At 69.4% G+C, this 44,357-nt stretch carries 34 protein-coding genes and 1 pseudogene; 22 read left to right on the top strand and 13 right to left on the bottom strand.

Annotation, left to right across the window (positions count from 1 at the left end; all coding sequences use genetic code 11):
* Positions 1-316: 316 nt before the first annotated feature.
* Complete coding sequence (locus tag ACWDA7_RS27390; protein ID WP_450607180.1) at positions 317-1,114, top strand: SAM-dependent methyltransferase; 798 nt, start codon at positions 317-319, stop codon at positions 1,112-1,114.
* 82 nt (positions 1,115-1,196) lie between these two features.
* On the opposite strand, the gene ACWDA7_RS27385 is transcribed toward ACWDA7_RS27390, so the two are convergent.
* The 3 genes and pseudogenes from ACWDA7_RS27385 to ACWDA7_RS27375 all read right to left on the bottom strand — a co-directional run bounded on the left by ACWDA7_RS27385 (position 1,197) and on the right by ACWDA7_RS27375 (position 7,728).
* Positions 1,197-1,550 (bottom strand): MmyB family transcriptional regulator, encoded by a 354-nt coding sequence (locus ACWDA7_RS27385; protein ID WP_450607178.1) that lies wholly within the window; start codon positions 1,548-1,550, stop codon positions 1,197-1,199.
* Positions 1,551-1,876: 326 nt separating this feature from the next.
* On the bottom strand, positions 1,877-5,275 hold the full coding sequence (locus tag ACWDA7_RS27380; protein ID WP_450607176.1) for a phosphodiester glycosidase family protein: 3,399 nt from the start codon (positions 5,273-5,275) through the stop codon (positions 1,877-1,879).
* Between the two features lie 385 nt (positions 5,276-5,660).
* A pseudogene (locus ACWDA7_RS27375) lies at positions 5,661-7,728 on the bottom strand (phosphocholine-specific phospholipase C).
* A gap of 556 nt (positions 7,729-8,284) precedes the next feature.
* Between ACWDA7_RS27375 and ACWDA7_RS27370 the strand changes: the two are divergent.
* The gene (locus tag ACWDA7_RS27370; RefSeq protein ID WP_432923613.1) at positions 8,285-8,695 is read left to right on the top strand and encodes a VOC family protein; all 411 of its coding nucleotides are present in this window, start codon (positions 8,285-8,287) and stop codon (positions 8,693-8,695) included.
* 79 nt (positions 8,696-8,774) lie between these two features.
* On the opposite strand, the gene gap is transcribed toward ACWDA7_RS27370, so the two are convergent.
* The 3 genes from gap to ACWDA7_RS27355 all read right to left on the bottom strand — a co-directional run bounded on the left by gap (position 8,775) and on the right by ACWDA7_RS27355 (position 11,791).
* Positions 8,775-9,773, bottom strand: a complete 999-nt coding sequence (gene gap, locus ACWDA7_RS27365) for a type I glyceraldehyde-3-phosphate dehydrogenase (protein WP_450607175.1) — start codon at positions 9,771-9,773, stop codon at positions 8,775-8,777.
* 208 nt (positions 9,774-9,981) lie between these two features.
* Positions 9,982-10,935, bottom strand: a complete 954-nt coding sequence (locus ACWDA7_RS27360) for a GlxA family transcriptional regulator (RefSeq protein ID WP_450607173.1) — start codon at positions 10,933-10,935, stop codon at positions 9,982-9,984.
* A 226-nt stretch (positions 10,936-11,161) separates the two neighbouring features.
* A complete protein-coding gene (locus tag ACWDA7_RS27355) occupies positions 11,162-11,791 on the bottom strand; it encodes a TetR/AcrR family transcriptional regulator (protein WP_450607171.1) in 630 nt (209 codons plus the stop codon).
* Positions 11,792-11,971: 180 nt separating this feature from the next.
* On the opposite strand from ACWDA7_RS27355, the gene ACWDA7_RS27350 reads away from it, so the two are divergent.
* A complete protein-coding gene (locus ACWDA7_RS27350) occupies positions 11,972-12,961 on the top strand; it encodes a quinone oxidoreductase family protein (RefSeq protein ID WP_450607169.1) in 990 nt (329 codons plus the stop codon).
* Positions 12,962-13,086: 125 nt separating this feature from the next.
* Positions 13,087-13,653 carry a pyridoxamine 5'-phosphate oxidase family protein gene (locus ACWDA7_RS27345; RefSeq protein ID WP_450607167.1) on the top strand — a complete coding sequence of 189 codons (567 nt, stop codon included), beginning with the start codon at positions 13,087-13,089 and terminating at the stop codon, positions 13,651-13,653.
* Positions 13,654-13,671: 18 nt separating this feature from the next.
* Here the strand turns inward: ACWDA7_RS27345 and ACWDA7_RS27340 are convergent, their stop codons facing one another.
* Entirely contained in the window at positions 13,672-14,241 is a 570-nt protein-coding gene (locus tag ACWDA7_RS27340; protein WP_450607165.1) for a hypothetical protein, read from the bottom strand.
* Positions 14,242-14,783: 542 nt separating this feature from the next.
* Positions 14,784-15,950, bottom strand: coding sequence for a cysteine desulfurase family protein (locus tag ACWDA7_RS27335; protein ID WP_450607163.1), 1,167 nt, complete (start codon positions 15,948-15,950; stop codon positions 14,784-14,786).
* A 515-nt stretch (positions 15,951-16,465) separates the two neighbouring features.
* Between ACWDA7_RS27335 and ACWDA7_RS27330 the strand changes: the two genes are divergently transcribed.
* The 4 genes from ACWDA7_RS27330 (at position 16,466) to ACWDA7_RS27315 (ending at position 21,042) form a co-directional block, all read left to right on the top strand.
* Positions 16,466-17,083 (top strand): hypothetical protein, encoded by a 618-nt coding sequence (locus tag ACWDA7_RS27330; protein WP_450607161.1) that lies wholly within the window; start codon positions 16,466-16,468, stop codon positions 17,081-17,083.
* Positions 17,080-17,751 (top strand): DUF5987 family protein, encoded by a 672-nt coding sequence (locus ACWDA7_RS27325; protein ID WP_450607159.1) that lies wholly within the window; start codon positions 17,080-17,082, stop codon positions 17,749-17,751. The genes ACWDA7_RS27330 and ACWDA7_RS27325 overlap by 4 nt, the downstream gene beginning before the upstream one ends.
* Entirely contained in the window at positions 17,748-19,340 is a 1,593-nt protein-coding gene (locus tag ACWDA7_RS27320) for a GMC family oxidoreductase N-terminal domain-containing protein (RefSeq protein WP_450607157.1), read from the top strand. Before ACWDA7_RS27325 ends, ACWDA7_RS27320 begins: the two co-directional genes overlap by 4 nt.
* Before the next feature lie 481 nt (positions 19,341-19,821).
* Positions 19,822-21,042, top strand: coding sequence for an RNA-guided endonuclease InsQ/TnpB family protein (locus ACWDA7_RS27315; RefSeq protein WP_450607155.1), 1,221 nt, complete (start codon positions 19,822-19,824; stop codon positions 21,040-21,042).
* Between the two features lie 122 nt (positions 21,043-21,164).
* On the opposite strand, the gene ACWDA7_RS27310 is transcribed toward ACWDA7_RS27315, so the two are convergent.
* Positions 21,165-22,001, bottom strand: a complete 837-nt coding sequence (locus ACWDA7_RS27310) for an alpha/beta fold hydrolase (protein WP_450607154.1) — start codon at positions 21,999-22,001, stop codon at positions 21,165-21,167.
* A 460-nt stretch (positions 22,002-22,461) separates the two neighbouring features.
* On the opposite strand from ACWDA7_RS27310, the gene ACWDA7_RS27305 reads away from it, so the two are divergent.
* The 6 genes from ACWDA7_RS27305 (at position 22,462) to ACWDA7_RS27280 (ending at position 32,693) form a co-directional block, all read left to right on the top strand.
* Complete coding sequence (locus ACWDA7_RS27305) at positions 22,462-23,469, top strand: LacI family DNA-binding transcriptional regulator (protein ID WP_450607152.1); 1,008 nt, start codon at positions 22,462-22,464, stop codon at positions 23,467-23,469.
* Positions 23,470-23,726: 257 nt separating this feature from the next.
* Positions 23,727-25,061, top strand: a complete 1,335-nt coding sequence (locus ACWDA7_RS27300) for an ABC transporter substrate-binding protein (RefSeq protein ID WP_450607150.1) — start codon at positions 23,727-23,729, stop codon at positions 25,059-25,061.
* A gap of 5 nt (positions 25,062-25,066) precedes the next feature.
* Positions 25,067-26,017, top strand: coding sequence for a carbohydrate ABC transporter permease (locus ACWDA7_RS27295; RefSeq protein ID WP_450607184.1), 951 nt, complete (start codon positions 25,067-25,069; stop codon positions 26,015-26,017).
* Positions 26,018-26,064: 47 nt separating this feature from the next.
* Positions 26,065-26,871 (top strand): carbohydrate ABC transporter permease, encoded by an 807-nt coding sequence (locus tag ACWDA7_RS27290; RefSeq protein WP_450607182.1) that lies wholly within the window; start codon positions 26,065-26,067, stop codon positions 26,869-26,871.
* Between the two features lie 58 nt (positions 26,872-26,929).
* Positions 26,930-29,659 carry a glycoside hydrolase family 38 N-terminal domain-containing protein gene (locus ACWDA7_RS27285; protein WP_450607148.1) on the top strand — a complete coding sequence of 910 codons (2,730 nt, stop codon included), beginning with the start codon at positions 26,930-26,932 and terminating at the stop codon, positions 29,657-29,659.
* A 58-nt stretch (positions 29,660-29,717) separates the two neighbouring features.
* Positions 29,718-32,693, top strand: coding sequence for a glycoside hydrolase family 2 TIM barrel-domain containing protein (locus tag ACWDA7_RS27280; RefSeq protein ID WP_450607146.1), 2,976 nt, complete (start codon positions 29,718-29,720; stop codon positions 32,691-32,693).
* 40 nt (positions 32,694-32,733) lie between these two features.
* On the opposite strand, the gene ACWDA7_RS27275 is transcribed toward ACWDA7_RS27280, so the two are convergent.
* On the bottom strand, positions 32,734-33,444 hold the full coding sequence (locus tag ACWDA7_RS27275) for a histidine phosphatase family protein (RefSeq protein ID WP_450607144.1): 711 nt from the start codon (positions 33,442-33,444) through the stop codon (positions 32,734-32,736).
* Positions 33,445-33,786: 342 nt separating this feature from the next.
* Between ACWDA7_RS27275 and ACWDA7_RS27270 the strand changes: the two genes are divergently transcribed.
* From ACWDA7_RS27270 to ACWDA7_RS27245, 6 genes are all read left to right on the top strand, one after another.
* A complete protein-coding gene (locus tag ACWDA7_RS27270; protein ID WP_450607142.1) occupies positions 33,787-34,452 on the top strand; it encodes a response regulator in 666 nt (221 codons plus the stop codon).
* Positions 34,449-35,552, top strand: a complete 1,104-nt coding sequence (locus ACWDA7_RS27265; RefSeq protein ID WP_450607140.1) for a sensor histidine kinase — start codon at positions 34,449-34,451, stop codon at positions 35,550-35,552. The genes ACWDA7_RS27270 and ACWDA7_RS27265 overlap by 4 nt, the downstream gene beginning before the upstream one ends.
* A gap of 437 nt (positions 35,553-35,989) precedes the next feature.
* A complete protein-coding gene (locus ACWDA7_RS27260) occupies positions 35,990-36,724 on the top strand; it encodes a carbonic anhydrase (RefSeq protein ID WP_359398468.1) in 735 nt (244 codons plus the stop codon).
* Between the two features lie 86 nt (positions 36,725-36,810).
* A complete protein-coding gene (locus ACWDA7_RS27255; protein WP_450607138.1) occupies positions 36,811-37,395 on the top strand; it encodes a TetR/AcrR family transcriptional regulator in 585 nt (194 codons plus the stop codon).
* 81 nt (positions 37,396-37,476) lie between these two features.
* Positions 37,477-38,013: an NAD(P)H-dependent oxidoreductase gene (locus ACWDA7_RS27250; protein ID WP_450607136.1), complete on the top strand. Its 537-nt coding sequence runs from the start codon at positions 37,477-37,479 to the stop codon at positions 38,011-38,013.
* A 196-nt stretch (positions 38,014-38,209) separates the two neighbouring features.
* Positions 38,210-39,451, top strand: coding sequence for a cytochrome P450 family protein (locus ACWDA7_RS27245; RefSeq protein ID WP_450607134.1), 1,242 nt, complete (start codon positions 38,210-38,212; stop codon positions 39,449-39,451).
* A 26-nt stretch (positions 39,452-39,477) separates the two neighbouring features.
* On the opposite strand, the gene ACWDA7_RS27240 is transcribed toward ACWDA7_RS27245, so the two are convergent.
* A complete protein-coding gene (locus ACWDA7_RS27240; RefSeq protein WP_450607132.1) occupies positions 39,478-39,918 on the bottom strand; it encodes a tautomerase family protein in 441 nt (146 codons plus the stop codon).
* 99 nt (positions 39,919-40,017) lie between these two features.
* Here ACWDA7_RS27240 and ACWDA7_RS27235 point away from each other — a divergent pair, with 99 nt between their 5' ends.
* Positions 40,018-40,602: a TetR/AcrR family transcriptional regulator gene (locus ACWDA7_RS27235; RefSeq protein ID WP_450607130.1), complete on the top strand. Its 585-nt coding sequence runs from the start codon at positions 40,018-40,020 to the stop codon at positions 40,600-40,602.
* Positions 40,603-40,657: 55 nt separating this feature from the next.
* On the opposite strand, the gene ACWDA7_RS27230 is transcribed toward ACWDA7_RS27235, so the two are convergent.
* Both ACWDA7_RS27230 and ACWDA7_RS27225 read right to left on the bottom strand, forming a co-directional pair.
* Positions 40,658-41,008 (bottom strand): tautomerase enzyme, encoded by a 351-nt coding sequence (locus tag ACWDA7_RS27230; RefSeq protein ID WP_450607128.1) that lies wholly within the window; start codon positions 41,006-41,008, stop codon positions 40,658-40,660.
* Between the two features lie 410 nt (positions 41,009-41,418).
* Positions 41,419-41,595, bottom strand: a complete 177-nt coding sequence (locus tag ACWDA7_RS27225; protein ID WP_450607126.1) for a hypothetical protein — start codon at positions 41,593-41,595, stop codon at positions 41,419-41,421.
* Positions 41,596-41,864: 269 nt separating this feature from the next.
* Between ACWDA7_RS27225 and ACWDA7_RS27220 the strand changes: the two genes are divergently transcribed.
* Positions 41,865-44,264: a SpoIIE family protein phosphatase gene (locus ACWDA7_RS27220; protein ID WP_450607124.1), complete on the top strand. Its 2,400-nt coding sequence runs from the start codon at positions 41,865-41,867 to the stop codon at positions 44,262-44,264.
* Positions 44,265-44,357: the final 93 nt, after the last annotated feature.

The following is a 44,357-nucleotide window of genomic DNA, read 5'->3' as shown; positions in this document are numbered from 1 at the left end:
TCGCAGCACTACACAACCTCAAACTCGACGTCCGGTAACCGCAGCACCCACCCCGGCAAGGCCCACCTCACCCCGCATTACGGGATATCTCTTAGGCCGTGTTCCGGATCTGACAGTGCTCCCGCCCCGCAGCAGTGATGTCTTCGCTGCGAGGCGTGGGGCGCTCTCAGGTGAGCCACGGGATGGCCGCGTACCCCTTGTCTCGGGCGGTCAACCGCGGACGATCAGTACAGGGAACTGCCTGCACCCGCTGCCGAGTTGATGTGGGATGCTGTTGATCGCCAAGTGCCGTGGCGGTCGTCGGGAGGAGCGCGGCGTGGGAGAGAACGGCCTGCGGGCTGAGGACATCGACACCACCAGGCCGCACCCCGCGCGGATCTACGACTATCTGCTGGGGGGCAAGGACCACTACGAGGTGGACCGGCAGGCCGGCGACGAACTCGCCGCCGCGGCGCCTGAGGTGCGGATCGGCATGCGGGCCAACCGCGCCTTCCTCCGGCGCGCTGTCCGCCACGTGGTCGGCCACGGCGTCCGCCAGATCCTCGACATCGGCACCGGGCTGCCCACCTCTCCCAACGTGCACGAGGTCGCCCAGGAAGTGGCGCCCGACACGCGCGTCGCCTACGTCGACAACGATCCGATCGTGAAGGCCCACGCCGACGCGCTCCTCGGCCACTCCGGCACGACCAGCACCGTACTCGCCGACCTGCGCGATCCGCAGGCCGTCGTGAACCATCCCGACGTCCGCCGAGTGATCGACTTCGGGGAACCGGTCGCCCTGCTCCTCGTCGCCGTCCTCCACTTCCTCACCGACACGGAGAAGCCCGGGCAGGTCGTCGCCACCCTGCGCGACTCACTGCCGGCCGGCAGCTTCCTGGTGCTGTCGCACGCCACGGGTGACTTCGCCGATCGCAGCAAGGCCCAAGCCATCTACAACAGGGCCAGCGCCAGCCTGAACCTGCGGTCCCACACCGAGGTCGAGCGACTCTTCGACGGCTTCGAACTCGTCGAACCCGGCCTGGTCCAGGTCCCGTTCTGGCACCCGGACACTCCCCCACCGGCCAGATCAAGCGAGATCGGGTTCTACGGAGGTGTCGCCCGCAAGACGGGCTGACCTCGTAGACCGCGTCAGCGTGCGGCCACCCGGCAGCCGACGCCGCCTCTCCACGCCCTGTGTCCGCACGGGATCGCGGACGTCACCTGGCGGGCCGGTCCAGAACGTCGACGGGTAGCATCCCCTCCGTGGCAGCCCAACTGGTCGGCAGTTCGAGGGCGTCTGCGTCGGAAGAGCCCGGTTCCGCGCTCATGACCGTCAGACTCAGTGACGGTTCTGCGGGCAGCTGCATGGTGTCGAAGGCGAGGGTGAGGTCGCCGACGACAGGGTGGTGGAAGTGCTTCAGCCCGCTGTAGTGCAGGCGCACATTGTGCCGGGCCCGGGCGGTACGGAAGTTCTCGCTGCGGGTGACGAGTTCGCCGATGAGATCGGTCAGGCCCTTGTCGTGCGGAGTGCGGCCCGCCTCGGTGCGCAGCAGGACGACGGTGTTGTTCATCGCTTCGTCCCAGTTGCGGCCCAGGAACTCGTGGCCGCGGGGGTTGGGAGCTGTTCGTGGCGCAGGCCGTGCACGCGGCGATTGCCGCCGTAGGCGGGCAGGCCGGCTTCCCGGGGGGTGATCCTGGCCCGGCGCGAGGCCAGAAAGCGGCTGGAACACGTCACCGACGGCGAGTACGGCGGCCCACGCCGTAGCACCCGCGCCTGACAGGCCCGGACAGTCGGCCCGGCACCGCGCCGGGGCGGACCGCATGAGGAAGTCGGGGAGCCGGAGAACACCGACGGGGTGCCCAAGACTGCTCGGGCACCCCGCCGTCATGGGTCAGGTCACTGAACGACGACCTGGGTGCTGCCCGTGACGCCGCCGGAGGTCACCGAGACGGTGGCGGTGCCGGAGCTGTGGGCGGTCAGGGCGCCGGTGAGCGGGTCCACCGTGGCGACCTTGGTGTCGCTCGAGGTCCAGACGTGGGACGCGGGGTCCGCGATCGGGATGGTGAGCGGTGCGATGTTGTCGCCGGCGATCTGGTCGCCGGTCGCGGTCAGAGTGACGTGGTCGCCGTGGGCGATCGGGTCCTTGGGGCCCTTGACGGTGATCGACGCGAGCGTGGGCTCGACGCTGTACTGCAGGTCGCCGTCGTCACCGATGCGGATCAGACCGAAGTGGTAGATGCCTCCCTGGTCGGCCGGGGCGTAGGCCGGCATACCGAGGTCCGCGAAGGTGAACTGCGGGATGCCGCCCTCCTCGGTGGTCACGCTCTGGCCCTCGGGGTTGAGGATCTGCTCGGCGAAGCCGCGGGCGTGACCGTACATCATGATCACGTGCTGCTTCGAGTGCGTCTGCTGGAAGCGCTGCACCAGCCGCAGGTACATCCGCGCCTCCCAGCGGTCCGTGAACTGGCTGTTCGCGGCCGGGTGGGGGTCGTACGCGGGCATGTGGGTGATGACCAGCACGTCCTTGGCGGTGGCGTCCGTCAACTGCTGGACCAGCCACGGGTACTGCACGCCTTCGGGGTTCTGGAACGGGTCCGAGGACTGCAGGCTGCCGTGCGAGTTGTCGGTGACGATCATCTGCGCCTGGCCCTGCGTGTAGGCGTAGTGGGTGTCACCGAAGGTGTTGCTGTAGTTGCCGTTCTCCGAGTCGGCGCCCTGAGTGATCTCGTGGTTGCCGACGATGTCGCGCTCGGGGATGCCGAGGGCGTCCATCTTGGACTTGGCGTACTGCAGGTCGGCCGGCTTGCCGTCGTCGGACATGTCGCCGAGGAACTGGGCGGCGTCCGGCTTTGCCTGCGGGGTGAGGGTGGGCAGTCGCTTGGCGATGGAGTCCATCACGTTGCTGCTGACCGAGCCCGGGTCGCCGGCGAGCATGTGCGCGTCGTCACCGGCCAGCAGGGTGGTGCCCTGCTTGGCGAAGTCGGCGGAGTCCTCCTCGAAGGACAGCCACTTCGGGTTCTGCGGGATCGCGTGGTACTCGGGAGCCGTGACCGGTCGCGGCGAGTACAGGGCCTGCAGACCCGCGACGTTGAGCGAGCCGCTGTAGGCGGTGCTCGGGCTGATCGCCAGGAAGTCGATGAAGCTGATGGTCAGCGGGAACTGCATACCCGCCGGCAACTGCGCGACCGCCAGGTGCCAGTCCTTCCAGGTGACGTACGTCGGGTAGAGCGTCGTGGACGTGCCGTTGACCCCGATGTACTTCTCGGCGAGCTCGATGCCGTTGCCGTCACCCTTGATCCACACGCCGATGGCGGTGGGGACCTGACCGTTGTTGGTGTCGGTCTTCAGGGTGGTACGCGGCGAGAGCACCAGTTGCTTGACGCCGGAGCCGGCGGGCATCGAATAGTCGAGCCGCAGCGATCCGGAGTCGGTGGACCCCGGCGGGACGACGCCGGCGTCGGCGTTCAGGGTGGCGGGCTTGCCGGTGGTGTTGTTGCTCAGCCGCCAGACGTCGAGGCTCGTCATCGGGTCGATGATCTTGCTGACGCTGCCCACGGCGATCGACGTCGTCGCGGTGGCGCCGGCGACCTCCGCGCTCACCTCGGCGAGACCGCCCTTGTTGGCGTCCGCGGTGAACAGGCCATGCGCGTCGACCGAGCCCAGGTTGTCCGGGGTGACCTTCCAGGTGGCCGCCTCAGCGGGGATCTGCACCTCGCCGCCGCCCTTGACGCTGCCGGAGAGGGCGAGCTGCTGGGTGGCGCCGTTGTTGAGGTCGGCCTTGTCGGGCGAGACCGTGAGGGAGTCCAGCTTGCTGACGACCTCGAGCTTCTCGGAGGTGGTCACCTCGCCGTTGGTGGCGATGATCCGGCCCGTGCCGGTGCGCTGCGGGGTGAGCTTGCCGTCCTCGTACGTGGCGAGGTTCGAGGGCTCGATCCGGACGTCGACCTGGCCGGCCGAGGGGTTGGCGAACCGGTCGACGGAGTACACCGGGAGCGGGATGGAGCCGCCGGCGACGGTGGTGACCGTCTTGCCGCCGTTCACCACGACCTTGACGGCCGGTCCGGCCTCCTCGGCGGTGGAGTAGAAGAAGATGCCGTTGGCGACCGGGCGCTCGGTGTTGCCGGGCAGGTCGGACGGCGTGTTGACGACCTCGGCCCGGTCGGCGCCGGGGGCGCGGCTGACCATGCCGGTGGAGCCGCCGCCGTCGAACAGCATCGCGGTGTAGGCGCCGTGGGCGACCATGTAGCCCGCGGCCTGCTCCGGCGTCACACCGAAGGCGGTGGAGGCGCCGCCGTGGCCGTCGATGGCGACGACGATGGCGTGCTTGCCGTCCTGGGTGATGCCGACGGCGGTCTCCGGGTTGGCGCCGCTCGGCGGGGTGCCGGTCGGGTCCTTGTAGACCTTGCCGTCCTTGACCAACGTGTCGACACCGCCGATCAGTTGGGTGACATCGTTGTCAGGCGAAAGCTGGGTGGCGATCGCCACCTTGTCGCCCGCGTGCTGGTTGTCGGAGAGCCACTGCCCACCGGCGCCGGCGCCGAGCAGACCGAGCTGGTCGGCGGAGAGCCGGGGCACGGTGGTGACGCCGGTCCGCACACTGTCGACCACGAAGCCGCCGTCGGTGGCGTGGCCGAGCACCAGGGTGGAGGACTTGGACAGGCCGGGGGTCTCGCCGAGGTCGGGGGTGACCTCGGTGATGCCGCCGGTCGCCACGTCGTTCACGGTGTTCACCGAGGTGAGCGCGTGGGTCGCGGAGCCGGTGGAGATCGTGCCGGAGAAGGTCTCCGGGCCCATCACCATGGTGCCGTCGGGCTTGACGCCCAGCTGGGATTCGAAGCCCGGCTTGGGGCTCTTCAGCAGGTGCCCGTTGGTCATGATGCCGCCGAGGGGGCGACCACTGGCGTGGATCTCGAAGTAGTCGCCGTTGACGCCCGCCACCGCGTGGGTGCGGTGGGCCATCGACGACGGGGTCTCGTCCGCCGGGTTGGTGATGGTGTCACCGGCCTCGACCATGCCGACCCGGAGGTTCCGGTCGCCGAGGTCGGCCTGCAGCACCTGGATGTGCTGGCGGCCGCCGACGGTGTCGTACGTCTCGCTGTAATGCTTCAGACCCCGGGTGACGGTCTCGGGCCGCGTCCGGGTGTAGTCCACGACCAGCGGCCAGTTCTCCGGCGTGTCCGGAAGCCAGCTCTGGTGCGCCGCGGGGCTGTCGGCGGCCGTGTCATCGGCCGAGCCGAAAGCGGTGCCGGCTCCCGCCACAGCACCGCCGAGCACCAGCGCAGCCGCGGTCGCCACTGCGGTTCGGCGAATCCCCGTTCCCGCAGGTCTCTTTGCGTGAATTCTCATTGCGTGTCTTTTTTCCTTACGGACATACGTGCAGGTGGGTCACCGGCACGCCCCTCCACCGCACACCAGCCCGGGGGATCACGGGTATCCGTTCGGGGTGACGCAGATGAGCATCAGATGTGATCCCACGGAGCATTAGGTCAAGTCGCGTTAACCTCGGCCTCTCACACACCGCGCATCCCGGGGGCGTCATGACCTGGACGTTTCGGGCAAAGCGCAGGCGTCCCCCGTGCTCGTCCGGCAGCGAGGAGGGTTGAGTGCCGCCGGTGGCCGCCTGCCGCGGCACTGTGTTCCGGTCCGCACCTCACCCGGGGGTGAGGTGCGGACCGGTGGCTCAGCCGGTGATGCTGGCAGCGCCCGTTTCGATGTGGCCCACGAAGCGCCGCGAGAAGGAGCCGTCGGCGCTGACCGTGACGGTGAAGTCGTACCAACCGCCCGTGTAGGCGACGGCGTTGAAGAAGTCGTCCGTGAACTGTCCGGCGGTCACCTGGTAGTTCCAGGGACCGTCACTGCGGTAGTTGTTCGACTTGATGGTGAAGGTCACGTCGGCAGCCGACTGGTTGGTCATGCGGAACCAGACCGCCTGCTTGCCGGTGGTCGGAGCCGTGGCGTAGTAGCAGCCGACCTCGATGCCCTTGGCCGCGCCGAGCGCGTTGCCGGTGAAGCGGGCGCAGGAAGCGGTTGGGGCCGACGACGCTCAGGTCGTAGAGCCCGTTGCCATAGCCGCTGCCGACGTTGAAGTAGTCCTCCACGAGGCCGTCCGTGCGCGTGGCGGCGTTGTAGGGGTCCACCGTGTACTGCCAGGGGCCGCCGCTGCGGTATGCGTTCGCGTAGGCCGAGAAGTGGACCGCCTCGGTGGCCTGGACGCCCTGGTTCGCCATGTCGATCCAGGCCAGGATCTGGCCGTTCGCGTTGTAGTCGAAGCGGCTGATGTAGGCGTTCGGCTGGTACGGCAGGGCACGGGCCGGCTTGGTGCCTGGCTCCTGCGCGGGCAGCGCGTTGGTGTTGGCGGAGGGGTTCGGCAGCAGATAGCAGTTGATCTGGCCGATGACCGCACTGGTGGAGGGCAGGGACGGCATCCCGTAGACGGGTGCGGTGAAGTCGAAGGCGCTGGTCAGGTCGCCGGTGACCTTGCGGCGCCAGGCGCTGATGCTCGGACAGCGGGCGGGGGTGCCGAGCGCCGTGGTCCAGGTCTCCATGAACTGGATGACCGATGTGTGGTCGGTGACCTGGGAGCTGACCCAGCCACCGCGGCTCCAGGGCGAGACCACGAACATGGGCACCCGGAAGCCGAGCCCGGTCGGCGTGCCGTTGACGAACTCGTCCGGGGTCCCAGCCGGCGGGACCGGCGGCGGCACATGGTCGAAGAAGCCGTCGTTCTCGTCGTAGTTGATGAACAGGACGGTGGAGTTGAAGACGGCCGGGTCGGCGTTGAGCGCCTGCATCACCAGGTTGATGAAGTGCGCGCCGTCGTTCGGCGGGGCCGAGGGGTGCTCCGAGAAGCCCTGGTTGGCGACGATCCAGGAGACTTGGGGAAGGGTGCCGCTTTGCACGTCGTGCCGGATGGCGGCGGCGATGTCGTCCGGGGTCGACCCGGTGGTCCGGGGCACCGAGGCCATGCCCCGGTCGTACAGCGGATCGCCGGCGGAGGCGTTGTCGAACACGGAGAAGTACGCGAGCCCGTTGTCGCCGAAGTTGTCGCTCGCGTTCTGGTAGACCTTCCAGCTCACGCCCGCGTTCTGCAGCGCCTCCGCGTAGGTCTGCCACTTCAGGCCGGACTCGTCCGCCCCGTCGTAGGCCGGACCGCCGGCGGAGCCGTTGGGGTCGATCATGCCGCCCCACAGATAGGTGCGGTTGGGGCCGGTCGCGCTCAGGATCGAGCAGTGGTAGGCGTCGCAGATCGTGTAGGCGTCGGCGAGGGCGTAGTGGAAGGGGATGTCACCGCGCTTGAGGAAGCCCATGGTCCGGTTGGTGCCCTTGGCGGAGACCCAACTGTCCATCTTGCCGTTGTTCCACGCCTTGTGCTGCGAGGACCAGCCGTGGTCGAGCGAGCCGTCGCACTGGGCGAGCCGTTCGCCGTCGACGCCCAGCCAGGGGGACGTGGCGCTCATCGACCAGGGGTACTGGCGACCCGATCCTGACGGCTGGTTGAAGACCGAGTAACCGCCCGGCAGGATGACGGTGCTGCGGTCGGCGAAGCCGCGCACACCCTTGAGCGCACCGAAGTAGTGGTCGAAGCTGCGGTTCTCCTGCATCAGGATCACCACATGCTTCACATCGGTGATCGACCCGGACGCGGCCGACGCAGCTCCGTGCTCCCCTGAGGGAAGCGCATCCAGACCCAGAGCAGTACCGACAACGGCTGCTCCTCTGAGGAAAGTACGGCGGTCGAGCGGTGACACATGGACCTCCGAAGTGCGATGAGAGGAGATGAGGGCGGCGTTACTGTCGGGGCGTCGCATGGCCGAGGATCGAGGCCCGGCCGAAGTGAGCATGAACCTTTCAAATCCGTTGGACCAGACTCGTTATCGATTCGAGATGCGGGGTGTCCGGAAACGCATGACCCCGGCCGCCCGAGAGGGGCTGCCGGGTGTGGCGGGTTGTCCGACGGGAGCCGCCGGGTGCGGTTCACCGCGCTGCACATGGACCTTCGGCGGACCTGACTCCTGTCGCGCTGCGGCGACTTCGAGGACGCAGCGCCCGCGTTGCGCGCCGACCTGCCACCCAGGGGGCGAACTCGCCCGATTTCCACGGGTTCCTCGCCGGTGGCACAGCCGACGCCATCCATTTCGGCCAGAGCACAGGGGGGCCACCGGTCGGGGGCGATCAGCCAGGATTCGTCACGAAGGGGCTTCGAACCGACACTTCGGGGGTCGGAACACGTTCTCGGCGGGCCGTTGTCAGTGCCCCGCGCTACTGTGCGCGCAACTGACCGCTTGTCCCTCTCCGGGAGGAATCATGGCCTCGCGTCTCAACCCGTATCTCATGTTCGCCGGCGACGCCCGGCAGGCGCTGGAGTTCTACAAGGAGGTGTTCGGCGGCACCCTGGCGCTCAACACCTACGGCGAGTCCGGTCACCAGGACCCGCCCATGGCCGACAAGATCATGCACGGCATGCTTGAGACCCCCAGCGGCTACACCCTCATGGGAGCCGACACTCCGACGACTGAGCACAACCCCGGGAACACCTTCTCGGTGAGCCTCAGTGGCGACGACGAGGCCGAACTGCGCGGCTACTGGGAGAAGCTGTCCGAGGGCGGCTCGGTGTCCGTTCCGCTGGACAAGCAGATGTGGGGCGACGTGTTCGGCATGTGCACGGACCGGTTCGGTATCGCCTGGATGGTCAACGTCGCCCAGCCCCGGGGCTGAACCGGGCCCCGGAGTCGGCCGGGCGCACACGGGCGCCCGGCCCTCCGGCTGTGCAGGACGCACCATTCGGTCCTGCGCGTCAGTCGCGCGCGAGCAGTTCGAGCGTGTCGACGACGCGGTTCGAGAAACCCCACTCGTTGTCGTACCAGGCCACCACCTTGACGTGCTTGCCGTCGACACGGGTGAGGGCGGCGTCGAAGACCGAGGACGCCGGCCGGCCGGTGATGTCACTGGAGACCAGCGGCTCGTCGGCGTACTCGAGGATGCCCTTGAGCTTCCCGTCGGCGGCGGCTTGGTAGGCCGCGAGCACATCGTCGCGGGTGACTTCACGTGCGACCGTGGTGTTCAGCTCCACGATCGAACCGACAGGGACCGGCACGCGGATCGAGTCGCCGGACAGCCTGCCGTGGAGGTTCGGCAGAACCAGGCCGATGGCCTTGGCCGCGCCGGTGGTGGTGGGCACGATGTTCACGCCGGCGGCCCGGGCGCGGCGCAGATCGCGGTGGGGGCCGTCCTGCAGGTTCTGCTCCTGCGTGTAGGCGTGCACCGTGGTCATGAAGCCGTGCTCGATGCCGGCCAGATCGTCCAGCACGGATGCCAGCGGAGCCAGCGCGTTCGTGGTGCACGAGGCATTCGAGACGACCACGTGCTCGGCGGGGTCGTAGACATCGGTGTTCACTCCGTAGGCGAGCGTGACGTCGGCGCCGTCGGAAGGGGCGCTCACCAGCACGCGTTCCGCGCCGGCGCGGATGTGTGCGCGGGCGGCGTCCGCCGCAGTGAAGCGGCCGGTGGACTCGAGCACGATGCCGACGCCGAGTTCGGCCCACGGCAGGTTGGCGGGCTCGCGTTCGGCGAGCACCTTGATACGGCGGCCGTCGATCACGAGCTCGCTTCCGTCGACCTCGACGGAGTGGGCGAGGCGTCCGAGCGAGCTGTCGTACTTGAGCAGGTGCGCGAGGGTCTCCGGGGCGGTGAGGTCGTTGATGGCGACCACCTCGAGGTCGCTGCCTCGGTCGAGCAGGGCGCGGAGGGTGTTGCGCCCGATGCGGCCGAACCCGTTGACGGCAATGCGGGTCATGGGGACTCCTTTCGTTCCGCTCTCCATGATCGACATCCTGATCCCAGGCCGACAGTGGCCTGAACGACACCATGCGCAAGGATGCCGCCAGAACTTTGGCCATGGCCCGCAAGGATCTCGCCAGCCGTGTCTCTGCCCCTTTGACGGGACCGATACGTCAGTACCGGCTGGTGGCGTGGTTCATGCACCACCGGCGCACTCGGGGAGCTCAGGCCGAAAAGGTGTGCCGGTACTCGGTCGGGGAAGTGCCGAGAATGCGCTGGAAGTGCAGACGCAGATTCGCCCCGGTGCCGAGCCCGACGCGGTCGGCGATCTGCTCCACGCCCAGATCGGTACGTTCAAGAAGCTCCCGCGCCAGGTCCACCCGCGCCCGGAGCACCCACTGCATCGGCGTGTAGCCGGTGTCCTCAACAAACCGTCTCGAGAAAGTGCGCGTCGACACCCGCGCGTTGCGGGCGAGCATCTCAAGGGTCAGGGGTTCGGCGAGATGCGACAGAGCCCACTCACGTGTGCTCGCGAAGAGGTCGCCGAGCGGCTCGGGCACGCTCCGCGGCACGTACTGAGCCTGTCCCCCGCTGCGATAGGGCGCCGCCACCAGCCGTCTCGCCACATGGTTGGAGAGCCCGACACCGTGGTCGCGTCGCACCAGATGCAGGCAGAGGTCGATACCGGACGCCGCTCCGGCCGACGTGAGCACATCGCCCTCGTCCACGAACAGCACGTTCTCGTCGACCTGTACAAGCGGATGCCTTTCGGCCAGCGCCTTCGTGTAGTGCCAATGGGTCGTCGCTCGTTTGCCGTTGAGCAAGCCGGTGGCAGCCAGCGCGAAGGCCCCCGTGGAGATGGCCGCGAGTCGTGCCCCGCGCTCATGGGCGGTCATGAGCGCCCCGACGACCGCTGCCGGCGGTTCTGTCGTCGCCGGCTCCCGGTAGCCGGGGATGAAGATGGTGTCGGCATGCTCGAAGGCCTCGAGCCCCTCGGCCACGTGATACGAGAGGCCGTCGCCGCCGGTCACCAGTCCGGGGGCGGCGCCGCACACGCGCACCTCGTAGGGCATGCTCGGCCGGTTGGAGAACACCTGCGCGGGGATGCCGACGTCGAGCGGCTTCGCGCCCTCGAGCACGAGCACGGCAACGTGGTGGTTCTTCCGGCTCATCGGCATTCTCCCCGCATTGGAACAGGCAGTCGCTCGCACCCGTGGCGTCAATGACGTCTGCCGCAAACATCCTGCCACCGGTCGGCGGATGCCCGGAGTCACCGTCAGTTCTCGGACGTCGGGGGGCCGCTGCTCCCGGTGCCGCGCGGGTCGCCCTCTTGCTCTGCGCGCTTGCGCACAGCCGTCGCCGCCGGGGAAGACCGCTCCTCACCGAACTGGGCGGATCACCGTCTCAGGAGGCGGGCTGCGTTTCGGGTACGGCGTGATCGATCAATACGCGGGCGGCCTCGAGCGCGTCATTGCGCGGGCCGCGGCTGTCTAGAGACGTCGACAGAGCGGTGGCACCCTCGAGGAGGACGGCCAGATGGCGGCCCAACTGCTCCGGGTCGGCTGCACCCGCGCGGGCGGCGAGGTCGGTGAGCTGCCGGACGACGCCCTGCTTGTTGTTCTGGACCAGTTCCCGCACATCGGGCATGTGCCCCGCGGCTTCGACGGCCGCGTTTTGGAGGGGGCAGCCGCGGGTCTCCGCTCCCCCCGAAGTCCCCGACGCCGTCTCGGCGACCATGGTGAACAGAGTCAGCAGCTGCTCTTTGGGGGTGAGTCCCTCGCCGGTCAGCTTCTGCTCGACCCGGCGCGCCAGCCCGGCCTCATAGCCGCGCAGGTACTCCTCCACCAGGGCCGTCTTGGTCGGGAAGTGCTGGTAGAAGGTCCGGGTGGACACCTCTGCGGTCTCCACCAGGCGCGCGACGCCTGTGGCGTGAATGCCCTCTTCGTAAAAGAGCTTCGCAGCCGCCTGCAGGATGCGCTCGCGCGCCCCGCGGCCGCCACGGCGCCGCGTCACAGGCGTGCTCTCTGTCTCCACGGCGTAAGTATAACACTCACTTTACTTTGAGCTTCGACTCCACTAGCATCGAAGGAAAGCGAACGCTTTACTTCGAGCGGGCTGTGCCCTCGGCGCGCGATGACACCGCCTCGGGTCGAGGCGCACCACGCACCGAAGCGAATCGCCGAACCATGACAGATATGACCGAAGGGCTTCACGATGCGAGCGATCCAATACGACCAGTTCGGCGACTACGACGTGCTGCGCGCGGTCGACATCCCGAAGCCCGTTCCCGACAACGGCCAGGCCCTGGTGCGGCTGACGCTGGCCGGCACCCACCCCTTGGACAACACCGTGCGCTGGGGCAAGCTGCCCCCCAATGCGGTCAAGCCGTTCCCGGTCACGCCCGGAACCATCGGCGTGGGAACGGTCGAGGTGCCCGGGGCCTGCGGGCCCGCTGCGGGCAGCCGTGTGATGATCAGCGGCGGCCGGTACGGCATCGGCCTCGACGGCACCTGGGCCGAGTACATCGTGGTCGACCCGGCCCACCTGCAGGCCATACCCGACGACATCGACGACACCAGCGTGGCGGCGCTGTCCGCGGGCGCCGGCTACCTCACCGCCTATCTCGCACTCACCGAACTGGCCGGGTTCCAGCCGGGCGGTACCGTGCTCGCCCCCGGAAGCGGCGGCGCGGTGGGCCAGGGCGGCGTCGAGATCGCCCGGCACCTCGACGCGTCCCTCGCGATCACCACCGCCACCACTACGGCCAAGGCCGAGCTGGGCCGGGCGGCGGGATACGAGGTCATCGACCTCACTCGCGAATCGCTGCGCGACGGTGTCGCCCGGCTCACCGGCGGCAAGGGCGTGGACGTCGTACTCGACGGCGTGGCCGGGCCGATCACCGGTCAGGCACTGGGCGCTCTCGCCAGGGGCGGAACACTGGTCAGCATCGGCTACTCCGCCGGCATTCAGGCCGACATCAACGTCACCGACCTGATCTGGAAGGCGGCGAGCGTACGCGGCTTCCAGTTCGCCATGTTCACCCAGGAACAGATCAACAGGACCAACTCACTGCTGCTGGGCCTGGTCGCCCGCAAGGAGATCACTCCCCTTGTCGACCGCGTCTTCCCCCTCGAACAGGCCGCCGAGGCCCAGCGCCACCTCATAGAGGGCGGACCCTTCGGCCGAGTGCTCCTCAGCCTGTAGTACATCGCTTCGCTGTCTCTCCTGGGCCGGCAATCCGGGCAGAGGATGGCGATGAGTCCGGCGGGCGGGCGGAGTCTCCCCTTCAGGAAGACCATGTGAAGGTCCGAGGCCGAGAGGGGTCCGACATGCCGGCACAACCGCAGGCGCAGGAACCGCAGACAGATCTGGACGCGCGTTACAGCTCCCCCGGCGCCACCGCCAAGTCCTGGGTCGAGGCCGCATCCCGCCTCAAGGAAGCCGAGATCTTGTGGCTGTCCACGGTCCGTCCGGAAGGCCGCCCCCATGTCACACCGCTGATCGCCGTGTGGCTGGACGGGGCGCTCCACTTCGCCACCGGTGAGCGGGAGCGCAAGGGGATGAACCTCGCCGCCAACCCCCAGGTCGTCCTCACCACCGGCACCAACGCCTATGGCGAGGGCTGCGACGTGGTGATCGAGGGCGAGGCGGTTCTGGTCACCGACGAGAAACGGCTGGTCGAACTCGCGGCGGCGTGGGAGGCGAAGTACGGTCCGGACTGGCACTTCGAGGTACGGGACGGGGCGTTCAGCACCGCGAAGACGACGGCCGCCCCGCCGCCGACCGAGGAGAGCACGGACGCGGGTCGGGCCCTGGTCTTCGCAGTGGCGCCTCGTACCGTCTTCGGATTCGGCAGGGACGACGGGTTCACCCAGACTCGCTGGCGCTTCACCTGATTCCGCCGAGGCACGCGCTCAGCTCGATTGGGAGCCCCGTGTCCGACGTTCGACTGGGGCCGGCTCACCGTGCGTCGCGTCGGCGGTCCCCAGCCGCGCCAGCGCTGCCGTCACCAGTGCGGCCGTTCCGGTCTCCAACGTCAGGCGAACGCTGGGCAGGAAGCAGGGCGGGTGGTTAGCCGGCAGAGCGCCCAGCTTTTCGGCGGCGCCTGAGCCCGCAGCGGCCGCCCACTGGGCCGGGTCGGTCGCGCCGAGCATCCAGTAGGCGCCGCGGATACCGGGCCTCCCGTGGAGGTGAGCGCCGGAACCCGTGAGGAGCGGGAAGTCCTCGGTGGCGGGCGAGCCCGGCCAGCCGGTGACACGGGCGGCACCGAACTGCGCCCGGTGGGCAGTACGGACGGCGGCGGTGACGTGCGGATCAGGAAGGGTGACACCGGAGCGCGAGAGCAGGGTGACCGTGACCCGGGGCGGGAGGGCGGCGGCGGCCTCGGCGCGCACCACTCGCTCCACGGCGGCGGCAGCGCGGTCAAGGGCGGCTTCGGAGAAGGCGCGGGCCGTGACGTGCAGTTCGGCGTGAGTGGCGATCACGTTCCCGGTGTGTCCGCGGTCCGCGGTGCGGAGCGAGGAGGGGTTGAGAGCTGTGCGTTTTCGGATGTGCAGGAGTGTGTATTGGTTTGTGGTGTTGCAGCGCGCACACCCGGCGCAAGCGCCGGGTGGACGGCAACGGGGAGCGTTACGAGCAGCTCTCGCGCAAGTACACCGCGCTGCTGGAGAAGTCCACCTCGGGCGAGCTGCCCAATGGCCGGCGCGCTACCCGGAGGCGCCCTGAGTTCGGGAACCTGACACGGCGAACGGACGGCGCGCGCGCCGACTGGTGTCCCTGCGGCCGTACTTGTGACCGCGGATGGGTGTGCGTGTGCGCCTCGCCGAGGAGCGCTTGAGTGCAGTCGACTGGCGAAGCCCCGCCACCGAGGTAGGCGGCTCCTTCCCGAACCGCGGTCGAGGCGCGCCTGGTTCAGAGTCCCCGGGGGCGACGTGGCGGGCGCCGCCGCCACCGCACGGTGGACTCCGCCCCCGGCGGGTGCGTCCGGTGGGGCGGTCACCGGTCGCCTGCGGCGGTCGCGGGACCGTCAGGGCGCGACCGCGGTGAGCGCCAGCGCGGCTGAAACGACATCGTCCGCCGTACTCCAGCGGCCCAGTGACAGCCGTAGCGCGCCCATGGCCCGTGAGGGGTCGATGCCCATCGCGGACAGGACGGGCGAGGGAGCGCTGCTGCGGCTGTGGCAGGCAGATCCGGTGGAGGCCGCGATATGGGGCGCTGCGGCGAGGAGTTCGGGTCCGACGGCGCCGTCGATGCTCACATTCAGGGTGTTCGGCAGCCGTTCCTTCTCCGGCCCGTTGAGGCGGACCCGATCGGGCAGGCAGCCCTCGAGTCTCCGGTGCAAGTCGTCGCGCAGGGACTGAACACGTTCCGGGCCGTCGTCGGCGAGTTCGTCTTCGCACAGTCGAGCGGCCGTGCCCAGGGCGACCGCGAGCGCGACGTTCTCGGTGCCGGCGCGCAGCCCGCGCTCCTGACCGCCGCCGTAGACGACGGGCTCAAGCCGGACGCCGTCGCGTACGTAGAGGGCGGCGATTCCCTTGGGCGCGTACATCTTGTGGCCGACGACGGTGAGGAGGTCCACGCCGAGGGCTTCGACGTCAAGGGGGATCTTCCCGGCGGCCTGAGCGGCGTCGCAGTGGAAGAGCGCGCCGTACTCGCGGGCGCGAGCGGCGAGTTCGGCGATGGGCTGAAGAGCGCCTGTCTCGTTGTTGGCGGCCATCACCGACACGAGCACGGTGTCCTCGTCCATGGCCTCGCTCAGCGCGTCCGGTTCGACCAGACCCGTGCCGTCCACGGGCAGCACCGTCACTCGGATCCGATGCAGGCGCTGCAGAACGCGGCACGTGGCGAGCACGGCCGGATGCTCGGTCGCCTGAGTGATCACATGCGGGTGGCGACGGCTCGAGGCGAGGACCGCACCCCGCAGGGCGAGCAGATCAGCCTCGGAACCGGAGCCCGTGAAAACGATCTCCTCAGGGCCGGCACCGATCAGACCGGCGACCTGAGCGCGGGCGACAGCGAGAGCGGCACGCGGCTCGACACCGAAGGGGTGACTACTGGACGGGTTCCCGAAAAAGGCGGACAGGTAGGGCGCCATCGCCTCCACGACCCGCGGGTCCACCGGGGTGGTGGCGTTGTAGTCGAGGTAGACCAGCCCGTCGGCCAGACCCGGATGCTTCGGCAGAGTATGCGTCATTCCATCGCTCCGGCAGTCTCAAGTGGAGGGCACGGCACCCCCTGTCGAGCATGCCGCCGTTCGGGCGGATGACGCGGCGACGCGCCGGGGCACTGCCGGACCACCGGGATCCGGCCCCAGAACCGCCAGGCCTGAGATCCCACAACCTCCAGCGCACCGCGCCCCAAACGTACCGGTCCTTCCAGCCCTCCCCCGCCGCCTCGGCAGCCGCCATCGGTCGGCCCGGCTCCCCTACTCCCCCTCCATCGGCCCGAGTTCGCCGGCTCAGTGGATGAGTCACTGACCCAAGTCTTTACTGACTGGTAGTCATGCCCCACTCTGTGGGGTGTGCCGGACCGCCCACGGCCCGGCACCGGCTCACGGCCATGCCCGCACGCGTGAGCGATGTCCGTGTGTCCGTACGCCGCTCGAAGACCGCCACCCGCCCCCAAGCGACCGCGCCCCGCCGCCGGGCCGATCGCTCCTCGAGGAAGGCAATCATCTTGTCCGGTTCGCATCGATTCCGTAGATCTGTCATGCCCCTGGCAATCGCGCTCGGGGTGTGTGCCGCAGCCCTCGTCCCGGGGACCGCTTCGGCCGCGCCGCGCACGGGAGCCGCAGACACCAGCGCCACGGCCCGAAGCCTGACCACGACCTCGTCCGTCGCACCGTTCACCGAGCCCGCGTTCGCCGCCGGCTGTGAGTGGCACCGCTTCGGCGAGGGCGAGATCCCGCCGTGGTGGCTGATGTTCCGCGATCCGCTCTGCGTGGAGTACAGCAAGCGTGACATCACCTTCGACAACGGCGGCGCCCTGCGCTTTCTGGTCGCCGAACCCTCACGCTTCGCCCTCGCGATGGTGACCTGCCGCTACTACCAGAAGGACCACTGGAGCGTGCAGACCACCACCGGCGCGACCCCCTGGGTGACCTGGGACGGCCAGTACTGGTGGGACAAGACCGGGCAGCGGGCCGGCGCTCGCCTGACCAACTTCCGCGTCCACGGCACGAGCGTCGGCATCGGCGACGCCGTCGCAGCGCTGCGCCCCACCTTCCCGGAGCTGGCGGCCGTGCTGGAGGACTACGGCCGGGACGCGGGCGAGAGCGGACTGACCGTCACCCTGCCCTTCGATCTGCGCTGTTCTCTGGCCGGGTGAGCACCGTGCATCCACCGAACCGGAGGACTCTCCTCAAGGCCCTCGCGGCGACCGCCACCGCCCTCTCCGCCGGTCGGCTCCCGGCCGCCGCAGCCGAGACAGTGACCGCCGATGCCGAGGCCTCGGGGTGGACGGTGCAGACGATGGAGGCGTTCGCAGACACTCTGATCCCCGGCGAACGCCGGTTCGCCGGCGACCTGGCCGTAGCGGGTGCCGTCAGCGGCCCTGGCGCCGTGCAGGCCGGTGTGATCCAGACACTCACCTCCCCCGAACTGCCCCTCGCCCCCCTGCTGCCCGAGATCGCCACCTTGCTGAACGCCCGGGCGGTCGCCTACGCCACCACCCACCTGATCCTGCTGCCGCTCACCGTCCCTGCCTTCGTCGGCCTGTCCTTCCGCCACCGCACCGCGCTCGTCCGGGGCCTGTTCGGCCCCGAGGACCCGGACCGCGTCGTCTGGCAGATGCTCAGCCTGCTGACGGGCCTCGCCTTCGACACCGCCGCCCATCTCGACACCCGCGAGGCGGTGGACACACACCACCCCGGGCTGGCCTGGCTGGGCTTCCCCCCGTCCGGCGCGGACGGCCTCTGGCGCTTCGCCGACTACTCCTACGGCAGGGCCCTGGCCGCCCTCCACCCCGCCACCACCGCCTCGGGGAGCCCGGCATGAGCGCCCAGACCACCGACGTCCTCGTCATCGGCAGCGGATTCGGCGGCGCGATCCCCGCGTACTATCTCGCCGCCGCGGGCGCCCGTGTCACCGTCCTCGAACGCGGCCCGCGTCTGGCCACATCCGACTTCGCCCACTCGCTGCGCCTGGGCACGTACAACCGGATCGTCGACGTCGTCCGCGGCGAGGGCATCGCCGTGGTCGCCGGCAACTGCGTCGGCGGCGGCAGCGTGGTCTACTTCGCCGCGTCCCTGCGCGCCCCTGCCTACATCTTCGAACGGCGCGGCAGCCTGGGCCGGCGGATCTGGCCCGCCTCCCTCACCCGAGCCGCGCTCGACCCCTGGTACGACCGCGTGGAGGAGGCGCTCCCGGTCACCCGCACCGGCTGGCCGGACGTCTCCTACGCCGGTGGTGTGCTGGCGGCCGCCTGCCAACGAGCCGGCCACACCTGCAATCCCGTGCCCGTGGCCGTGGACACGCAGCGGTGCACGAACTGCAACTGGATGCTCTCCGGCTGCCGTTTCGACGCCAAACGCTCCATGCTGCTCAACTACCTCCCCGCCGCCGAGGCGCACGGCACAACCATCAAGCCCCTGCACGAGGTCCAGACCATCGCCCCCTCGCCCCTGTCCGGCTATCGATACGCCGTCACGTACACGGTCCTCGACCCCGACGACTACACGTGCACTCTCGAGGTGGGCACCATCCACACCAAGGTGGCCGTCCTGGCCGCCGGGGCGGTCGGCACCCCCGTCATCCTGCAGCGCTCCGCACCGCCGCTGGGCGGAGTCCCGGGCGCGGTGGGACGGTACTTCTCCGGGAACGGCGATCGTGTCAGCGTCGCCGACGTGGACGAGAACAAGGTGCGTTCGCTGCTGGGGCTGTCCCGCCCGGACGGCGTTCCGTACGAGGGACTGCCCATCGGCCGCCCCATCACGGCGGCGACGTACGACTACCTGGACGCAGCGGCACCCGAGTACAGCCGCTTCATGCTCCAGCAGATCTACTTCCCACCGGTCACCAACATCCTCGCCCAGGCCGCCGACCCCCCGAACTGGTTCGGCATCCCCGCCCGTGACCTGCGCTCCCGCTGGAAGTCCTGGCTCACCCTCCTCGCGATGACCGAGGACGACAACGAAGGCACCTTCAGCTCCGTGCCACCCCTCACCGGCAGCTTCACCCGGCTGGCACCCGGACTGGGACTGGGCACGATGACCTACCGTCCCACCACCCGCACCCGCGACGCCTGGCAGCAAGCCGACACAGCCCTGCGCGGCATCCTCGAGAAGGACGGACTGGCCACGATCCGCCCCTGGAGCGAAGACGTGGCAGGAAGTGTGACCGCCCACCCCATCAGCTCCGCCCGCATGGGCGACAACCCCGCCACCAGCGCCCTCGACGACACCAACGAACTGCGCGGCCACCCGGGCCTGTTCGTCACCGACGGCTCCGCCGTCCCTACCTCCCTGACCGTCAACCCCTCCCTCACCATCGCCGCCCTCGCCGAACGCGCCTCCCCCGTCATCGCCCGACGCGCGGCGGAGGCAGGCGTACCGGTCGGGTACGGCGCACCACCGCCCACACCATGACCCGGCACCCGCACAGTGGCCGTGACATCGGTCCGGTCGACCGGGCCGACGTCACGGAGTGGGCACCGCCACGGGCCGCGCCCTGGTCCATGGGGTGCATCTCGGCCTCGGTCGCGGCAGCCGGCGGCGGGCCGGGCCGCCCGCTGAAGCCGGTGCGGTGCAGCACGGCCGCGAGGCGATCGGCCCACGGCGTCGCCTTGCTCGCCAGGGCGCTCGGTGCCCGATGGGCACCGGACGGAGCCGGGCCCTTCGAGCCGCCTTGCCGGACGGGGACTGCTCACCGCACGGCCAGGGATCTTCACCGGGTTCCTCCGAGGATGCCCCGGCTTTCAGGCCGGGGAGGAATCGGACTCCTGCGGAGCAGGGCGGGGATGGCCGGATCGCCGTCGGGGCGATCCGGCGTCCACCCCGCGCGGCGGGGATGTCGCCCGCAATGATCGAGAACTCTCAACTGTCAGTCCTCCCGGGTAGGTTCGGATGCATGACGACGGAAGCGACCATGAAGGACGCCGGGCATGCCCGGTACACCTTCCGTGTGCGCCTGTCGAACACGGCCAGGCGTCAGCTCGAAGCCGAGTGGGACCGGTGCCGGTGGATCTGGAACGAATGCGTGGCCAAGTCGAAGGCCGTGTATCAGCAGGCCAGGGCAACAGGCGAGAAGCTGACGTGTGGCCCGGCTCAGCTCGACAAGATGCTGACCGAGGCCCGCAGGGGGATGCCCTGGCTGGCTGAGGGCGCGAGCGTGCCTCAGCAGCAGGTGATACGCGACTTCGCCAAGGCCCGCGCCAAGGCCCTCAAAGACATCAAGGACCGGGTTGCGACGCATCGCCGGGCGGGGATGCCCCGGTGGAAGAAGAAGCGGGAGGCGCGACCGAGCCTGAACTACACCCGGCGCGGCTTTCGGCTTGATGACGGACGGCTGCACCTGGCGGGCGGGATCGTCCTGACGGTGGTGTGGTCGCGGGAGCTGCCCGCGGACCCGTCCAGTGTGCGCGTGTACCAGGACACGCTCCGACACTGGTACGTGTCCTTCGTCGCCGCCGCGCACAGCGAACCGCTCGCCCCCACGGGGCGCGTGCTCGGGGTGGACTGGGGTGTGAAGGAGACCGCTACCACCACGGACGACGCCTACGACCTCCCGCATGGCGAGTACGGCAAGCGGGCCGCGCAGCGGCTGGCGAGGTACCAGCGGATGATGGCCCGGCGGCGCCGTCCGAAGGGGCAGCCCGCATCCGCCGGCTATCGGCGGGCGCAGGCCCAGGCAGCGAAGCTGCACAAGAAGATCGCGAGGCAGCGGGAGGACACCGGCCGCAAGTGGGCCAAGTCCGTGATGCGCGGCCACGACAGGGTTGCGGTGGAGGACTTCCGGCCGAGGTTCCTCGCGAAGACCACGATGGCCCGCAAGGCGGCCGATGCCGCCATCGCCGCGACCAAGCGTGCCCTGGTCGAGATGGGCCGCAAACATGCGCGAGATGTGCGTCTGGTGCACCCGGGGCACACCACGATGGACTGTGCGCGGTGCGGAGCGAGAACCAAGCACGCACTCCCTCTCTCGATGACGACGTATGCCTGCACCGTGTGCGCAGCCGTGTCCCCCAGGGACAAGAACTCCGCCCGCGTGATGCTGGTCCGGGCAGGTTGGAACCCGGACGGTGCTGAGGGCGTAAGACCTCCTGGTCCGGTGGACCCAGAGGCAGCCTGAGCCGTAAATCCCCGCTCAGCCCTGGAGGGCGGACAATCCCCTCCCTCCAGGCAGGGGAGCCTTCAACGAGGCGGCAACTCGTCCGCACGCCGCGCGGTCGTTTCTTCCGGCGCCGGAAGAGGTCAGGAGGCGAGGAACTCCACAAGCGCCGGGTTGACGATGTCGGAGTGGGTCCATGCGACGTTGTGGGGTCCACCCTCCACGGTCACGAACTTCAGGTTGTCGATCAGGCCCGGAAGGCGCTTGGCAGTGGCCTCGTAGGGCAGGATGCGGTCGGAGTCGCCGTGGACGAGCAGGGTGGCAACGTCGATCTTCGGCAGGTCGGCGCGGAAGTCCGTCAGCCAGGTGTCCCCACACACGTGCGCCGCGAACGCCGAGGCGGCGACCGCCACGTTGAAGCTGTTGTTCCACGCCTGTTCACTGATGCGCGAGCCACCGACCACGTCGACGTTGTAGAAGTTGTCCAGAAAGTCCCTGAAATAGGCGGGACGGTCGGCCACCACGGCCTGCTTGATACCGTCGAAGACGGATTGATCGACGCCCTCGGGATTCTCGTCCGTCTTGAGCAGGAAGGGCGGGATGGCGCCCATCAATACCGCCTTCCTGACGCGCCTTGAGCCATACGTCCCCAGATAGCGTGTGACCTCCCCCGTGCCCATGGAGAATCCCACGAGGCTGAGGTCCGTCAGGTCCAGGTGGTCGAGCAGGGTGTTCAGGTCGGCGGCGAAGGTGTCGTAGTCGTAGCCGACCGTGGGCTGGCTGGACCGGCCGAAGCCGCGGCGGTCGTATGTGATGACGCGGTAGCCCGCCTCGAGCAGAACGCGCTCCTGCTTCTTCCAGGAGGTGTGTGCGTCGAGCGGGTACCCGTGGATGAGGACGACGGGCCGGCCCTCGCCGTGGTCCTCGAAATAGATCTCGATGGGGTGGCCGTTCTGCTCGCCGACGGTAACTTTGGACATGAGAAGACACCCGTCCTCTGGCAGAAATTCTGCTGACTATTACCGCCGCTCGTACGGGGATGCCTCGACTTAGAGAATTCGTCCCGGATGCCGGCAGGAAACTAGTCGATCAAGAGAGCGAGGAAAAACGCTTCAAGAAACACAACGAAGCTATCGATGAATAAAGGCTGTTGCGTACGCACTGCTTCTCTGTTCATCACCCACTGTGTCCCACGTCGCACCCCTGTGCACGCCGGAACCGCGGCACTCGGTGCAGCTCGAAAACGTCCGACCTGACGACGGCAGCATGCCGACCACCTGCCGCGACGCCGGCCAGGCGGAACGCGGAGGCTCGACCGGTCCGCGGGACCCGTGCCCGGGGGAAGCAAGAAGACCCGATATCGCGCAGCCGCGTCCGGCACAGGCATACTCAGGCCCTGCGGACGCATCGGTGGCCGCGAACAGCGGGAGGTGGGCGACGGTGTCGTCTTCGGTGTCGGGGACAGAGCCCCGGAAAGTCACGATCCATGACGTCGCCCGGTCCGCCGGGGTCTCACGGCAGACCGTGTCGCGGGCGCTCAACGACAAGGACGAGATCGACGACTCCACCAAGCAGCGCGTCCTCGACGCCGCCCGTGCGCTCGGCTACCGGCCGAGCCGGTTCGCCCGGGGCCTGGTCCGGCAGGACACCACCACCATCGGGCTGGTCATTCCCGACCTGCTCAACCCGTTCTTCACCGAGGTCGCCGCGGCCGCGCTGGAGGCCGCCCGGGCCCGTGGCTGGCACGTCGTCGTCTACGACACCGCCGACCGGGCCGAGGAGGAGCTCGGCACACTCCAGGTGATCAGCTCGCAAGTGGACGCGGTCGTCGGCTACTTCAGCTGCCCCGAGGACGAGGTCGAGCTGTTCACCCGGGGCATGCCGGTGGTGCTCATCGGCCGTGAGCACCGCACCGCGCGGTTCAGTTCGATCCGGATCGACGGTGAGGACGGTGTCCACGCCGCGGTCGCGCACCTGATCGCGCAGGGCCACACGCGGATCGGCATGCTCGACCATGACGGCCGCGCCGAGCCGAGCGTTCGACGCGAGTGGTTCACCACGGCCGCCGCGGCGCACGGCATCGACTCGAGCATGGTGGTCGGCGCCCACCAGTCGGCCGACGGCGGCGGAGCGGCGCTCGAGGCCCTGCTCACCGCCCATCCGGACGTGACCGCGGTCCTCACCTTCAACGACATCATCGCGATCGGCGCCCTGCGCGAGGCACGCCGGCTCGGCAGGAGCGTCCCCCAGGACCTGGCCGTGATCGGCTTCGACGGCCTGCAGCTCGGCGCGGTGGTCGAGCCCCCGCTCTCCAGCGTCGCCCTCGACACACGCAAGCTCGGCGCGCTCGCCATCGAGCAGGTCGCACGGCTGCTGACCGGGGCGAACGCGCTCGACGCCGACGACCTCGTCGTCCGGGCCGAGCTGCGACTGAGGGGATCCGCGTAATCTGTCGGATTTGTGCGCGACATGAAAGCCTTGACACTCGACCGCACCGGAGCGCACACTTCCGAACAATTCCAGCTCGCCGTGAACGTTCACGTGAACGCTCACGGCAACGGAATCCATGGTTGCCAATCTCGCCACGGCGTTCGGCACTACCGACACGGTGGCGTTTTGTCCCTTCCAACCAGAAGGCATCCCGCCTGAGGTGTCAACGTCGACCCGTCTAGCGTCGTCGCTAGTCGTTCTCTGGAACGGAAACTATGAGCAACACAGTCACGCGCACCCGCCTCGCCGTCGCCGCCGCGGCAGCAGGTATAGCCGTACTCGCCGGGTGCTCGTCGCCCGCTCCTTCGGGTAACGCATCCGCGTCCTCGTGTGAGCCCTCGAAGGGCAAAGTCACCCTTCAGTACTGGAACACCGTTCCGGGTATGGACCAGGTCGTCGCCCTGTGGAACAAGAAGAACCCGAACATCCAGGTCGAGACGAAGAACATCTCCAACGACCAGTACGGCACGATCGGCAACGCCCTCAAGGCGGACAAGGCGCCCGACCTCGCCCAGATCGGTTACGACGAGCTCCCCAACCTGCGCACCCAGGACGCCTTCGTGGACGCCTCGGCCTGCTCCGCGGCCGCCGGCGCCAAGTCGAAGTTCGTGCCCTGGACCTGGTCGCAGACCAGCTTCGGCGGCACCGGCGTGTTCGCCTTCCCGCAGGACACCGGTCCGATGGCCCTTTACGTGCGCAGCGACATCTTCAAGCAGCACGGCCTCACGATCCCGAAGACCTGGGACGACTACGCAGCGGACGCGAAGAAGCTGCACGCCGCGGACCCCAACCTCAGCATGACGTTCTTCGACCCGAACAACGCCGAGTGGTTCAACGGGCTCCTCTGGCAGAACAACGCCGAGATGTACAGCTACTCCGGCGACAAGTGGCACGTGACCGTAGCGTCCGACCAGAGCAAGCAGGTCGCCGACTACTGGCAGAAGCTGATCGACGCCAAGCTCGTCCGCACCGACCTCGCCCACGGTTCGACCCAGATGTACGCCGCGTACCAGAAGAACCAGATCGCCACCTACGTCGGCGCCGCCTGGGGCTACAGCATGTTCCGCGACAACCTGCCGAAGCAGGCCGGCAAGTGGTCGATCGTCCCGATGCCGACCTGGGGTTCGAGCACCTCGTCCGGCGACTGGGGCGGCTCCACCGTGGCGTTCATGAAGGGCAACAAGCACCTGTACGAGTCGGTCAAGTTCAACGAGTGGCTGAACACCGACCCTGAGGCCCTCGCGCTGGAGAACAAGCTGGGCGGCCTCTACCCGGCGGCCAACGACGGTCTGAAGCTCCCGGCACTGTCACAGGGCGTCCCGTACTACAACAACGAGAAGATCTTCGACGTCTTCGCCGACTCGTCCAAGAACATCGACACCAACTTCAGCTGGGGTCCCACCCAGAAGACGGTGAACCTGGCGCTCCAGGACGCGATGGCCAAGGCGGCGGCCGGCAAGGGCACCGCCGGCGACGCGCTCTCGGCCGCCCAGGAAGCTGCGCTGAAGTCCATGAAGGATCAGGCGATCCCGGCCACGGCAGGCAAGTGACCGCAGTGACCGACATCGCAACCCGCGCGACACGCGTGGTGACTGCGACCACCGGAGGCCGCCGCCGTCGTATCGGCGGCGGCCCCCGGGCAGGCACCATCGCCGCGTTCCTGATCCCGTTCTTCCTCCCGTTCGTGCTGTTCTACCTCGTGCCGATCGGCTACGCGATCTGGCAGAGCCTGCTCGTCGTGCGGCGCACCGGCGGTCAGTACGGCACGTCGTACACGACCTTCGGCGGTTTTGATCAGTATGCGCAGGTGTTCCAGAACACCGAGTTCTGGAACAGCATCGGGCGCATCGGACTGTTCGGCATCGTGCAGGTGCCGGTCATGCTGTTCGTCGCGCTGATCATGGCACTGCTGCTCGACACCCCGCTGCTGAAGCTGAAGTCGTTCTTCCGCATCGCGGCGTTCATGCCGTACGCCGTGCCCGGCGTCATCGCCGCGATCATGTGGTCGTACCTCTACTCGCCGCAGCTCAGCCCCGTGGTCGACCTGCTCAAAGGCCTCGGCCTTCAGCCGGACTTCCTCGGCCCGGATGCCGTGCTGTGGTCGGCGGCGAACGTCTCCACCTGGCTCTGGACCGGCTACAACATGCTGATCATGTTCTCGGCGCTGCAGTCGATCCCGCAGGAGCTCTACGAGGCCGCCAAGCTCGACGGTGCCAGCAACTGGAAGATCGCCTGGCAGATCAAGGTCCCGATCATCGCCCCGTCGATCATCCTCACCACGGTGTTCTCGATCATCGGCACCCTGCAGCTCTACGCCGAGCCGGCCGTGCTGCGCCAGATCTCCTCGAACATCTCGAGCACGTTCACACCGAACATGCTCGCGTACGCGGTGGCCTCCGGGAACAACTACCAGCAGGCGGCGGCGATCTCCGTGGTCATCGCCGTCATCACCTTCGTCTTGAGCTTCGGGTTCATGCGACTGACCTCGAAGAGGGCCGGACTGTGAGCAACCAGCCCCCGATCCGCGAAAGCCACGTCAGCCGGACGGCCGTCATGGCTCTGATGTTCCTGCTGGCGATCTACTTCCTGCTGCCGATCTACTTCCTGATCGTCGCGGCGACGAAGCCGCAGGGCGACCTCGCCTCCACCAACGGACTGGCGTTCTCGCACTTCAACCTGTTCGACAACCTGAGCATCCTGTTCAGCCGCAACGGCGGCATCTTCGGGCGGTGGGCCCTGAACAGCGTGGTCTACGCGGTGGTGGGTGCGGCCGTCGGGACCCTGATCTCCGCCTTGTGCGGCTACGCGCTCGCCAAGTTCACCTTCCGGGGCCGCGAGTTCCTGTTCTCCGTGATCCTCGGCGGCATCCTCGTCCCCACCACGGCGCTCGCGCTCCCACTGTTCCTGCTGTTCTCCGCGACCGGGCTCGTGAACACCTACCTCGCGGTGTTCCTGCCGAGCATCGTCAGCCCGTTCGGCGTCTACCTGGCCCGTATCTTCGCCTCCGCCGCCGTCCCCCAGGAGATCCTCGAATCGGCACGCCTGGACGGCGCCGGCGAGTTCCGCACGTTCTTCTCGGTCGCGTTCAGGCTGATGACGCCCTCGCTGGTGACCATCTTCCTGTTCCAGTTCGTCGCCATCTGGAACAACTTCTTCCTGCCGATGGTGATGCTGCAGAAGGAGTCGCTCTTCCCGATCACCCTCGGCCTGTACGAGTGGAACGGCCAGACCGCCCGCGCCCCGCTCCTCCAGGAATCGGTGATCACCGGCTCGCTGGTCTCGATCGTGCCCGTGATCGTCCTGTTCATCCTCCTCCAGCGGTTCTGGCGCACCGGACTGGCCGCCGGCTCCCTCAAGTAACCCCGCGCCGCTCCCCCGTCGTACGCCTCGCCCCGCCAGCACAGAAGGTCCCGCCCGCATGCGCAATCCCGCCGTCTTCGTGCCCCACTTCCACTGGGACCGGGAATGGTATGAGCCGTTCCAAGTGTTCCGGCACCGCCTCGTCACCGCTCTCGACACCGTGCTGGAGACGGCCGAGGCGAACCCGGACTTCCGGTTCACCGTCGACGGGCAGATGGCCGCGGTCGAGGACTACCTGGAGATGCGTCCGGAGAACCGGGAACGTGTCGCCGCCCTGGTCGCCGAGGGCCGGCTCGCCATCGGGCCGTGGCTGATCCTGCTCGACGAGTTCCTCTGCTCCGGCGAGACCATCGTCCGCAACCTGCAGATGGGCTGGGCCGCCGCCGCGGAGCTCGGCGGCTCGATGCCCATCGGCTATCTACCGGACATGTTCGGCCACGTCGCGCAGATGCCACAGATCCTGGCACGCGCCGGTATCGAGCACGCGGCGCTGTGGCGCGGGGTGCCCGGCTCCGTCGACGGACACGCCTTCCGCTGGCGCGCCCCCGACGGCTCCGAGGTGCGGACCGAGTTCCTCTTCGACGGCTACGACAACGGGCTCGACGTCCTTCTGGTCCCCGACCAGATCAGGCGCGCGCTCGGCGAGTACGCGGAGATGACCGCCGAGCGGTGGGGCGACGACCCGGTGCTCGCGATGGCCGGCACCGACCACAACGCGCCCGACCCGCAGCTGGCGGCCTGGCTGCGCCGAGCCTCCAGCGACGAGCGTCCCATCACCATCGCGACGCTGGACGAGTACATCCGCAAGCACGTGCGCGACGAGGTCGCGGCCGTCGTCACCGGCGAGCTGCGCAGCCATGTGCGCGGCAACATCCTGCCCGGAGTGATCTCCGTGCGGCGCGGGCTGAAGCAGCGGATGGCCGTCGCCGAGCGCATCGTCGACCACGCCGAGCGGCTGAACGCCCTGTGGTCCCGGCGCGACGACTCGCGGTTCCTCTCGCTCGCCTGGCACAAGATCATCGAGTCGAGCGCGCACGACTCGGTCGTCGGCTCCGGCACGGACGAGACCGCCGACCAGGTGGACGCACGTCTCGCCGAGGCCTCGCAGGCGGCACGGGCCGTGCGGGACACGGCGCTCAGCGAGCCCGCCGCCCTGGTGCCCAGCGACGCCCACCTGGTCGCCAACCCGCTGCCCCTCCCGCGCACGGCGCTGGTCGAGGTCGATGTCGTCGCCCCGCCCGAGGGGAGCGTGCTCGTCGCGACCGCCGCCGACGGTTCGACGCACCCCGTGCAGCTCGTGTCGCAGGCCCCGACCGTGCTGAGCGACGAGCGCATGGACGCCTCGCAGCTCGAACGGGTTCTGCGCCGCATCCACCGCCGCGAGCTCTTCGGCCGGCTGATCGACCACTACGAGCTCACCCCCGGATCGCTCGTCTTCCACCTGGCCGAAGTGCCGACCAGCGGACCGTTCGACCTGCTGATCCTGCGCCGGGAGGTCGCCGCCGCGGCCGCCGCGCACCCGGGCGAGTGGCGGGTACTTACGGTGGAGGAGGCACGCGCGACCGCGTTGGTGCCCGTACACGTCCCCGCCTGCGGACTCGCGAGCTTCCGGGTCGCACCGGACGAGGCGGCCGCCGTGCAGCCGACGGCGTTCACGCCCGCGACGGCGACGGCCCGGACGCTGACCAACGGCCTGGTCGACGTGGCGGTCGCGGCCGACGGGACCCTGGACGTGACCGGGGCCGACGGCACGGTGCTGCGCGGGGTCGGCCGCCTGGTCGACGGCGGTGACCGGGGCGACAGCTACAACTACGCTCCCCCGGCGCGGGACGTGCTCGTGTCGGAGCCGGACGAGGTCGCCGTCGAGCTCCTCGAGAACGGCCCGCTGCGTTCGCGGATGCGTGTCACCCGCGTCTACGCCTGGCCCGCCGCGCTCTCCCCGGACCGCGACCTGCGCGACACCCGTACCGTGCCGACGCCGGTGGAGACTCTCGTGGAGGTGCGCGCGGGTGAGCCGTTCGTCCGCGTGTCCACCGCGTTCCTGAACCAGTCGGCCGACCACCGGCTGCGCTTCCACCTGCCGCTGCCCGAGCCGGTGGCCGGGTCCGCGTCCGCCGGGCAGTTCGCCGTCACCGAGCGGGGTCTCACGGCGGAGGGCGGCTGGGGCGAGTACCCGATCCCGACCTTCCCCGCGAGCACGTTCGTGTCGGCCGGTGCCACCACCGTCCTGCTCGACCACGTCACCGAGTACGAGGTCGTCGGCGACGGCTCCGAACTCGCCGTCACCCTGCTCCGCGCGATCGGCTCGATCAGCGTCAACATCCACCCCCTCCGTGACGAGCCCGCGGCGAGCGAGATCCCCGCGCCCGGCGCGCAGGACCTCGGCGTGCGCATCGAGAACCGTTTCGCCGTCGTCCCCTCGGCCACCGGCTGGCAGGCCGCGAACGCGGTGGCCCTCGCCGAGGAATTCCGCAACGACGTGCTGGTCACCCGTGGCACCGGCGCCGCCGGCGGCGACCTGCCCGCCGATGCGACCGGTGTGCGTGTCGAGGGCGCGGACGTCCTCGTCTCCAGCATCCGCCGCGTCACCGACGACGAGCACGGCGCCGGCACCGAGGTGCGGCTCGCCGCCCTGAGCGACACGGGCTCGACCGTGCGTATGACCGGCGCGTTCACGGAGGCCACCACGGTCGACCTGCTCGGCCGGCCACTCTCCGCGGCGCCGGTCGCGGACGGGCTGGAACTCGCCCTCGGCCCGTGGGAGATCCGCACGGTCGTGGTCCGGTAGCCGACCCCTGCCGGCGCTTCGGATCCCCCCTTGCTAACCAAGAAAGAGTCGTGACCCCGTGCACTCCGAGCCTTCCGCGTACGTTTCGGACACCACACCAGGTCGTGGCGCGCTGCGCCCGGCGCGCTCGTGGCTGCACTCCGACGCCCCCTCTCGATCGCTCAACGGGCCCTGGCACTTCCGTCTGTCGCCGACGGTGCCGGCGACGGAGGACTTCGCGGCCGAGGGCTTCGAGGACAGCGGCTGGGACACCATCCCGGTGCCCTCCCACTGGGTGCTCCATGGCGACGGGGCATATGGCCGGCCGATCTATACGAACGTGCAGTACCCGTTCCCGATCGACCCGCCTCATGTCCCGGACGAGAACCCCACCGGTGACTACCGCCGCCACTTCGAGGTGCCCGCCGACTGGTCGGACGCCGAGCGCGTCGTGCTGCGGTTCGACGGGGTCGAGTCGCTCTTCAGGGTGTGGGTCAACGGCGACGAGATCGGCAGCGCCAGCGGTAGCCGGCTCGCCCACGAGTTCGATGTGACGTCGGCCGTCCGCCCGGGCGACAACGTCGTCGCCGTGCGCGTGCACCAGTGGTCGGCGGCGAGCTACCTCGAGGACCAGGACCAGTGGTGGCTGCCGGGCATCTTCCGCGACGTCACCCTGCTCGCGCGCCCGGCCGGAGGCATCGAGGACGTCTGGCTGCGCACCGGGTTCGACCGCGGCAGCGGACGTATCGAGCCCGAGGTTGTCGCCGACGAGGCGGCGTACCCGATCACCCTTCGTGTGCCCGAACTCGGCGTCGAGCAGGTCTGGGCCGGGCCGTCCGAGGTGGCGCCGCTCGACATCGACGGCGTGGAGCCCTGGTCCGCCGAGCGGCCCCGCCTGTACGACGTCACCGTGTCGACGGCCGCGGAGACCGTCTCCCTGCGGCTGGGTTTCCGCACCGTCGAGATCCGCGGAGACCGGTTCCTGGTCAACGGCCGACGTGTGGTGTTCCACGGGATGAACCGCCATGAGACCCATCCCGAGCGCGGCCGCGTCTTCGACGAGGAGCACGCCCGCGAAGACCTGGCCCGCATGAAGCGGTTCAATGTGAACGCCATCCGCACCAGCCACTACCCGCCGCATCCGCGGCTGCTCGACCTCGCCGACGAGCTCGGATTCTGGGTCGTGCTCGAATGCGACCTGGAGACGCACGGCTTCGACAAGGTCGGCTGGACCGGCAATCCGAGCGACGACCCGGCGTGGCGGGAGGCGTACCTCGACCGCATCCAGCGCACCGTCGAGCGGGACAAGAACCATCCCAGCATCGTGATCTGGTCGCTCGGCAACGAAGCGGGGACCGGCAGCAACCTCGCCGCGATGTCGGCGTGGGTCCACGGCCGCGATCCCGAACGGCCTGTGCACTACGAAGGCGACCACGCCGGCGAATACACCGACATCTACTCGCGCATGTACGCGTCCGTGCTCGAGACCGAGCAGATCGGCACCGACGGCTCACGCGCCGCGCTGCTGAACTGCACTCCCGCGCAGGGCGCCCGCCAGCGCGCCAGGCCGTTCGTGCTCTGCGAGTACGCCCACGCGATGGGCAACGGGCCGGGGGCGCTGGACCAGTACGAGGCGCTTGTGCACGAGCATCCGCGACTGCACGGCGGCTTCGTCTGGGAATGGCGCGACCACGGCATCCTGACGACGACCCCGGACGGTACGCCCTTCTACGCGTACGGCGGCGACTTCAAGGAGGTCGTACACGATGGCAATTTCGTGATGGACGGGATGTTGTTGAGCAACGACGTCCCGACTCCCAGCCTGCATGAGTACAAGGCGGTCGCGCAGCCGGTCGGTTTCACCTTCGACGGCGACGACGTCGTGATCACAAACCTCCGGCACTCCGCTGACACCTCCGACCTGCGCTTCTGCTGGCGCGTCGAGCACGACGGGACACGCGTGGACTCCGGGGACATGAAGGTCGCCGTCATCCCGGCAGGTGAGTCGGAGCGGGTGCCGCTTCCCCAGTTCTCGATGTCGCAGGACGCGGAGTCGTGGCTGACCATCGATGCGGAATTGGCCGCCGGAACCGCCTGGGCACCCGAAGGGCATGTGATCGCGACCGCTCAGCTGGACCGTTCGGCGCCTCGTCCGGCACCTGGTGTGCGGCCCCGAACCGATTGGCAGCGGAGCGACGGGACGCTGACGCTCGGCATCGCCGAGTTCGTCGACGGGGCCCTGGTGCGCCTCGCCGGCCGCGCTGTGGCCGGCCCGCGGCTGGAACTGTTCCGTGCCCCCACCGACAACGACGAAGGCGCGTCGGAACAGGTCGAGGAGAGCGACGCCAGCGTGGCAGGGGTTTCCAATGCCGAACTGTGGCGTCGCGACGGTCTCGACCGGCTGACCACGCGGCGGCTGTCCGTGGAGCGCACCTCCGATGCGCTGCGAACGATCGCCAGGGTCTCCGCGGCGCACTCCGCCCTTTCGGTGATGGTGGAGACCGTCTGGTCGCTCGAGGGCGACGAACTCGAGCTGCGGGTGGAGATCGAGCCCTCCCGTGGTTGGCTCACGGTGTGGCCGCGGATCGGCATCCGTTTCGATCTGCCCGACGGGACGGCTCCCGTCGATGCCGCCGAGTGGTTCGGCCTCGGCCCGCACGAGTCCTACCCGGACAGTCTCCGCGCGGCGCGCACCGGCCGTTTCCTCTCCACCGTCCGCGATCTCTCCGTCGACTACGCCCGGCCTCAGGAGACGGGGCACCGCTCTCAGCTGCGACACCTGGCGCTGGCGAGTGCCGGAAGGACGGTGCTGCGCCTGAGGACGGTCCCGGACACGCACGGACGGCTCCCCGGCTTCACGCTCAGCCGTCACACCCCGCAGCAGATCGCGCAGGCCACACACCCGTTTGAGCTTCCGGAGTCCGCGACGAGTCATCTGATCGTCGATGCGGCCCAGCACGGGCTCGGCTCACGCGCCTGTGGACCGGATGTGTGGCCAGAGTTCGCGCTTCGCCCTGAGTCCCGCACAATCAGGCTTCGCATCACGGCGCGGTGAGGACGGCGGACACCCCCTGTGGTGGCCGCCCCCGGTCGGGTCAGGCTGCGGTGCCCTTGCCGTCGGCATCGGCGCCGCAGAACACCCTGGCGCGCTCTCCGTAGGGCTGCCCCGTGCGTCGGCCGTTTGTCTGCCAGAGGGCGGCCGGCACGGTCGTCCGGAAGGGAGCGGATCGACCGATGCCGTGCGGGGTGGTTCCGTCGACCGACCGGATGCGCCAGTCGTCACCGCGGCCCACGAGGGAGACGGCGTACATGGGCGGTATCTGAAGTCCCCACAAGGCCCGGGCCGGCGCGGACAGGGCATGGACGAGCAGCGCCCGGAACACCGCTGGTTCGGCGATGGCCACCACGCGACCGGTGTCGGAAGGCAGGCCACGCAGCCATGCGCCGGTCCGGCGGCAGAGGCGGCGCACGGATTCACCGCCGTGTGGCGCGGCATCGGGGTCGGTCAGCCACGCGCTGTACCCGAAAGGATCCTCGGCGACGACTTCGTCCACCGTGCGGCCGCGCCAGGTGCCGTAGTCGAGGTCGCGCAGCGCCGGCTCGACGACGGTCTGAAGTCCGAGCGCTGCCGCCGTCATGGCGCACCGGGTCGACGGCGACCGCAGGGCCGGCGAGTAGGGAGGAAGCGCCGACCGGGCGGTGCCGGCCTCGTGCAGGTCGTGGTCGCCTTGGGCTCCGTGACCGAAAACCGCGTCCACGGAGTCGTCCGTGGTGTGCGCACACAGTAGTGTCAGGCGGATCGTCATACGACTGCCCTCCTCCATTGGTCCGGCAATCCGTGGCCGGGTGCCCGACGGACCGATCGGCGCTGATCAGCCGTCCTGGTGAGGTTGCGCCGGCGCACGCCAGCGGTCAGCCGCCACCGGTGGCTCCGAAGTGGGAGAGTGGTCGGCAGCTAGTGCGTTGCCTCCAGGGTTTGCGAACCATGGTGCCGTAACCATCCGGCAGGAGTCCGAATTCATCCCCGCCGACTGGCTGGCGACCGCCCGCCGAGTGGACGGTCCCGGTGCGCCGCGAGCGCTGGACTGCGGGGCGCTTCCCGACGTGATACGAATCGAACAGTGATCCGGTGGCAAGTTGGAGCATGCGTGATCCGGGTACTGGTGGTCGACGATGAGGCCCTCATCCGTACGGGCTTCCGGCGCATCCTGGACGCCGCGGACGACATCGAGGTCGTGGCGGCGGTTCCCGGTGCGGACGCTGCCCGGATGGCACAGGAGATGCGTCCCGACGTCGTGCTGCTGGACATCCGCATGCCGGACGTGGACGGACTCACCGTTCTCGCCGATCTCCGCCGGCTGAGCGAGCCTCCGGTGGTGGCCATGCTCACGACGTTCGACATGGACGAGTACGTGGCCACAGCCCTTCGCTGCGGCGCGGCAGGCTTCCTGCTCAAGGACACCGACCCCGAGGAGCTGCCGTTCCTCGTGCGTGCCTTGGCGGACGGCGGCACCGTACTGTCGTCCAAGGTCACGCGGACGGTCGTGGACAGATACCTGGAGGCCGGCTGCCGGGAACCGGCCGCCCGCATCATGGAGCGCCTGACCGGCCGAGAACGCGCCGTGCTCGTCCTGATCGCCGAGGGACTGTCCAACTCCGAGATCGCCGCCCGGATGCATCTCAGCACCGGAACGGTCAAGGACCACGTGAGTGCCATCCTCACGAAACTGGAGGTCAGCAGCCGCGTCCAGGCGGCCCTGCTCGCCGAACGCGCCGGACTCCTCAACCCGCCCCGCAATCTGGAACCGGGATGATGACCCGCGCCCGCGCCCGAACACTGCGCGACATCGCACTCGTCGGCGCAGCACTGCTCGACGTGTGGATCCAGGTCAACCTCGACCAGCCGACACGGATGGCCTGCGCCCTGGCCGCCGCCTGGCTGCTTCTGCTGCGCCGGCGTCTGCCGCTGCTCACCTTCGTGCTCACCTTGCCCGCCGTCCTGGTCTCCGATGCGATCTTCGCCTCGCTGGCAGCGCTGTACTACCTGGCCACGGTCACCCGGCGGCGGGCTCTGCTGGCCGTCTGTGCCCTTGCGTACACCCTCTGCGACATGACGTCGTGGCCTTCGTTCCGGCTCGGCCTGTGGACCACGACAGCCCTGATCACCCTTGGCTACACCGCGGCGACGGCAGCGGCTCCGGTCTTCCTCGGCCAACTCGTCCAGGCCCACCGCGACCTGTCACTGCGGCTCGGCGAGGTCTTCGAGGCACGCGACCACGAGCGGCAGCTGGCCGCTCAGGCCACCCTGGCCAAGGAGCGGGCACAGCTCGCGCGCGAGATGCACGATGTGGTCTCCCACCAGGTGAGCCTGATCGCGGTACGAGCCGGGGCACTGCAGGTCGGCACACAGGACGCCGAGGCCAAGGAGGCCGCGACCACCATCCGGCGGCTGAGCGTGCAGACCCTGGACGAACTGCGCCACATGGTCAACGTTCTGCGCGATTCGCAGGGCATCCCGACGGAACTGACCCCGCAGCCCTCCCTCACCGATCTGCGGCGGCTGATCGACGGCAGCGGCCTCGACGCGGCCCTCACGACCGACCTGCCCGGCGGCCTCCCCCCGACCGTTCAGCGTGCTGTCTACCGCACCGTTCAGGAAGCCCTGACCAACGTGCGCAAACACGCCCCCGGCGCCTCCGCCACCGTGTGCGCCACCTGCCAGAGCGACACCGTCCGTGTCACCATCACCAACAGCGCTCCCACCCGCCCCGCCCTTCCCCTGCCCAGCTCCCACTACGGCCTGATCGGCCTGCAGCAGCGCGCTGCCCTCCTCGGCGGCACCGTCACCTCCGGGCCCACCCCCGAGGGCGGTTACGAGCTCCAGCTGGAACTGCCGGCCGAGCCGGCGCCATGACCGGGCCGGCCCCGGGCGGCCCGCACGCCTGCGCGCGGCCAGGGGGTGCGCATGTCCGGGGGTCCGCTCCCGTCTCCCGTTCGGCATACGCGGGCCTCCGATGCCGGCTCGGGGAAACACGGTACGGAGGCCCGCATTCCTATCTTCCGGCCTGGGCGCGCGAAATGCCGCGCGGCGGGCACATCGGCTACTCCCCATCGGCACCAGGCACCGGTTCAGGGGTCTGCCGCGCTTTGGCCGGCCGCGCACGGTTCGCCGATCGGCCGAGCGGTTGCGACCATACGGCGGTCGGACACCCGAGCCGGCACTGTGGGCCGTCGGTGGGCAAAATGCCCCGCGCCCCCTTGCGCCTGCCGCCGGGTCGCCCTTGCCGGGTTGAACAATTGCCCTGGTCAAGGCGCACGTATGCGTCTGAGCGGCACCGAGGAGGACGACCGATGGACGCAGCAGGACGTCCGGATCGCAGAGCTCTGCTCACGGGTGCACTGGTGAGCGCTGCGGTCGGACTGGCGGGGTGCGCACCGAGGAGCATGGTCGCGACGGCGGCCAGCCCTTCGCCACAGGCACGGCCGACCACGCCGGCGGCGGCCTTCGCGAGACTGATGGAAGGCAACAAGCGCTGGGTGAGCGGAGATCTCGAGCACCCAGACCGCGACCCGGACCGGCGCCAGTTCGTGGCACAGGAGCAGATGCCCTATGCGGCGATCCTCTCGTGCATCGACTCCCGGGTACCGCCTGAGCTCCTCTTCGACACCGGGCTGGGTGACCTCTACGTCATGCGTACAGGCGGGCAGACGATCGGACCGGAGGTCACCGGTTCCGTCGAGTACGGGCCCATGACGAGTGGCACCCCACTCGTCGTGGTCCTCGGCCATCAGCGCTGCGGCGCCATCGACGCGGCGTACAAGTCCATGCGTGCGGGCAAACCGCTTCCCGGCAATCTGCAGGCGATCGCCAAGGCCCTGCAGCCGGCCTACGAGCAGGCGGCGCGCGAGGGCGGCACCGACCCGGTCGAGACCATGGCCCGGGCTCAGGTCAAGTTGACCGCGACCGACCTGCGCTCCAACCGGGACCTCGCCCCGCTCGTGGCGAAGGGCACTCTTGCCGTGGTCGGCGCCTACTACTCGCTCGACACCGGCCAGGTGGAGGTACTGGCCGGCGTACCGTCCTGAGCCGGCACATGGAAACAGACAGACCTGTCTGTTAGGTTTGGTGGACGCCGGGGCTGCCGAGCCCTTCCTGAGACGAGGTGACACCCATGCCCGCCACCGTCAAGCGACCGCCCGCACGCGAACGGATCCTGGCCACGGCCGGCGATCTGTTCGAGGCCCACGGGCTGCGCGGCGTGGGCGTGGACCGCATCATCGCGGACTCCGGCGTCGCGAAGGCCACCCTGTACGCACAATTCCCGTCCAAGGACGAGCTGGCGGCGGAGTACCTGCGCCGCACCGACGAGTCCTGGCGGGGCAAGCTGCGCCGCGCGGCGCTCGCCGCGGGAAGCGACCCCCGTGATCAGCTGGTCGGCCTGTTCGACGCCGTCGCGGAGTCCTACGGGCGCCATGGATTCCACGGCTGCCCGTTCATCAACGCGGCCGCCGAGAGCGAGCCGGGAAGCGCACCGCATGCCGTCACGGTCGAGCACAAGGCGACCGTACGGACCTGGGTGCGCGGCCTGGCCGAAGGAGCCGGCGCGCGGGACGCCGACGAGTTGGCGCTGCAGCTCACCCTGCTCATCGACGGCACTCTGGCCGCCGGCAAGCTGGAGCAGAACCCCGCCATGCCCGCCGCCGCCAAGGCCGCGGCTCGCGCGCTGGTGGACCAGGCCTGCCCGTCCACCCCCTGACAGCTCCCCCATCCCCTCACTGCGGTCGGGGGATTTCTCAGCCACCAAGAAGACAGACCTGTCTGTCTGGAAGGAAGCCCCGTGACAACCCGCGCCCTCGTTCTGCTCGCCCACCCGGCCCTGGACCGGTCGCGGATCAACTCCGCCCTCGCCGAGGCCGTGCGCGACCTGGAACACATCACCCTGCACGACATCTACGCCGTCTATCCCGACCGGGTCATCGACGTGGCCGCCGAGCAGCGACTGGTGCGCGAGCACGACGTGATCGTCTTCCAGTTCCCGTTCCACTGGTACTCGGTCCCCGGCTTCCTCAAGCAGTGGCTGGACGACGTGATGCTGCGTGACTTCGCCTACGACTCCGGCCCCCTCCTGCAGGGCAAGACCCTCCAACTCGTCACCTCGACCGGCGGCATCGAGGAGGCCTACCGGCCCGGCGGCTTCCACCGCTTCCCCCTGGAGGAACTGCTGCGGCCGCTGGAGCAGACCGCCCACCGTATGGGCCTGGCCTATGCCGAGCCGCTCGTCCTGCACGACGCCCGTGGCACCAGTGACGAGCAACTGGCCCTGCACGCCAAGCGCTACCGCGCGCTGCTGGAGGACTTCCGGCACCGGGTGTAGCAAGAGCGGATCCCGACCGCGACACGATCCCTGCCGTCCTCAGCCCACGTCACCCGCCCGCGGCCGGGATCGGCCGCGCAGGCGACCGGTCTCCGGCGGCGACCTGCCAAATCCCGAATCCGGCCGAACCGGCACATACAATCTCAAAGCCTGACAGATTCGCCATGCGCACTCGCGGCGTGTTTCCGGAGGCATCATGAGTCAGCAGCCGGTCCTGCTTCCCTACTCCGACCCGGCCTTCGTCACGGACCCCTTCCCGGTCTACCGGCAACTGCGCGACGACGGTCCGGTCCAGCGCGCCGTCATCGCCGGCGGCCTGGAGGCCTGGCTGGTCATGCGCTACGAGGACGCGCTGGCCGCCCTGTCCGACCCGCGACTGAGCAGCGACGTCCGCGACGCGTCGGACCCCCGGCTCACGCAGCAGCTGCCCGTGACGGAGCGCGAGTCCTTTCTGCGCAACATGCTCCGCGCCGACCCGCCCGACCACACCCGCCTGCGCCGCCTGGTCTCGAAGGCGTTCACCGCGCGCAGGGTGGCCGAGCTGAGGCCCCGGGTCCAGGAGATCACCGACCGTCTGCTCGACGCAGTCGTATCGAACGGTCGTGCGGACCTCGTCGCAGACCTGGCCCTGCCGCTTCCCGTCAACGTGATCAGCGAACTGCTCGGCGTCCCTGCCGCAGACCGCCGCGACTTCCAGCACTGGACCGACGACATGATCCGGCGGGGAACCGAACTGCCGGACCCGGCCGTGGTGGACGCGGCATGGCGGCGCATGCGCTCGTACCTGACCGACCTCCTGCGGGCCAAACGAACCCGGCCGGCAGACGACCTGCTCAGTGCGCTGATCGTCGCCCGGGACGAGGAACAGCGGCTGGACGAGGACGAACTCGTCGCCATGGCATTCCTGTTGCTGGTCGCCGGATACATCACCACCGTCAATCTGATCGGGGGCGGCATCTCCGTGCTGCTCGCCCACCCCGACCAGTTGCAGACACTGCGCGACGATCCGGCACTGCTGCCGGACGCGATCGAGGAGTTCCTCCGCTACGACGGGCCGGTCAACCCGGGGATCGCACGGTTCGCGCGCGAGGACGTCGAGATCGGGGGCGTGACGATCCCGCGCGGTGCAACGGTGCTGATCGCATCCGCGATCGCCGACCGTGATCCAAGCCGGTTCGCCGACCCCGATCGCCTGGACATCGCGCGCCGGGACAACGCGCATCTCGCGTTCGGGCACGGGATTCACTACTGCCTGGGGGCGCCGCTGGCCCGGTTGGAGGGTCAGATCGCCATCGGTACCGTCTTGCGCCGGCTTCCCCGGCTCGCTCTCGCCGTACCACCGGGCGACCTGCGGTGGAGGCCCAGCGGCCTGCGCGGCCCCGAGCGCCTGCCCGTCACCTTCACGGCCGGCTGTCCCGAGCCGGCCTCTACGGCTTGAGCCGTCTCGCTTCCACGGAACAGGGCTCACGCATCGCCCTGGTCTCCCTTGTCCTGCTGGGCGAGGGCGACCAGGTCGGCGTAGCGGACGACCGCGCCTCCGGCACCCCACGTGCCGTCCTGCTGCTCATGGACCAGCACCCACACGCGCAGCGCGTCATCGGGTGCCAGTCCGGCGGCCTTCAGCACGGTCCGGGCCGCGTCCTCGACCAGCCCGGCCTTTCGGCGCTCGGAGAGGGCGCCCTCGGGCACGGTGACGTCCACCAGGAACCGCGGCTCCTCGTCGTGCGCCGTGGTCTGCGCACCGTCCGGCAGTTCGATCAGGTAGCTCCACGCCTGGGCGCGGAAGAAGGGCGTGTCGGGCGCGCCCTCCCAGCGCAGCAGGACCTCGGCGAGGTCGCGCTGAACAGCCTTGCGGCCCTCGTCGGTCAGTGAACCGGTCGGGGCGGTCAGTCGGATCATCGGCACGGCAGCTCACTCCTCGTCGTCGCGAAGCTCTATGACAGTCGCTATAGGCCGGCGTCACGCTAGACTATGACGATCGTTATAGCCAGAGGGAGTGCCCGCGTGACCAGAACGAGTCCGCAGGCCCGCGAGCGGATCGTGGCGGGCGCCGCCGACATGATCAGCCGACGGGGTCTGAGCGCCACCAGCATCCGGGAGATGGCCAAACACGCCAAGGCTCCGCTCGGCTCCACGTACCACTACTTCCCCGAAGGCAAGCAGCAACTGGCCACCGAGGCGGTCCGCCACACCGGGGAAACCATCGCCAGGAGTCTGCGCAAGGAACTCCAGGCGGGCCCCACCGCCGGGCTCAAGGCGTTCCTCGCGCTGTGGCGCAAGATCGTCGTCGACACCGGCTTCCACGCCGGCTGCCCCGTCCTGGCCGTCTCCATCGAGGAACCCCCGACCGAGGAGATCCCGCCCACCCTGGTGGCCGCGGCCGAGGTCTTCGAGGACTGGGAGAACCTGCTGGCCGCCTCCCTGCGTGAACACGGCGCCGATGCCGAGCACGCCGCCCAGCTCGCCACGCTCATCGTCGCGGCCGTCGAGGGGACCGTGGCCATGTGCCGCGCCAAGCGCAACACCCAGCCCCTCGACCGCACCTCCGAGCAACTCCTGGCACTCGTCGCGAGCGCGACCAGGAGCTGAACCGCGTCCCGCACCTGGCCCTGGCGGAACGGCCGAGGGACCGGTAGCTCTTCCCTCAGCCGCCGAGTGCGACGCGGATCGCCTTGGCCTTCTCCTCGGTGAAAACGCCGCTCTCGAGGAGGGACAGAGCGGACAGCACGCCGCCACGCGATCCCCAGCTGCCCTCGTCGATCACACGGAAGTTGACCCACCACGCCGGCGACGACTCGTCCACGCCACAGGCCTCGGTCATCGCGGCCAGAGTGCGCTCGAGGACCTCGGCTCTGACCTCCTGGCGCCAGTCGCCGCCCATGACGAAGTGCACCTGGAAGCCGACCCCTGCCGGCGGGGCGAACCGGCCCACCTCGGGGACCAGCACCGCATCCGTCAGCGTCTCGGCCAGCCTCCAGCGCTGCTCCAGGCTCACCAGTTGGATTAGCGAAGCGTAGTGAACCTGTGGCAGAGTGCTACGCACACGCCCGGCGCCCAGGCGACGTCGGGCACCCTCCTCGGTCGGGTCTTGCGGCCCGGTCGACCGGCGTCCGGAGGGACGTGCCACGCGGGCTGACGGCTCCTGCCGTTCAGTACCAGGGCACGAAGGCGATTGGCTCCCAAGGCTGAGCAACGCTCAGGCTCGCCAAGCCAATCAGAGACGCTCAGGCGCCCCTTGGCGCTGCTCACGGTGATGACACTGCCTCCTACAACGATCGTTGCAGGAGGCAGTGGTGACCGATTATAACGAGTGTCATATCCCGGTTGCGGACGTCCCTCCCCGCACCGCCACGGAGCGAACTCGTGTTGCTGCCACGAGCCGACGGCCGTGTCGGTCAGCGACGGTCATGCCGTCCCGCTGTCGTCCATCCGCTCGCCCTCGGCCTGGGACGGTTCGCTCCTGGGGACGTCGGGGTGCTGCTCCGTGACCGCGCGCTCGGATGGTTCATCGCGCTCGCCCTCGGCCTGGGAGGGGGTGCGGGAGTACAGCCCGGCATCGTATTCCGAGGCTCGGTTCGACATGGTGGGTCTCCCTTTTCCGCTCATCTCCCATGGTCCTCCTCGGACACCCGCAGGGCGACAGCAGCCGGCCCCGCAATCCGGCCCGGCAGGCGGCGGCACACGCCCGGCAGGCATGGCACCTGCCGGTCGCAGGGCTCGCGGAGAACACACCAGGACACTCAAGACGCGGGAGCGGGAAGCGGGTGCTGCGACACATCGGGGTCGATATGAGACGGTGGTGCGAGGGAACCCCCGCCCGTGAACGGTCGTGCAGCATGGGTTTTACGGACATGGCGCACGAACATCGGGGCGATCCGCTCGGCATCACTTCCGCCGCCGTCGCCCTGGTGGACGCCTACGGCTTGATCCAGTACTGGAGCCGCAGGGCACAGGCTCTGCTCGGCTATTCGGCAGCGGGTGTCCTTCGGCGGCCCGTGACGTCGCTGCTGGCGAGCGAAGAAGCGCTCTCGTCCGCACTGGCCGAAGGGCGGCGGGTCGGGGACGGCTGGGAGAGCGTGGTCACCGCACGTCACTGTGCGGGGCATCGGATCGAACTCGCACTGCGCGCATGCCCGCTGCGCACCGGCGAGGGGTCCAGCTGGCTGTTCGTTGCCTGCGACATCAGCGCATCGCACAAGTGGGAACAGGAGCAGACGGTGATGGGCCGCCTGCTGGAATGGGCGGTGACGGCTGGCATCGTCGGCGATACCGAGCACTCGGGCCACGGGGAGGACCGCGTGCCGCAGGGCATGGAAGACCTGCTGCGGTCGCACCTGCCCCCTGTGACGACGTCTGCCGGGGAGTCCGGGCAGACGGCGCCGGCTCCCAGCGGGCAGGGCACGCCGTTGCTGCTCTCGGCGCCCGTGAAGCCCACCTTCGGACTGCCCGCGACGGCTCGGGAGGGGAAGACGCTCGCTCCGCGCCCCACCTCCGCTGCCACCACACCGCGGGACGGGGCGCGCGAGCGGCTCGCGTTGATCAACGAGGCGGGGCATCGCATCGGCAGCACGCTGGATCTCGACTGTACGGTCAACGAGTTGGCTGAAGTGCTGGTACCTCAGCTGGCCGATTTCGTGGCGATCGACCTCTTCCAGGGCGGCTTCGCCTCCGCGGACCTCACAACGGGGTCAGCGACCGGGGGCACCCTCACACGGGCAGCCCATCTCTCGATCCACAAGGATCTACCGGAAGTGGTCGTGGCCATCGGGGAACCGACCAGGTACCCGCCGAGGTCCCCTCAACAGCGCTGTCTGAAGGCCGGGCGGTCGGTCCTCGACGCGGTGCTGGCCCCCACGACATCGTGGCTCACCGAGGATCCGCTGCGCTTGGAGACACTGCGCCGACTCGGCGTGCACTCGCACCTGACGGTCCCGCTCATGGCCCGGGGAGTGACCATGGGAGTGGTCACCCTGCTGCGTTGGGAGAACCCGAACGCGTTCGACGAGGACGACCTGCTGCTCATCGAGGAGTTGGTGGCCCGGGCGGCGGTGTGTGTGGACAACGCCCGGCGGTTCGCTCGTGAGCACAACGCTGCGCTCACCCTCCAGACCAGCCTGTTGCCACCCGACCTGCCCGACTACAGCGCTGTCGAGATCGCCTATCGCTATCTGCCGGCCGATGCCGAGGCCGGCGTCGGAGGCGACTGGTTCGATGTCATTCCCCTGTCCGGTGCGCGGGTCGCGCTGGTGGTGGGTGATGTCATCGGCCACGGCATCCATGCCGCGGCAAGCATGGGCCGTCTCCGGGCGGCTGTGCAGACGCTCGCTGATCTGGATCTGCCGCCCGACGAGCTCCTGGCCCAGGTCGACGACCTCGTTCTGCGCCTGGCGGACGAGGCGGAAGCGGCCACGGACGGTCCGCTGGTGATCGGAGCGACGTGCGTCTACGCCGTGTACGACCCGATCTCGAGGAAGCTCAACGTGGCGCGCGCCGGACATCCAAGCCCCGCGATAGCCCATCTGCGTGAGCCCGTCGAGTTCCCGGACATCCCCGCCGGACCCCCACTGGGGCTGGGTGGCCTGCCCTTCGAGTCGGCGGAGATCGAGGTGGAGGAGGGGAGCGTCATCGCGCTCTACACCGATGGCCTGATCGAGGCGTCGGACCGCGATGTCGACGTCGGCTTCGAGCGGCTGTGCTTCGCGCTGGCCCATCCTGATCGGCCGCTGGAGGAGATCTGCGACACGATGCTCCGCACCCTGCTACCGGACCACCCGCATGACGACGTCGCCTTTCTGATCGCCCGCACGCACATCCTCACCTCCGACCGCTTCACCTCCTGGGAGGTACCAGCCGACCCCCGGGCCGTGCACGAGGTACGCGGCAAGGCCGCCCGTCAGCTGACCGCGTGGGGCCTGGAGCGCCTCGCCTTCACCACCGAGCTCATCGTGAGTGAACTGGTCACCAACGCCATCAGGCATGCCTCCGGGCCGATCGGCCTTCGCCTGATCCGGGATCGCAGCCTCATATGCGAGGTGTCGGACGCCAGCAACACGGCTCCCCATATGCGACGTTCACACGTCACCGACGAAGGGGGGCGAGGGCTGTTCCTGGTCGCGCAGGTGGCCCAGCGCTGGGGCACCCGCTACACCGCCACGGGCAAGACGGTATGGGCGGAGCTGCAACTCCCGGTCGCACACGCCTCGCGCGACGGCAGACCGTCCATCGGTCCCGGCAGCGGCGGCGGCGCTTAGCTTGATGTTTAACCTCGCTGCTGTTTCAAGCGGACGTGTTCGGTGAGGGTTTCGGCTCGTTTCACGGTCTTCCCGGGCTCGTGTCGTGGTGCT

Source organism: Streptomyces sp. NPDC001156 (assembly GCF_053598275.1).
This window is presented reverse-complemented; position numbering and strand designations above follow the sequence as displayed.

Excerpts from the sequence above, each read along its gene's own strand:
- ACWDA7_RS27385 (WP_450607178.1), bottom strand. The coding sequence starts at position 1,550 with ATGAACAACACCGTCGTCCTGCTGCGCACCGAGGCGGGCCGCACTCCG.
- ACWDA7_RS27370 (WP_432923613.1), top strand. The coding sequence starts at position 8,285 with ATGGCCTCGCGTCTCAACCCGTATCTCATGTTCGCCGGCGACGCCCGG.
- gap (WP_450607175.1), bottom strand. The coding sequence starts at position 9,773 with ATGACCCGCATTGCCGTCAACGGGTTCGGCCGCATCGGGCGCAACACC.
- ACWDA7_RS27360 (WP_450607173.1), bottom strand. The coding sequence starts at position 10,935 with ATGCCGATGAGCCGGAAGAACCACCACGTTGCCGTGCTCGTGCTCGAG.
- ACWDA7_RS27350 (WP_450607169.1), top strand. The coding sequence starts at position 11,972 with ATGCGAGCGATCCAATACGACCAGTTCGGCGACTACGACGTGCTGCGC.
- ACWDA7_RS27345 (WP_450607167.1), top strand. The coding sequence starts at position 13,087 with ATGCCGGCACAACCGCAGGCGCAGGAACCGCAGACAGATCTGGACGCG.
- ACWDA7_RS27335 (WP_450607163.1), bottom strand. The coding sequence starts at position 15,950 with ATGACGCATACTCTGCCGAAGCATCCGGGTCTGGCCGACGGGCTGGTC.
- ACWDA7_RS27330 (WP_450607161.1), top strand. The coding sequence starts at position 16,466 with ATGCCCCTGGCAATCGCGCTCGGGGTGTGTGCCGCAGCCCTCGTCCCG.
- ACWDA7_RS27320 (WP_450607157.1), top strand. The coding sequence starts at position 17,748 with ATGAGCGCCCAGACCACCGACGTCCTCGTCATCGGCAGCGGATTCGGC.
- ACWDA7_RS27315 (WP_450607155.1), top strand. The coding sequence starts at position 19,822 with ATGACGACGGAAGCGACCATGAAGGACGCCGGGCATGCCCGGTACACC.
- ACWDA7_RS27310 (WP_450607154.1), bottom strand. The coding sequence starts at position 22,001 with ATGTCCAAAGTTACCGTCGGCGAGCAGAACGGCCACCCCATCGAGATC.
- ACWDA7_RS27300 (WP_450607150.1), top strand. The coding sequence starts at position 23,727 with ATGAGCAACACAGTCACGCGCACCCGCCTCGCCGTCGCCGCCGCGGCA.
- ACWDA7_RS27290 (WP_450607182.1), top strand. The coding sequence starts at position 26,065 with ATGGCTCTGATGTTCCTGCTGGCGATCTACTTCCTGCTGCCGATCTAC.
- ACWDA7_RS27285 (WP_450607148.1), top strand. The coding sequence starts at position 26,930 with ATGCGCAATCCCGCCGTCTTCGTGCCCCACTTCCACTGGGACCGGGAA.
- ACWDA7_RS27275 (WP_450607144.1), bottom strand. The coding sequence starts at position 33,444 with ATGACGATCCGCCTGACACTACTGTGTGCGCACACCACGGACGACTCC.
- ACWDA7_RS27265 (WP_450607140.1), top strand. The coding sequence starts at position 34,449 with ATGATGACCCGCGCCCGCGCCCGAACACTGCGCGACATCGCACTCGTC.
- ACWDA7_RS27260 (WP_359398468.1), top strand. The coding sequence starts at position 35,990 with ATGGACGCAGCAGGACGTCCGGATCGCAGAGCTCTGCTCACGGGTGCA.
- ACWDA7_RS27255 (WP_450607138.1), top strand. The coding sequence starts at position 36,811 with ATGCCCGCCACCGTCAAGCGACCGCCCGCACGCGAACGGATCCTGGCC.
- ACWDA7_RS27245 (WP_450607134.1), top strand. The coding sequence starts at position 38,210 with ATGAGTCAGCAGCCGGTCCTGCTTCCCTACTCCGACCCGGCCTTCGTC.
- ACWDA7_RS27225 (WP_450607126.1), bottom strand. The coding sequence starts at position 41,595 with ATGTCGAACCGAGCCTCGGAATACGATGCCGGGCTGTACTCCCGCACC.
- ACWDA7_RS27220 (WP_450607124.1), top strand. The coding sequence starts at position 41,865 with ATGGCGCACGAACATCGGGGCGATCCGCTCGGCATCACTTCCGCCGCC.